The 57,671-nt window shown below is 53.3% G+C and carries 51 protein-coding genes (2 of these 51 running past the window's edge); 18 read left to right on the top strand and 33 right to left on the bottom strand.

The window, feature by feature from the left end:
* The 11 genes from AAC086_RS11370 to AAC086_RS11320 form a co-directional block, all read right to left on the bottom strand.
* Positions 1-264 carry the beginning of a glutathione S-transferase family protein gene (locus AAC086_RS11370; RefSeq protein ID WP_339778785.1) on the bottom strand. It extends 369 nt beyond the left edge of the window, so the window shows 264 of its 633 coding nt (coding positions 1-264); the start codon lies at positions 262-264; the stop codon falls past the left edge of the window.
* 85 nt (positions 265-349) lie between these two features.
* Positions 350-877, bottom strand: coding sequence for a methylated-DNA--[protein]-cysteine S-methyltransferase (locus AAC086_RS11365; RefSeq protein WP_339778784.1), 528 nt, complete (start codon positions 875-877; stop codon positions 350-352).
* Positions 855-2,393 (bottom strand): DNA-3-methyladenine glycosylase 2 family protein, encoded by a 1,539-nt coding sequence (locus AAC086_RS11360; RefSeq protein WP_339778783.1) that lies wholly within the window; start codon positions 2,391-2,393, stop codon positions 855-857. Before AAC086_RS11360 ends, AAC086_RS11365 begins: the two co-directional genes overlap by 23 nt.
* Positions 2,394-2,560: 167 nt before the next feature.
* Positions 2,561-2,788: a hypothetical protein gene (locus AAC086_RS11355; protein WP_339778782.1), complete on the bottom strand. Its 228-nt coding sequence runs from the start codon at positions 2,786-2,788 to the stop codon at positions 2,561-2,563.
* 607 nt (positions 2,789-3,395) lie between these two features.
* Entirely contained in the window at positions 3,396-4,955 is a 1,560-nt protein-coding gene (locus AAC086_RS11350; protein ID WP_339778781.1) for a DHA2 family efflux MFS transporter permease subunit, read from the bottom strand.
* Positions 4,952-6,118 carry an HlyD family secretion protein gene (locus AAC086_RS11345; protein ID WP_339778780.1) on the bottom strand — a complete coding sequence of 389 codons (1,167 nt, stop codon included), beginning with the start codon at positions 6,116-6,118 and terminating at the stop codon, positions 4,952-4,954. The genes AAC086_RS11350 and AAC086_RS11345 overlap by 4 nt, the downstream gene beginning before the upstream one ends.
* A complete protein-coding gene (locus AAC086_RS11340; RefSeq protein ID WP_339778779.1) occupies positions 6,115-6,576 on the bottom strand; it encodes a MarR family transcriptional regulator in 462 nt (153 codons plus the stop codon). The genes AAC086_RS11345 and AAC086_RS11340 overlap by 4 nt, the downstream gene beginning before the upstream one ends.
* Positions 6,577-6,899: 323 nt before the next feature.
* A protein-coding gene (gene prfB / locus AAC086_RS11335) for a peptide chain release factor 2 (RefSeq protein WP_339778778.1) occupies positions 6,900-8,028 on the bottom strand; the annotation gives its coding sequence in 2 pieces (ribosomal slippage) (positions 6,900-7,958 and positions 7,960-8,028; 1,128 coding nt in all).
* Positions 8,029-8,204: 176 nt separating this feature from the next.
* Complete coding sequence (locus AAC086_RS11330; RefSeq protein ID WP_339778777.1) at positions 8,205-9,776, bottom strand: alkaline phosphatase D family protein; 1,572 nt, start codon at positions 9,774-9,776, stop codon at positions 8,205-8,207.
* Positions 9,777-10,003: 227 nt separating this feature from the next.
* A complete protein-coding gene (locus tag AAC086_RS11325) occupies positions 10,004-12,439 on the bottom strand; it encodes a penicillin-binding protein 1A (RefSeq protein ID WP_339778776.1) in 2,436 nt (811 codons plus the stop codon).
* A gap of 352 nt (positions 12,440-12,791) precedes the next feature.
* Positions 12,792-14,021: an N-acetylmuramoyl-L-alanine amidase gene (locus AAC086_RS11320; protein WP_339778775.1), complete on the bottom strand. Its 1,230-nt coding sequence runs from the start codon at positions 14,019-14,021 to the stop codon at positions 12,792-12,794.
* Between the two features lie 926 nt (positions 14,022-14,947).
* On the opposite strand from AAC086_RS11320, the gene AAC086_RS11315 reads away from it, so the two are divergent.
* A complete protein-coding gene (locus AAC086_RS11315; protein ID WP_339778774.1) occupies positions 14,948-18,127 on the top strand; it encodes an Rne/Rng family ribonuclease in 3,180 nt (1,059 codons plus the stop codon).
* Positions 18,128-18,570: 443 nt separating this feature from the next.
* Here AAC086_RS11315 and AAC086_RS11310 read toward each other — a convergent pair whose 3' ends face one another.
* Positions 18,571-19,140 (bottom strand): XRE family transcriptional regulator, encoded by a 570-nt coding sequence (locus tag AAC086_RS11310; protein WP_339778773.1) that lies wholly within the window; start codon positions 19,138-19,140, stop codon positions 18,571-18,573.
* A gap of 36 nt (positions 19,141-19,176) precedes the next feature.
* On the opposite strand from AAC086_RS11310, the gene AAC086_RS11305 reads away from it, so the two are divergent.
* Entirely contained in the window at positions 19,177-19,695 is a 519-nt protein-coding gene (locus AAC086_RS11305; protein ID WP_339778772.1) for an N-acetyltransferase family protein, read from the top strand.
* 4 nt (positions 19,696-19,699) lie between these two features.
* Positions 19,700-20,146, top strand: a complete 447-nt coding sequence (locus tag AAC086_RS11300) for a DMT family transporter (protein ID WP_339778771.1) — start codon at positions 19,700-19,702, stop codon at positions 20,144-20,146.
* A gap of 38 nt (positions 20,147-20,184) precedes the next feature.
* Here AAC086_RS11300 and AAC086_RS11295 read toward each other — a convergent pair whose 3' ends face one another.
* Together AAC086_RS11295 and AAC086_RS11290 are read right to left on the bottom strand one after the other, a co-directional pair.
* Positions 20,185-21,339: an aminotransferase class I/II-fold pyridoxal phosphate-dependent enzyme gene (locus AAC086_RS11295; protein ID WP_339778770.1), complete on the bottom strand. Its 1,155-nt coding sequence runs from the start codon at positions 21,337-21,339 to the stop codon at positions 20,185-20,187.
* Between the two features lie 171 nt (positions 21,340-21,510).
* Positions 21,511-22,680 carry a gamma-glutamyltransferase gene (locus AAC086_RS11290; RefSeq protein ID WP_339778823.1) on the bottom strand — a complete coding sequence of 390 codons (1,170 nt, stop codon included), beginning with the start codon at positions 22,678-22,680 and terminating at the stop codon, positions 21,511-21,513.
* A gap of 190 nt (positions 22,681-22,870) precedes the next feature.
* Between AAC086_RS11290 and AAC086_RS11285 the strand changes: the two genes are divergently transcribed.
* The 3 genes from AAC086_RS11285 to AAC086_RS11275 all read left to right on the top strand — a co-directional run bounded on the left by AAC086_RS11285 (position 22,871) and on the right by AAC086_RS11275 (position 25,959).
* Positions 22,871-24,211, top strand: coding sequence for a M48 family metalloprotease (locus AAC086_RS11285; RefSeq protein ID WP_339778769.1), 1,341 nt, complete (start codon positions 22,871-22,873; stop codon positions 24,209-24,211).
* A 194-nt stretch (positions 24,212-24,405) separates the two neighbouring features.
* Positions 24,406-25,113 (top strand): hypothetical protein, encoded by a 708-nt coding sequence (locus AAC086_RS11280; RefSeq protein WP_339778768.1) that lies wholly within the window; start codon positions 24,406-24,408, stop codon positions 25,111-25,113.
* A 75-nt stretch (positions 25,114-25,188) separates the two neighbouring features.
* Positions 25,189-25,959 (top strand): DsbA family protein, encoded by a 771-nt coding sequence (locus tag AAC086_RS11275; RefSeq protein WP_339778767.1) that lies wholly within the window; start codon positions 25,189-25,191, stop codon positions 25,957-25,959.
* Positions 25,960-26,335: 376 nt separating this feature from the next.
* Here AAC086_RS11275 and thiS read toward each other — a convergent pair whose 3' ends face one another.
* A complete protein-coding gene (gene thiS / locus AAC086_RS11270; protein WP_339778766.1) occupies positions 26,336-27,331 on the bottom strand; it encodes a sulfur carrier protein ThiS in 996 nt (331 codons plus the stop codon).
* 235 nt (positions 27,332-27,566) lie between these two features.
* On the opposite strand from thiS, the gene aroQ reads away from it, so the two are divergent.
* From aroQ to accC, 3 genes are read left to right on the top strand one after another with little or no spacing between them, the layout of a single operon-like run.
* On the top strand, positions 27,567-28,013 hold the full coding sequence (gene aroQ / locus AAC086_RS11265) for a type II 3-dehydroquinate dehydratase (RefSeq protein WP_339778765.1): 447 nt from the start codon (positions 27,567-27,569) through the stop codon (positions 28,011-28,013).
* 12 nt (positions 28,014-28,025) lie between these two features.
* Complete coding sequence (locus tag AAC086_RS11260; protein WP_339778764.1) at positions 28,026-28,472, top strand: acetyl-CoA carboxylase biotin carboxyl carrier protein subunit; 447 nt, start codon at positions 28,026-28,028, stop codon at positions 28,470-28,472.
* Between the two features lie 18 nt (positions 28,473-28,490).
* Positions 28,491-29,834 (top strand): acetyl-CoA carboxylase biotin carboxylase subunit, encoded by a 1,344-nt coding sequence (accC, locus tag AAC086_RS11255; protein ID WP_339778763.1) that lies wholly within the window; start codon positions 28,491-28,493, stop codon positions 29,832-29,834.
* A gap of 78 nt (positions 29,835-29,912) precedes the next feature.
* Here the strand turns inward: accC and AAC086_RS11250 are convergent, their stop codons facing one another.
* Positions 29,913-30,689, bottom strand: a complete 777-nt coding sequence (locus tag AAC086_RS11250; protein ID WP_339778762.1) for a hypothetical protein — start codon at positions 30,687-30,689, stop codon at positions 29,913-29,915.
* Positions 30,690-31,010: 321 nt separating this feature from the next.
* Between AAC086_RS11250 and aat the strand changes: the two genes are divergently transcribed.
* Positions 31,011-31,661 (top strand): leucyl/phenylalanyl-tRNA--protein transferase, encoded by a 651-nt coding sequence (aat, locus tag AAC086_RS11245; protein ID WP_339778761.1) that lies wholly within the window; start codon positions 31,011-31,013, stop codon positions 31,659-31,661.
* Positions 31,662-31,731: 70 nt separating this feature from the next.
* Here the strand turns inward: aat and serA are convergent, their stop codons facing one another.
* Positions 31,732-32,973, bottom strand: coding sequence for a phosphoglycerate dehydrogenase (gene serA, locus AAC086_RS11240; RefSeq protein WP_339778760.1), 1,242 nt, complete (start codon positions 32,971-32,973; stop codon positions 31,732-31,734).
* Positions 32,974-33,167: 194 nt separating this feature from the next.
* Between serA and AAC086_RS11235 the strand changes: the two genes are divergently transcribed.
* Entirely contained in the window at positions 33,168-34,319 is a 1,152-nt protein-coding gene (locus AAC086_RS11235) for a GNAT family N-acetyltransferase (protein ID WP_339778759.1), read from the top strand.
* Positions 34,320-34,373: 54 nt separating this feature from the next.
* Here AAC086_RS11235 and AAC086_RS11230 read toward each other — a convergent pair whose 3' ends face one another.
* From AAC086_RS11230 to AAC086_RS11205, 6 genes are all read right to left on the bottom strand, one after another.
* Positions 34,374-36,056 (bottom strand): methyl-accepting chemotaxis protein, encoded by a 1,683-nt coding sequence (locus AAC086_RS11230; protein WP_339778758.1) that lies wholly within the window; start codon positions 36,054-36,056, stop codon positions 34,374-34,376.
* 13 nt (positions 36,057-36,069) lie between these two features.
* Positions 36,070-36,621 carry a hypothetical protein gene (locus AAC086_RS11225; protein ID WP_339778757.1) on the bottom strand — a complete coding sequence of 184 codons (552 nt, stop codon included), beginning with the start codon at positions 36,619-36,621 and terminating at the stop codon, positions 36,070-36,072.
* Positions 36,622-37,375: 754 nt separating this feature from the next.
* Positions 37,376-37,927 carry a hypothetical protein gene (locus AAC086_RS11220; RefSeq protein ID WP_339778756.1) on the bottom strand — a complete coding sequence of 184 codons (552 nt, stop codon included), beginning with the start codon at positions 37,925-37,927 and terminating at the stop codon, positions 37,376-37,378.
* Positions 37,928-38,056: 129 nt separating this feature from the next.
* Positions 38,057-40,378, bottom strand: coding sequence for an ATP-dependent Clp protease ATP-binding subunit ClpA (gene clpA, locus AAC086_RS11215; RefSeq protein WP_339778755.1), 2,322 nt, complete (start codon positions 40,376-40,378; stop codon positions 38,057-38,059).
* Positions 40,379-40,384: 6 nt separating this feature from the next.
* Entirely contained in the window at positions 40,385-40,711 is a 327-nt protein-coding gene (clpS, locus tag AAC086_RS11210; RefSeq protein WP_339778754.1) for an ATP-dependent Clp protease adapter ClpS, read from the bottom strand.
* A 350-nt stretch (positions 40,712-41,061) separates the two neighbouring features.
* Positions 41,062-41,802 carry a phasin family protein gene (locus AAC086_RS11205; RefSeq protein WP_339778753.1) on the bottom strand — a complete coding sequence of 247 codons (741 nt, stop codon included), beginning with the start codon at positions 41,800-41,802 and terminating at the stop codon, positions 41,062-41,064.
* 4 nt (positions 41,803-41,806) lie between these two features.
* Here AAC086_RS11205 and AAC086_RS11200 point away from each other — a divergent pair, with 4 nt between their 5' ends.
* Positions 41,807-42,337 (top strand): hypothetical protein, encoded by a 531-nt coding sequence (locus tag AAC086_RS11200; protein WP_339778752.1) that lies wholly within the window; start codon positions 41,807-41,809, stop codon positions 42,335-42,337.
* Here AAC086_RS11200 and AAC086_RS11195 read toward each other — a convergent pair.
* Positions 42,331-43,077 carry a hypothetical protein gene (locus AAC086_RS11195; protein WP_339778751.1) on the bottom strand — a complete coding sequence of 249 codons (747 nt, stop codon included), beginning with the start codon at positions 43,075-43,077 and terminating at the stop codon, positions 42,331-42,333. The genes AAC086_RS11200 and AAC086_RS11195 overlap by 7 nt on opposite strands.
* A gap of 173 nt (positions 43,078-43,250) precedes the next feature.
* Here AAC086_RS11195 and AAC086_RS11190 point away from each other — a divergent pair, with 173 nt between their 5' ends.
* Entirely contained in the window at positions 43,251-44,564 is a 1,314-nt protein-coding gene (locus AAC086_RS11190; protein ID WP_339778750.1) for a D-alanyl-D-alanine carboxypeptidase, read from the top strand.
* Between the two features lie 163 nt (positions 44,565-44,727).
* On the opposite strand, the gene AAC086_RS11185 is transcribed toward AAC086_RS11190, so the two are convergent.
* The 6 genes from AAC086_RS11185 to AAC086_RS11160 all read right to left on the bottom strand — a co-directional run bounded on the left by AAC086_RS11185 (position 44,728) and on the right by AAC086_RS11160 (position 51,051).
* Positions 44,728-46,143, bottom strand: a complete 1,416-nt coding sequence (locus tag AAC086_RS11185; protein WP_339778749.1) for a phosphomannomutase/phosphoglucomutase — start codon at positions 46,141-46,143, stop codon at positions 44,728-44,730.
* Between the two features lie 3 nt (positions 46,144-46,146).
* On the bottom strand, positions 46,147-47,466 hold the full coding sequence (locus tag AAC086_RS11180; RefSeq protein WP_339778748.1) for a UDP-glucose/GDP-mannose dehydrogenase family protein: 1,320 nt from the start codon (positions 47,464-47,466) through the stop codon (positions 46,147-46,149).
* Between the two features lie 63 nt (positions 47,467-47,529).
* Positions 47,530-48,417 carry a UTP--glucose-1-phosphate uridylyltransferase GalU gene (gene galU / locus AAC086_RS11175; protein WP_339778747.1) on the bottom strand — a complete coding sequence of 296 codons (888 nt, stop codon included), beginning with the start codon at positions 48,415-48,417 and terminating at the stop codon, positions 47,530-47,532.
* Positions 48,418-48,537: 120 nt separating this feature from the next.
* Positions 48,538-49,347, bottom strand: a complete 810-nt coding sequence (locus AAC086_RS11170; protein WP_339778746.1) for a molecular chaperone DnaJ — start codon at positions 49,345-49,347, stop codon at positions 48,538-48,540.
* A complete protein-coding gene (locus AAC086_RS11165; protein WP_339778745.1) occupies positions 49,347-50,081 on the bottom strand; it encodes a VWA domain-containing protein in 735 nt (244 codons plus the stop codon). The genes AAC086_RS11170 and AAC086_RS11165 overlap by 1 nt, the downstream gene beginning before the upstream one ends.
* A gap of 94 nt (positions 50,082-50,175) precedes the next feature.
* Positions 50,176-51,051, bottom strand: coding sequence for a division plane positioning ATPase MipZ (locus AAC086_RS11160; protein ID WP_339778822.1), 876 nt, complete (start codon positions 51,049-51,051; stop codon positions 50,176-50,178).
* A 256-nt stretch (positions 51,052-51,307) separates the two neighbouring features.
* Here AAC086_RS11160 and AAC086_RS11155 point away from each other — a divergent pair, with 256 nt between their 5' ends.
* The 4 genes from AAC086_RS11155 (at position 51,308) to AAC086_RS11140 (ending at position 55,354) form a co-directional block, all read left to right on the top strand.
* The gene (locus tag AAC086_RS11155) at positions 51,308-52,369 is read left to right on the top strand and encodes a hypothetical protein (protein WP_339778744.1); all 1,062 of its coding nucleotides are present in this window, start codon (positions 51,308-51,310) and stop codon (positions 52,367-52,369) included.
* A 5-nt stretch (positions 52,370-52,374) separates the two neighbouring features.
* Positions 52,375-53,517, top strand: a complete 1,143-nt coding sequence (locus AAC086_RS11150; RefSeq protein ID WP_339778743.1) for an NAD(P)/FAD-dependent oxidoreductase — start codon at positions 52,375-52,377, stop codon at positions 53,515-53,517.
* 2 nt (positions 53,518-53,519) lie between these two features.
* Positions 53,520-54,686: an endo alpha-1,4 polygalactosaminidase gene (locus tag AAC086_RS11145; RefSeq protein ID WP_339778742.1), complete on the top strand. Its 1,167-nt coding sequence runs from the start codon at positions 53,520-53,522 to the stop codon at positions 54,684-54,686.
* A 68-nt stretch (positions 54,687-54,754) separates the two neighbouring features.
* Entirely contained in the window at positions 54,755-55,354 is a 600-nt protein-coding gene (locus AAC086_RS11140; RefSeq protein WP_339778741.1) for a 2-hydroxychromene-2-carboxylate isomerase, read from the top strand.
* 110 nt (positions 55,355-55,464) lie between these two features.
* On the opposite strand, the gene AAC086_RS11135 is transcribed toward AAC086_RS11140, so the two are convergent.
* Positions 55,465-55,698 (bottom strand): hypothetical protein, encoded by a 234-nt coding sequence (locus AAC086_RS11135; protein WP_339778740.1) that lies wholly within the window; start codon positions 55,696-55,698, stop codon positions 55,465-55,467.
* A gap of 402 nt (positions 55,699-56,100) precedes the next feature.
* Here AAC086_RS11135 and AAC086_RS11130 point away from each other — a divergent pair, with 402 nt between their 5' ends.
* On the top strand, positions 56,101-57,150 hold the full coding sequence (locus tag AAC086_RS11130; protein WP_339778738.1) for a Glu/Leu/Phe/Val dehydrogenase dimerization domain-containing protein: 1,050 nt from the start codon (positions 56,101-56,103) through the stop codon (positions 57,148-57,150).
* A 113-nt stretch (positions 57,151-57,263) separates the two neighbouring features.
* Here the strand turns inward: AAC086_RS11130 and AAC086_RS11125 are convergent, their stop codons facing one another.
* On the bottom strand, positions 57,264-57,497 hold the full coding sequence (locus AAC086_RS11125; RefSeq protein WP_339778737.1) for a (2Fe-2S)-binding protein: 234 nt from the start codon (positions 57,495-57,497) through the stop codon (positions 57,264-57,266).
* A gap of 162 nt (positions 57,498-57,659) precedes the next feature.
* Positions 57,660-57,671: the 3' portion of a BON domain-containing protein gene (locus AAC086_RS11120; protein WP_339778735.1), read on the bottom strand. 624 nt of this gene lie beyond the right edge of the window; the window shows 12 of its 636 coding nt (coding positions 625-636); its start codon lies off the right edge, out of view; it ends in the stop codon at positions 57,660-57,662.

Raw genomic sequence — 57,671 nt, 5'->3', positions numbered from 1 at the left:
GGCTTTTTGCCACGCATCATCGGGCAGGTATTTCGTACCCTGTGCCAGATAAAGCAGAATGGCATGTGATTCCGCCAGGCATCGCCCGTCATCAAGCTCCAGCACCGGCACCGCACCGGCAGGGTTTTTCAACATAAAATCAGGCGTATGACTTTCGCCCTCAAAAATGGACACCCAGACCGTTTCATAGTCAATATTCAGATGCGCGCAAAGCTGACGGACTTTCCAGGCATTTTGCGACCCGGCATAATCATATAACTTCATAACCAACCTCGTTTCAGGCACAAAAAATGGATTCCCGCATTCGGCAATGCAGGTGACAGGATTAAAAACTCGGATGTTTTGGGGATCAGACGTGCTTGCGCGCCATTTCTGCCTCGTGATCAAGCAGCCATTTTTTGCGCGCAAGGCCCCCGGCATAACCGGTCAGCGTGCCATCCGCGCCAATCACCCGATGGCAGGGTACAATGATGGAAACCGGGTTAAGCGCATTGGCCCGGGCCACCGCGCGCACCGCTTTGGGGTTGTCAAGGCTTGCCGCCAGTCCACCATAAGAAACGCTGGTTCCCGATGGAATTTCGATCAGCGCCTGCCAGACTGATTTTTGAAAATCCGTACCGCGTAAATCAATCTCCGCGATTGGCAAGGCCATCACCCGCCCGGCAAAATAGGCATCGAGCCACGCCAGGACCGATAACGGAGCAAAGCTGCTGTCGCACCAGTCGATCTTTTTAAACCGGCGTGATGAAATCAAATGCAGACGGTCATCATTCTCTTCAAAATCAAGATGCACCAGCCGCCCATTGACCGAGGCCAGACTAAACTGACCAATCGGGCTGTCATAACGGGCGACGTCAATTCGGGTGGTTGAGATCATGATCAATTTCCTTGTTCTCGCTTTGCGCATCGGGGATCAGGGCCGACCATAGATATTGCGCAGCATAGGCCCGCCACGGTCGCCACAGGAGCGACTGTTTTTCCAGTTCTTTGGCCGTTGCCGGGCCACCGCCCAGCGCCGACCCTTTGAGAATGCCAAGATCAGCGGCCGGAAAAGCATCCGGGTCGCCCAAACCGCGCAGGGCAAAATAATTCAGCGTCCACGGACCAATCCCCTTGATCGCCGCCAGATCGGCGAGAATGTCGTCGCTGCTACGATCCTGCATGTTGGTACGGGCAAACAGGTCAATCACATCGCCCAATGTTTGCGCCCGGCGCTTTGTCAGCCCGATGGAGACTAAATCGTGCCCTTGCAGGATTTCGGGTTGGGGAAATAAATGCGTAATACCCGTACCTGCCACCAGATGATCGGGCAAGGCCTGGCCGTATTGCGCCACAATGCGCCCGGCCAATGTGCGCGCCGCCGCCACCGAAACCTGCTGGCCCAATACGGCGCGAACGGCCAGTTCAAACCGGTCCCAACACCCAGGTACGCGCAGGCCCGGGCGGCATTTTACCAACGGTGCCAATAACGGGTCGTCGGCAAAGACGGCGCAAATTGCGATCATATCGGCATCAAGATCAAACAGGCGGCGCACCCGCCCGCCCAGATCCAGCAAACTGCTGCGATCTTCGCCGCGCAGACAAATTTCAACGCTGCCATTGCGTAAAAACCGGCAAATCATAAGGCCCGGTGCAGCACCCGGCAAAAACCCGCGCGCGTAATAATCATCGCCCACCGCCTCCAGCCCCGGGATGGCTCGCGCCCGAAAAAACCCCAGTAAAAAGTCGCTGTCAAAAGGCTGACGGGGTTTAAGGCGCAACACCATATCGTCTTTTTGAAGCTGCATCGGATTATTATTCCCTGATGTGATTTTCGCGCCTGCAACATCCTTTATGCCGCGCCGAAAGGCCGTTGGCGCATGACCATAGGCAATTTTCATGGCATCGTTGAAGCGACGCAAACTGCCAAAACCGGCAATATCGGCAATTTCTGTCATCGAAAGGTTGCTATCCGCAATCAGTTGGCGCGCGCGTAGCAACCGGCGTGCCTTGGCATGATCTTGTGGACTAACACCGGTATGATCCTTGAAAATACGCCGTAAATGCCGCGCCCCAAGGCCCAATCGGTTGGCAAGGTCTTCAACCGAACCATCGGTAAGGGCCCCTTCCTCGATCAGGCGCACGGCCCGGCGCACGGTTGCATGCACACCAGCCGCCGCCGCACTGCCCGGTGCGGCTTCGGGCCGACAGCGCAAACAGGGGCGAAATCCGTGCGCCATCGCAGCTTCGGCCGTGGGGAAAAAAGTAACATTTTGCCGCTTGGGCGTTACCGCCGGGCAAATGGGCCGACAAAAAATGCCGGTGGTTTTAACCGCAGTATAAAACCGCCCGTCAAACCGGTTATCACGCGCCAGCAAGGCGGCATAACAAATGTCATCGCTGATCTGTTCCATGCCCGAAGTTTAGCAGAACGGCGCATAAATACTCGCCAATTTCGGACTCTGACATTTACCAGCGGGCCAGGTTGCCCCAAAACAAAAGCCGCGCCAATCATATAATGGCGCGGCCTGTGCAACAGGGCAAACCCGAACGGGGGTTTCCCACCCGCAACGGCTTGCGATCAGAGTTTCGGCGCCTCCGCCGTGTAAACCCGCTGGTAAAAATTGGGGTTCAACAAGGTGGAAACAGCAATAAGGGACGGCGACCGTCGTTCGTTGGTCTTGACGATCAACGCATGGGGTGCCGGTGAGATGTCGCGGATTTCAAGAACCTCGAAAACCGAACTATGGGCATTGGTAACCCTGAATTGGTCGCCAATGGCAACATTCTGGTCCGCTTTCCGCGCCATTCTTTTAAACCTCCGTAATAAGAAACAAAGACCTGACATCTATCGCCCAGCGATACATGCGGCTTTGGCAACGCCGACTATTCTGCGCGAAAGTCACGGCAAAACTATGACAGTGATACGAAGAAAGATGGCAAAATTCGCACATCAACTTTACGGCAAGAAAATCTGGTCTCCGGCCAATGGTCAGCTTTTTATCACACGTGATGAAAAACTTACATCAAACACGGATTTCCATTGGAAATTTTACAACAGAATATTCACACATATCTGGCAACTTTGATCTGCTTTTGCGCGCATTTTTCTTTTTAAAAAGCAAAATACACCGCAAAATCAAGGGTTAACCGCCATATCACCTGACGGTCAGAAACCAGCCTGATTTGATAACGTTTTAACATTAGCGCATTCTGGTTAATATTTGATGGGGATAAAATGCGGGGCAGCAATACCAAATGACCCGACGCCCCCCGGCCCGGCCAAACCAAACAGGCGGCGCGAATAAATTCGCACCGCCTTTTGTTCCGCTGTCCATGCGGGGAAGATGGGGGGAAGAACATGGACAACGAAAGCCGTGGCTTGATCAAGACGGATACTTTAAAGCACTTTTCCTTTAATCCATGACCTCTATATGCTGTTCCTCGCCAGGCCGTTTTTTCTTTGGACCTTGCATCACCAACAACAAGGGGATCACAGCCAGAACGATCCACATCATTGCCTGAAAGTCGTCAAGATAGGCAATTGTCTTGGCCTGGGTGGTAATCATGTTGTTCAGGCCAACGGCACCAACGGTTGTTTGCCAGTTCCAGGCTTCGGGCAACCACGGGGCCTGCATGGCATAACGAAACGGGGTTAACAGGGCCGAAAAACTTGAATGCACAACCTGGGTATTCTGGGTCAGCATCGTCGTCATCACCGAAATGCCGATGCTCGACCCGATATTACGCATCAGGCTGAACATTGCCGTGCCTTCTGTGCGGTATTTCGGGTTTAATGTGGCAAAGGTAATGGTACTTAGTGGAACAAAAATAAAGCCAAGCCCCACCCCTTGCGTAATCCCGGTCAAGGTCAGGGTGGTGGCGCTGACCTCGGTTGTGAAGCATGACATCTGATACAGCGACAATGCCGTCATCCCCAATCCGAACAGGATGAGAAAACGGATGTCGAACTTGCCGACCAACCGCCCCACAATCATCATCGCCATCATCGAACCAATGCCACGCGGGGCCAGCAAAACACCCGCAGTCACCACGGGATACCCCATCAAATTTTGCAAGAAAGGGGGTAAAAGGGCAAGTGTCGCCAGCAACACCACCCCGACAATGAAGATAAAAATCAAGCCGATGGCAAAGTTTCGATCTTTGAATAAACCCGGTTCCAAAAACGGGTTTTTCGCTGTGAACATATGCACCAGAAACATATAGAAGCACAAAATGCTCAGCACCGTTTCAAGCAGGATTTCATAGGATGAAAACCAGTTCTGCGATTCGCCCCGGTCCAGCATCATTTGCAGCGCACCGATCGACAGGCTGAGAAGGGCAAAGCCAAACCAGTCAAACGGCAGCCCCGGCTTTTTTGAGGTTTCAGGCACAAATGCCATAATCCCGCCAAGCGCCATCAAACCAACTGGCAGATTGATGTAAAAAACCCAGCGCCAGTTATAATATTCGGTCAGATAACCGCCAAGTGTCGGCCCTAAAATAGGCCCCAGCATCACCCCCATACCCCACATCGCCATGGCCGAACCATGTTTTTCCTTGGGATAGGTATCAAGCAAAACCGCCTGCGACAAAGGCACCAACCCAGCCCCGAATGCGCCTTGCAACAGCCGAAACATGACGATTTCGGGCAAGGACGTTGCCGCCCCACACAGCATTGATGCCACGGTAAACCCTGCCACCGAACAAATGAACAGCTTGCGCCTGCCAAAGCGCGCCGCAAGAAAACCGGTCGGCGGCGTCATGATGGCAGCCGCAACGATATAGGATGTCAGCACCCAGGAAATCTGGTCCTGGGTGGCCGACATGCTGCCTTGCATATGGGGCAAGGCCACATTCGCAATCGTTGTATCAAGCGCTTGCATGATGGTTGCCAGCATGATGGAAACCGTGGTCAACCCACGTTCCAATGGCGTGGTTTCCATGCCCGATGCTGTGGCCGCGGCAGAGCTCATTGCACCTTGTTCCCGGCATCCGTACTGCGGCCGGTATGGCTCGTCCGCGCTTCTGCCTGATTGATGCCAACCCACGACAATGCGGTTTGGGCAAAGGCGGGCAATTCACGTTTGTGATGGGTATCGACCTGCACAACCGTGCTCATCCCGGCCCGCAAGGTCGGCTGACCATCAGTCATTTCCAGCTTAATACGAACCGAAATGCGCTGCACAACCTTTACCCAGTTGCCGGTCGCATTCTGTGCCGGTAACACCGAAAATTCGGCCCCGGTCGCAGGTGAAACACTTTGCACAACACCCTTCCATGCGTGGTCGGGATAGGCATCCACCGTTACCGACACCGCCTGCCCGGTTTCAAGATAGGTCAGCTCGACTTCCTTGAAATTAGCATCAATCCACATTGATTTGGTCGAAATCAGGCTGGCAACCGCTTTGCCAGGCGTAATATAGGCACCTGGTTCGGGCTTGTTGCTGACGACCCCCTCAAACGGTGCTTTGATAACCGTATGCGCCAGGTCAAGTTCCGCCTGATCCAGATCGGCTTTGGCCTGCTGATATTGCGGCAATTGTTCAACCGGCGTATCGACAGCCCCGCCCAGCTTGGCAAGGGTTGTCTGCATGATCTGCCGGTCCAGCACGATTTGCTGTTTGGCCGTGGCAACCGCGTTCTGGGCATCATCAAAGGCGGCCTTTGACACGACATTTTTTTTGCTAAGTTGCGACTGGCGGGCATAGGTCCGCTCGGCATATTTCAGCTTGATTTTTGCCAGCTCAAGGCTGCCCTGCTGTTCGGCATAGCTTTGTTTCAGCGCGTTCATGTCCTGGCGGACGGATGACAGATTTGCCTGGGCGTGCTCGACAGCAATGGTGAAAGGATCGCGATCAAGCTTAAACAGGACATCACCCTTTTGAACATGCTGATTTTCATGAACCAGTACATCGGCCACCTGTCCGCTGACCTGCGGGCTGATCGCAACCATATCGGCATGAACATAGGCATTTTCGGTTTCAACATAACGTCCCCCCGAATAATACCAGTAAGCGCCACCGATGATTACGGCGGTTGGTCCTAAAATCAGCAAAACCGGACGCAACCAGCGCCGTTTGCGGTTTGGTGCGACATCAGCATCCGCACTGGCGGCATCATCCACGTGTTCGTTCATTCTTTTGAGCCTTTTAAAACCGGTTTTCCTGCGGGCGGGTTTTTGTCATCGGGGTCCTGCTCACAGGAAATCAGGTTCATGCGCATACGTTGCAGCACGTTGATCACAACTTCCTGTTCATCATCCGACAGGCCTCTCAGTGCATCGCGCCGGGTTTCGGCGGCAAATTCCCACATTTTATCAATCAGCGATGTCGCATTCTGGCCGATGTAAAGATTAACCGCCCGACGATCACCGGGGTCAGGCCTGCGTTCAACCAGACCGGCCTCCTCCAGCCGGTCAATCAGACGTGCCAGTGTGATGGGCTGAATATCGAGAAGGTCGGCCAGGGCCGCCTGATTGATCCCCTCACGCGGGACCAGAAATGCAAGGGCCTGCAATTGCGACTGGGTAAGGCCCAGATCTCGCGACCGACGATTAAAACGACGCATCATCAGACGCGAAACGTCTTTCGTCAAAAAACCGATGCTTCGTTGGGGATCACGTGATGACGACAAAACAACACTCGCTTATAATACGCATTACATATTGTAAGTAATGTATATGAAATTCGCGTACAGATTGGCAAGTGTGAATTACATCACAGTTTCGGGCCGCCACCATAAAACTAACAAGTCATTGTTTCGAAAATACTTCCTCCCTCACATTGCACCCATTCCAAAAAATCATGCCTGTCAGGAATCGCCGCAGCGGCACCTGTGTACTTGCAAAAGCAACATGAAGAAACAAAACCCCCGCTGCAAAAACAGCGAGGGCTCCAAAGGTCGATATGTGAATGCGGTTAATCGATATCTTCGACCTCACCTGCCGACCCGGTAACACGGGCCGCCAGGGCTGCGGCCATAAACTGGTCAAGATCACCGTTCAAAACACCTTGCGTATCAGATGTTTCAACCCCGGTGCGCAGATCCTTGATCATTTGATAAGGCTGCAACACATAAGAGCGGATCTGATGGCCCCAGCCAATATCGGATTTGGTATCTTCAACAGCCTGGGCTTCTGCTTCGCGGCGCTGCAATTCGGCCTCGTATAACCGGGCTTTCAGCATTTTCATCGCCGTGTCGCGGTTTTTATGCTGGGATCGGTCATTCTGGCACTGGGCCACAATGCCGGTCGGAATATGGGTGATACGCACGGCAGAATCCGTCCGGTTCACGTGCTGCCCACCGGCACCCGAAGCACGATAGGTATCAACCCGCAAATCTTTATCAAGGATTTCGATATTGATATCATCATCGACCACCGGATAAACCCAGCACGATGAAAAACTGGTATGGCGACGCGCGGCACTGTCATAGGGCGAGATACGCACCAGACGATGCACGCCGACTTCGTTTTTCAACCAGCCATAGGCATTGTGCCCGGAAATTTTGTAGGTCACAGATTTAATGCCGGCTTCTTCACCGTCACTTTCTTCAAGCATTTCCAGCTTATAGCCCTTGGATTCCGACCAGCGTACATACATGCGCGCCAGCATGCTGGCCCAATCCTGCGCTTCGGTTCCACCGGCACCGGCATGGACTTCAAGATAGGCGTCATTGGCGTCAGCTTCGCCCGACAACAGGCTTTCCAGCTCGCGCTTGGCCGCGATATTGCGGATCGTCCGCAAACCGTCTTCGGCTTCCCTGACCGTATCGTCATCGCCCTCGGCTTCGCCAAGTTCGATCAGTTCGATATTGTCTGCAAGTTCCTGTGCCAGTGACTTGTAACCATTGATGGCATCTTCCATGTGGGTCCGTTCGCGCATAATTTTCTGCGCGTTATCGGGGCTGTCCCACAAGGTCGGGTCTTCGGCAAGGGCGTTTAATTCGTCCAGGCGTCTAAGGGCATTATCCCAGTCAAAGATGCCTCCTCAGCAGCGCCATCGACTGCTTAATCTCATCTACCAATGCCTGTGCTTCAGCGCGCATTGATGTCTCCGTTATATTCGTGAATTTTGTCGGGCAACGTCATGATAACGTTATTGCCAATCGTGGTGCGGGTTATATCAGCTTTTGACCGTCTTGAAACCCCCGGAGCCACATAAAAACCCCGGCACCCATCTGACGCCGGGGTCAAATCATTCCAAAAGCCGGTTAAACCGTATTTAACTATACACCGGGTCCAAGGTCACAGTGTAAAGCTCGGTATCGGCGACATCGCGCAGGGAAACGCGCAACTGTTCGCTCTCCCCGTCAATATCGATCAGGCCGAAAAATTGCATACCAGCCGATGGCGGCAGGTTAATGCCTTGCTCCTTACCGGGATATTTGGCAAATTTAACTTCCGGCCCAAAAGTATTGTCCATATCGTTGGGGCCAAATGTACCGGCATGGAGCGGACCGGAAACAAATTCCCAAAACGGATCAAAATCGGTGAATTGTGCCTTTGCCGGATCATAATAATGTGCTGCGGTATAGTGCACATCGGCGGTCAGCCATACCGTATTGCGAATTTTTGCCGACTTGATAAAACGCAGCAAATCAACGATTTCAAGTTCGCGCCCCGCCGGTGCACCATCCCCATTGGCCAGGTTTTCAAAAGTGCTTTTGTTTTTCCAGTCATCATAAATGATCATGCCAATCGGCATGTCGGCGGCGATAACTTTCCAGGTCGCTTTTGAATTCAGCAAGGCACGTTTGAGCCACTCAATCTGCTGTTTGCCCATAAAGGCCGTCTTGTCGGTCTCGACCGGGCTGTTATTGCTGTCATTGGGGCCACGATATGACCGCATATCGAGCACAAAAATCTCCAGCGACGGACCATAGGAAATGGTGCGATAGACCCGCCCTGGCTCTTGTGGTTGTTCGCGCACCGGCAGCATCTCGCGAAACGCGCGATTGGCACGTGCAGCCAGCAACGACACCGATTTTTCGGTATAGCGGTCATCGGTCGTCAGCATCTCGCCAGGATACCAGTTGTTCAAAACCTCATGATCATCCCATTGATAATAAACAGGGATCATGCGGTTGAACTCACGCACATTTTTATCAAGCATATTGTATTTATAATTCGCCCGAAACTCATCTAGCGTCTCGGCAACTTTGCCGGTTCCCTCGGTGGTCAGGTTCTTCCAAATCTGACCATCCGGCATTTTTTGTTCTGCCATGAAGGGGCCATCGGCATAAATCGTATCACCGGAATGAATAAAGAAATCCGGCTGATGCGCCGTGATGGTGGCATAGGTTTTCATCCCGCCACGATCCTCGTCAATACCCCAGCCCTGCCCGGCGGTATCCCCGGACCAGGCAAAACGAATATTCCGCCGTTTCATCGGATTGGTGCGAAAATGACCAATAACCGGCTCGGATGTTGCCCGGATATTATCGAGATTCTCGAAATGGATTTTATAAAAAATGTCCTGCCCTGCGGGTAAGTCGGTCAAGGCAAGCTTGCCAGCCAAATCCCCTTCCGTCAGGACATCGACATAGGGCAGTTTGACGGATTTGGAAAAACCCTCGGTCGTGGCGATCTCGGCAATCATGCGCGACGGGCGGTCTGCCCGCGCCCAGATACGGGCCGAATTTGCCGTTACATCACCACTTTGCACACCATGCGTTATCACAGGGCGATCCGCAGCACGCGAAATGGATGGCATAAAAAAACCGCCCAAAACAGAGGCGGCACCCGCCGTCCCCGTCGATTTCAAAAAAGTGCGTCGGGTAAGTCGAATTGACATTTTCCAATTCCCCGCAAAAGCTGAAGCAAAACTGCGGGAATCATAACCCGATAATGTAACAGACATGTTTCCAGGTCTTGACGGTTTTATCAATACCCAACCCAACCCAACCATAAGAGATCCTTCTGCCTCTTAAAGCACATTTCCTTTAAGGCATAAGGGCCGGAGAACATGTCTCCAGCCCTTTGCGCGATCACTCACAGGTTAATCATAGCAAGCTGACAGGCTTAATAAATACCGCTGGGGCTGGAAACACCGCCATCACTGCCGCCGCTGCTTCCAGACGACCCAGAACCGGGTGAACCACCATCAATAACATTGTCATTGCTTTGCGGGATCGTACCGGGTTTGAACGCTTCCCAAATCACATTGCTATCACCGCTTTGCGCAGGCAGGCCGGTTCTGGCATTGACCCGCACCATCCGAATGCCGGGCGGTGTGCGGAACGGAACGGCTTTTACACCCTCCATTGCGTGGGTCATAAATTCCTGAAAAATCGGGGCTGCGGCCGACGCCCCCTGTTCGCGCTCCCCGAGCGAGCGGTTATCGTCAAAACCGACATAAACGCCCACAGCCAGGTCCGGCGTGAACCCCACAAACCAGGCATCGCGCGAATCATTGGTGGTACCGGTTTTACCCGCCAACGGGAACGGCAAATTGCGCATCCGGCGACCGGTCCCGCGCTGGATCACACCTTCCAGAATGGACACAATCTGAAAGGCGCTTGCCGGGTCGGCCAGCTGTTCGCGGTTATCGGGCAATTCTGGCGGGGTTTGGCCGTTATAAACCACATCCTGACATTCCGCACAGGGCCGGTCATCGCGACGATAAATGACTTTGCCACGCCGGTCCTGAATACGGTCGATCAGAGTGGGGGTTACTTTTTTACCGCCATTGACCAGTTCGGAATACGCGTTGGTCAAATGCAACACCGTGGTTTCAGCAGCCCCTAGCGACATGGAAAGAACGGCAGGCATGCTGTCAACAACACCAAACTTTTCGGCATAATTGACGACCTTTTCCATCCCAATGGTTTGCGCAAGGCGCACCGTCATCAGGTTTCGCGACAATTCAATACCCAGACGTAATGTCGAGGGGCCATAAAACTTGCCGCTATAGTTACCTGGTTTCCATTTGCCCTGCCCTGGTCCCTGATCAATCACAAAAGGGGCGTCAAGCACCAGTGACGACGGGGTGAAGCCGGAATCAAGTGCTGCCAGATAGACAAACGGCTTGAAGGCCGAGCCGGGCTGACGACGGGCCTGTGTCGCGCGGTTGAACTTTGACAAATCGTGAGAAAAACCACCCGACATCGCCAGAACACGCCCGGTATGCGGGTCCATTGCCACCAAACCGCCATTCACATTGGGGATTTGCTGCAATGAATAGGTGTTTTCCGATGCCTTGTCCTCGTCATCGGCCTTCATGGGCTCAACCATCACAACATCGCCGGGATTAACCACATCCGATGCCTTGCCTACAGCACCGCCCACTGTCTGGCCTTTTTGCCACAGGCGCGCCCATTTCATTTCAGCAAAAGGAATGGTTCCCTGTTTGCCATTTTCAATGCCAATAACGGCATCGTTGCCATCCAGGTTAAGGATAACAGCCTTAAGCCACGGCACATCGCCGGGGGTCTTGACCGTTTCCAGTGCCTTTTTCCAGTCGCCGGAAATATCGATCTTGCCGAGCGGCCCGCGCCAGCCGTGGCGACGGTCATACGCAACCAGCCCGTCATACATCACCTTGTTGGCGATGGTTTGCAATTTTGGCTCAACCGATGTCCGCACCGACAGGCCACCATTATAAAGGGCATTTTCGCCATAACGGTCGACCAGTTCACGACGCACTTCTTCGGCGAAATAATCGGCATGGGCATAATAATCGACCGATTCCCGGTTCTGCCCGATCAGGGGCGACGCAATCGCCTCGGTTGCCTCGGCCTGGGTGATATAGCCTTCGTCCAGCATCCGGCCAACCACCCAGTCACGACGGCCTTTTGCGGCGTCATGATCGCGCACAGGGTCGTAATTCGAGGGGGCCTTTGGCAAAGCGCCCAGATATGCAGCCTCGGCGACTGTCAGTTCATCAAGCGATTTATCGAAATAACGCAAGGCCGCCGCTGCAACACCATAACTGCCCCGGCCCAGATAAATTTCGTTGAGATACAATTCAAGAATATGCTGCTTGGTAAACGCCTGTTCGATGCGAAACGACAGGATCGCTTCCTTGATCTTACGGTCATAGGAAACTTCGTTGGTCAGCAAAAAGTTTTTCGCCACCTGCTGGGTAATGGTCGAGGCCCCAACCGGGCGCCGCCCCGAGCCAATATTGATAATATTGGTTGCAGCCGCCCGAAAAACACTGGGGAAATCAATGCCGGGATGGGTCCAGAAATTCTGATCCTCGGCCGCAACAAAGGCATTCATCACTTTACGCGGGATTTGTTCAATCGGGACAAAAACCCGCTTTTCCTTGGCGTATTCGGCGATCAACGCGCCATCGCCCGCATGAACACGGGTCATGACCTCGGGTTCATAATCGGCAAGCTGGGTATAGTCGGGCAGATCCTGGCCAAAATGCCAGAAAACACCAAGAACACATGCCCCACCAGCCACTGCAAGCAGGAAGAACACACCGATAATTGTCAGAAAAATACGCATTAAACGGATCTTTATCGTTTCGCTGTTGTTGCCGTCTTGACGGGTGCCTGAGGGCACAAATACCACAAAGCCTGCCTATCGCGGCAAAAAAGTGACGATATGAAAACAGAACGCTCTGCCCGCCACCTTTTGTCCTGCGCCGACGCTGGCCTTTGAACAAATTTGAAAATATCGGCACCCACATCTGATCTTGGCCGCTAGCGTAACGATAAAAACCGGCAAAACAACGGCACAAAACGCATAACACCGAAATTACACGAAAAATTAAACGCAACCGGAGTCACAACGGGCCTAAACCGGCATCGCAACCAGGTTCGACACCGCTATTGGGTGCAATCGCGCAACAGTCAGACTAAAATTTGTGGGTTTTGAAATAATCATCAAGAGCGCGCAAAATCGCCTGCGCCATTTTTTTCCGATGCGCCGGGGATTGCAGCAATTTGGCATCCGCTGGATTGGACAGATACCCCATTTCAAACAGGGCAGAAGGAATGTCGGGTGCTTTTAAGACCGCAAAACCGGCAAAGCGGTGCGTGCGTTGCTGCAATTTCACATCATTGGTCAGTTCGCGCACCATACCGGTTGCGAAATTTGACGACAAATTCATGGTTTCGCGCTGAGCCAAATCAATCAGAATACTTTGCACCAGCGAGTTTTCTTCGGACAAATCAACACCGGCAATCACATCGGCCTTGTTTTCCTTGCTGGCCAAAGCCGAGGCTTCCTTGTCCGATGCGTTTTCAGACAAGGTATATACAGAAGCCCCGCGATGGCGAGAATTGGATATAGAGTCCGCATGCAGGGACAAAAACAGGTCCGCGTGGTTTTTACGCGCAATTTTAGTGCGCTGACGCAGCTTCAAGAACACATCCTTGTCGCGGGTCAGAAGGGCACGGTAACGGCCGGAATCGGTTAACACCTTGGCCAGTTCACGGGCCGCTGCCAGCGTGACATCCTTTTCATAAACGCCACCAACCCCGATTGTGCCAGGGTCGACACCGCCATGTCCGGCATCAATGGCGATCAGCGGTTTGTTGCCCCCGGCTTTCCCGGTTTCAACGGCCACATCTGCACTTTTTTCGGTCGCCGATGTGTCATTGCGTTGCCGCGCGGAATATGCTGCCATGCTTTCGCGGGATGCGGCCATAAAGGCGTCTCGCGATGTGGGTGCCACGTCAATGACCAGGCGGTTTGGCTTCCCCCCGCTGGCTGGCAGGGTAAAGATTTTTGAAATCAAGGCAGGCTGACCAACGTCAAGAACAACCCGGAATGTGCCAGGTTTAAACAGGCCATAGCGCAAACCCGAGATAATCCCCCCGCCCGAGGTTACCTTGCCCGGCGGGGCGCTCCAGTCTATTTCAGGCATATCAATGATAATGCGAAACGGGTCTGGCAGCAGGAAATAGGTAAAATCAACATCGCTATCAAGGTCGATTACAAAGCGGGTTTTATCGGGGTAAACCCCAAGCCGCGCGCCCAAAACCTTGGCGGTTTTGGCCTGGACAACCTGCGCTGAAAACATAACAAAAAGACTGCATAGCAATGCCGCAGCCAGGCTCCAAAAGCCTAACTTGCCAAACATTCTTCCCTGCCTGGTTTTTTGCCTGGTTTGCGAAAACACCGCCAACCCCATTCTGACTTACCGTATTTCCGGATAATGCAGCACATCCTGTACCGTTTGTGCTTATAGCAACCAGAAAGTTAACGGGTAATTGACCAATCAGCCTGTTCTGCATGGTCAATGCCTTTATCTGCATTAAAGCCCGTTAAACATCGCGTTTCATAACAACGCACCCTGCTATTCAGGGGCGGCGCGATTTTCTTTGCCCGATTCTCCGGCCCCTCGCCCGGCATGGCGTTGGTTGGGATCGTGAAAAACCACACCGCAATATACGTAATTATGGCCCGCACGGGCGGATTTACAAACTTGCGGCAGGATTTTCACCCTTAACGCGAAACCGCAAGACTGCAGCCCGGTTTGCAAATCACGCCAATAATTGAAAAACCGTTATGATCACAAATATTTGCGTGGAATTTTCTTTTCCGCCTATGAAAGGTGGAGAATGCGCGGTTTTAAAGCCATAGCGCCAAGAAACCTGATGAATGACGCAACAAAATTGTTTGTCGCCTGTGAATAAAAGAGATATGTTGTCGCCGAGATTCCTATGCTTTACGGGTTAACAATACTCTCCGTCAGGCTGAGGACGCGACGTGGCAGTTCCTCGGGTCGGTGTCTCGGTGACGCGGCAATCCCCGCTCCCGATAGAGCCCTCCCATATCAGGCTGTCGTGGCGCGCTCGAACAGACAACAGACATAAACCAATTCTTTTTTTTAACACCAAAACCAGGTCCATACCGAAAGAGCAGCCGGAACGCGATGAACCATACATATCACGGACATATCGCGACCTTTGTGGGCGGCGCCTTCGGTAACGCCGGTTTGTTTGCATATCAGCACACTTTAGCGAGACGCATTAAACTGGCGGGACCTTCAGGAACAGGTTCCGAATGGTCAAACGTATGCTTATCGACGCAACGCACGCGGAAGAAAGCCGTGTCGTTGTCATAAATGGAAATCGACTAGAAGAATACGACGTAGAAACGTCGACTAAAAAACAGATTAAAGGTAATATTTATCTTGCGAAAGTGACGCGGGTTGAACCCTCGTTGCAAGCGGCCTTTGTTGACTATGGCGGAAATCGCCATGGCTTTCTTGCTTTTAGCGAAATCCATTCCGATTATTATCAAATCCCTGTTGCCGACCGCGAAGCAATTGCCCGGTCTCATTCTCATCCCCCCGCGATGCGCGATGCTGATATTGTCGAAGACAATATTGGTGGCGACAATGATGATGCCCCGAAAAAAGACAGAAAACCGGTTCGCTCGCGTTCGCGCCGCAAACCGCGTAAGGACGATGCTGCCAGCACCGTTGCAGGTGAAAACACCGACACGGTAACGTCGTCAGATCATGACGATGACGGCGAAGTACTTGAAAACACTGCCGCAAGTGCAAACAGCGAAACCGGCGAAGAAGACAGCAAACCGCGTCGTCGCCGGATGCGCAATCGTCGCAAAAAACCCGAAGACACTGAAAACAACGCCGATGCCGCTGCACACAGCGACGACACAAACGGCAACGATGACGACAATGGCAATGGCAATGAGGGCGGTTCAAACACCGTCGCCACCATGTCGGCCGAAATCGCAGAAATTTCGGTTGATATTGACGATACAGAAACCGTCAATGACGACGAAAATATCGAAGATATGGGAGGCGATGACACCGACGAATTTTCCGAATCTATACGCCCGCAAATGCAAAAGCGTTACAAGATTCAGGAAGTTATCAAACGTCGGCAGATTTTGCTGGTTCAGGTCGTCAAGGAAGAACGCGGCAACAAGGGCGCTGCCCTGTCAACCTTCCTGTCACTGGCGGGCCGTTATTGCGTTTTGATGCCCAACACCCCGCGTGGTGGTGGTATTTCGCGCAAAATCACCAATGCCCAGGACCGCAAACGCCTGAAATCCATTCTGGCCGAGTTGGAAATTCCCGGCGGCATGGCCGTTATTGTGCGGACAGCCGGTGCTGAACGCACCAAAGCCGAAATCAAACGCGACTTTGATTACCTGATGCGCCTGTGGGATCGTATCCGCGAAACGACGTTGCAAAGCCAGGCCCCGTGCCTGATTTATGAAGAAGCCGACCTGATCAAACGGTCCATCCGTGACCTTTATGCGCGCGATGTTGATGAAGTTCTGGTTGAAGGCGATGAAGGTTATCGCATCGCCAAAGACTTCATGAAAATGCTGATGCCGTCACATGCCAAACGCGTACAGCCTTATAAAGATCAGGGCGTTCCCCTGTTCCACCGTTTCCAGGTTGAAAGCCAGCTTGATGCGATGCTGAACCCGGTTGTTCAGCTGAAATCGGGCGGTTACATCGTGATCAACCCGACCGAAGCACTGGTTGCGATCGATGTGAACTCGGGCCGGTCAACGCGCGAACGCAATATCGAAGAAACCGCGTATAAAACCAACCTTGAAGCCGCCGAAGAACTGGCGCGCCAGTTGCGCCTGCGCGATCTGGCCGGTTTGATTGTTGTCGACTTTATCGACATGGAAGACCATCGCAATCAGGGTGCGGTTGAACGCAAGCTGAAAGAAGCGATGCGCAATGACCGCGCCCGCCTGCAGATTGGTCGCATCAGCCCGTTCGGCTTGCTTGAAATGTCGCGTCAGCGCCTGCGCCCGTCGCTGGTCGAAAGCGCCTTTGAAGTTTGCACCCATTGCCGTGGTGTTGGTTTGGTCCGGTCAATCGAAAGTTCGGCCCTGCATCTTCTGCGTGTGATTGAAGAAGAAGGCATGCGCCGTCGTGCCGGTGCGCTTACCGTGCATGTCGCCAGCGAAGTTGCCCTTTATATTCTGAACCGCAAGCGCGATTCACTGGCCGAAATTGAAAATCGTTATGGCTTCACCGTCATGATTTTCGGTGATGACAGCCTGATTTCGCCAGATCATCGCATTGAACGCTCGCGTGCCCCCAAAGCCGGTGACGACGATAATTCTGCGGTTCTCAATACCGACAGCGTATCGTTAACAGCCATCGAAGCCCCGATTGAACTGGTCGAGGAAGAACTTGTTGAAAACACAAGCCGCGACGATGACGAAACCGATACGGACACGGACACGAATAGCGACAGCAGCACCGGCACGGACAGTGACGAGCAAAACAAACGCCGCCGCCGCCGTCGTCGCCGTCGTGGACGCCCGGATGAACGCGACGAAAACATCACCGCCAACGCCGAAGAATCATCCTCAAATGACGATGAAGACGACGATGACAACACACAGTCCGCCGATCAAGGCAACGGTGATGATGATGGCGAGGATGATGCATCGCGCAAACGTCGCCGTCGGGGCAAACGGGGCGGCCGTCGTCGGTCGCGCCGCCAGGAATTTGACGCGGCACCGCGTGTTGTCTCGCCAAATGATGATCCTGAAGCAACCGAGAAACGCCGCAGCCGCGACCACGCTGCTTCGGACGAAACCGATATCGACGTCATAATCGAAGGCGACAGCGAAGGCCAGGAAGCCGACGCGTTTGTCGCAACAGGCGACGGCGAAGAAATTCGCCCGGCCCGTGAACGCAGCACAACGGCACCTGCACCGGCCCGTCAACGGCGTGATCGTCGCGATCGCAACAAGGATAACCGCCGGAACAACCAGAACAGGGATCGTAGCGAAGTTCGCAACATTCCAATTCAAAGTGGCCCTGCACCGGAATCGGGCGATGCAGAAACTCATGACGTCGCAGCAGCACAGACCACAATGCCTGCACCTGCTTTGGAACCGGCAACGACACCTGCACCGGCACCAGAAGCTGCTTCTGTACCAACAGAAACAACGGCGCGTGAAAAACCTGTGTCTGAAAACGCACAGGCAACAAGCCAACCGGTAAAAACCGAGGCTGCCACCCCGGCCGCCGACGTAATCAAACAATCAGCCCCGGTCGAAACAAGCCCTGCCCCCGCGGCAGAGCCGACAACCGAACCGGCGGCACAGCCTGAACCGCAACCTGCCGAAGCCGCCACCACTACCAACAGCAGTGATACGGCCCAGGAAGAGGTAAAAGCACCCGAGGCACCGGCCAAGCCGAAGCCAAAACGCAAAGGCTGGTGGAGCAACTAACCAATCGGTTACCCGTCAATAACACACAAACCCCGCCATATTCTGGCGGGGTTTGTTGTATCTGCTTCAAAATTGCGGATTTTATCGCGTAGAATTACGACCCTCAGCCGCCCTGAAAATCAGAATTGCCCGCGATGGCGCAAACCGGACGATCAGGGCCGGTTGCACGATCAAATGTTTAAAGCACTTTTCCTTTAATATGACCCATTTTGCCAGCTCAGTCTGCCGCTTGGCAAGGAGAAGTCCGCAGGGCGTAACGGGTTTACGGACAAGGATTTCGACGCGGCCAGGCGGCAGACTGCGCTGGCCCACAGGGTTTGATTTTGGCGGTGTTTGGCGGCGTTACACCGCTCGCCCGATGCGCCGCATCGCGCAGCGCGCTGTGCCTTGCCAAACGACACGCCAAAAACAAACAAAATGGGTCATATTAAAGGAAATGTGCTTTAGTCTTTCCGGACCACAATCACGGCATAAGTACAGGTCTGAGAACTTTCATTCTTAAAAACGCAATCGTCAGGCGGGCCCAGTTCCAGGCAATCGCCCGGTTTCATTTCGTGGCGCACGTCACCTTCGATAAAAACAAGCTCTCCCTCCAGCAGCCATATCAACTGTCGCAAAAATGAATAAGCCGCCGCAGGCATCGGAATGTCGGCGCCCGCAGGCAAATCAACACGCACAAGATCAAGCGGAAAGTCCGATGTCGGCGAGACATGACGACGCACATATCCACTTTGTGGATCGACCCATACCGGCTGATCGGCCCGGCGCAGCAGGCGACCATCATGCTTTTCAGCAAGCAACAGCAAGGCTGACATGCTGAGGTTAAACGCCCCGGATAGTTTTGCCAGAAGCGTTGCAGTGGGGCTGCTTTCTCCGCGTTCCACCTTATAGACCATGGCCCGCGACACCCCGGACTTCTCGGCGAGGTCGGTCAGGGACCAGCCGCGTTTTTCCCGTTCAGTACGAATTCGCGCGCCAATACGTTGATCGACGTTGTTTAATATAGTAGACATATGTATTCTTATAACAAACAAATGTGAGAGAACAACATGAAAATCCGCAATGCCACCACCGATGATGCCGCAGCAATCATGGCAATTTACAACGATGCTGTAACGAATACGACAGCCATCTGGAACGATTTGACGGTTGATGTTGCCAACCGTTTACATTGGCTCGCCGACCGGGAAAAAACCGGTTACCCGGTCCTCGTCGCGGTTGACAGTAAGGCAAATGTATTAGGCTATGCCTCGTTTGGCGATTGGCGCGCGTGGGACGGTTACCGTCATACCGTCGAACATTCTATCTATGTTCGGGAAGACTGCCGCAGATGCGGCATTGGCAAGTCCCTGTTGCGCACCCTGATTGAAAGGGCCCGCGAAATAGACAAGCATGTGATGGTTGCAGGCATTGAAGCCCGGAATACCGGGTCGATCCAGCTACATGAGAAACTTGGATTTGAGCATGTCGGCCATCTCAAGGAGGTTGGCACCAAATTCGGACAATGGCTTGATCTTGCCTTTTTACAGCTTGTGCTAGGTCCCCGACCTGCTGACAAAGGCCGCTAAAACCATGGCAATTCTTTCAATTCTCGGCCTGCTGATCGCGGCTGGTGCGGCTCTTGTTGTCCAGAACGCCCTCATGGTCCGCATGAACGAAACCGCCTCGACAACGCTGATCATTCTGGTAACCAATTCCGCTGTCGGGCTTGCGGCCCTGACGACGCTTCTGCTCACCAAAAGCGGTTTCGCCGGGTTTATCGAAATCATCGCAGAATTCCGGGTCTGGAGCATTTTACCCGGCCTTCTGGGTTCATTCTTCGTTTTTGCCAGCATTACCGGTTATCAACGATTGGGCGCAGCCTCAACAATTGCCATTCTCATCGCCAGCCAGCTGGTTTTCGGGCTGACTGCCGACATGATCAAAACAAACAGCGCACCTCAGAACGCCCCCTTTGCGATTGCAGGGGCCGTTCTTCTGATTATTGGTGCGGTTTTGGTTGTTTTCAAACGAATATAAATCTTATGGCTTAAACTGCGTCAAATCCCGGTCGTACCTTATGACGGCTTCCAGTCACGCAGCGCCTTAACCGCGCCTAGCATGGTCTGTTCGCTATGCGCAAAGGAAAACCGCACATAGGATTTTCCACGAAACGGGTCAAAATCGGTCCCCGGCGTAATGGCAACACCGGTTTCATTGAGCACTTTCTGGCAAAATGCTTCGCTATCGTCGGTATGCCCTGAAACATCGGCATACAAATAAAACGCGCCGTCGGCCGGGGCAAACCGGTCAAACCCGGCCTTGGGTAATTCGTTCAGCAGGATTTCGCGATTGCGGGCATAAGCAGCAATATTGCCCTGTAATTCGTCTTCACAATCAAAGGCGGCAACAGCGGCCAGTTGCGACAGGGTTGGGGCGGAAATAAACAGGTTTTGCTGCAAACATTCCACCTGGCGCACCAGATCGGGCGGCACCACGGCCCAGCCCAGACGCCAGCCGGTCATGGAAAAATATTTGGAAAAACTGTTAACGATAAACGCCTCGTCGCCAAATTCGACAGCAGTCGAATCGGGCACATCGCCAAACGAAATACCTTGATAAATCTCGTCGGAAATCAGGCGAATGCCGTTTTCCTGGCAATAACGCACCAGTTTCGCAAACTTTTCCCGGCTGATCATGCTGCCTGCCGGGTTTGACGGGCTGGCCAAAATCAACCCGTCCACCGGTTTGTCCAAAGCCTTTAGCATCTCGACCGTCGGCTGATAATGGCTTTCGGGGCCAGCCAGCAGCGTTACCGTTTCAATGCCGAGTGCGCCCAGAATATTGCGATAGGCCGGGTATCCCGGTGCCGCCATGGCAACACGGTCGCCCGCATCAAAAGCAGCGAGAAACGCCAGCACAAAAATCGATGATGACCCGCTGGCAACGCAAATACGCGATGGGTCCAGTGACACGCCAAATTTGGTTTTGTAATGCCCAGCAATGGCCGTGCGCAAAGGTTCTACGCCCAGCGCATCGGTATAGCCGATCAAATCGCCTTCCAACGCACGGGCCGCGGTTTCGCGGACTTTTTTGGGGGCCGGCGTGCCGGGCTGGCCAACTTCAAGGTGATAAACGGCCTTGCCGCTTTGCGCGCGCAGATTGGCGGCGCGCAAAACATCCATCACGATAAAGGGGGAAATCGCCCCACGAGTCGATTTTTTCAGCGTCATTTTTTCCAATCCGTCAAAAATGAAACCTGCCTGTATCACGCGCACACAGGCAGGGGTTTTCATATTCTTAACCGTCATGATCACGGTGTGTTTTACGGTCGGGTGTGCCCGCAATCGGTGCTTTCAGGCGGCCATGGCCGCAAAAACCGCGTCGATTGATACTGGATGGGGTTAACGGCCAATCGCCATACCGCCCCCTGCCGGGTCGGCAATAAAGCGGCAGCTTTCAGGGTGCGGCGGCACACCTTGCGAACAGGAAATAACGTTAACCGACGCAACACCGTTGTTATTCATCGCAACATTGGCGGCACTGCCTGTTCCAACCAGATCTTCGGCCATTTTGGCAATCTGCGCGGTTGCCCCGGCCGGGGTATCGGTGCCTGCGATACCATAGTAAAATTCATTCACATTGGGATTAATCTTTAAAACCGGGCCGACCAGCGGTGCGGCAACATCGCCGCTTGCCAGGTCAAGACCGAACGCCGGTGCGCCAACACCAACGCCAAAGGGTTCGTTCATTGTGGTTTCACAGGCAACGGCATTGGCCGCAAGGTCAACCACCACAAAACCGCTGCGCCCGCCTCGCGCCGTATTGGCCGGGGCGTTATCAATATCGGCAAGGTAACGATTTAAAACATCCACCACATCGCCATCACCAGAAATGGCACCGGTACCAGTCGCCGATTTGGGCGGATGCGTGAAATACAGGTTTTCATTGCCCGATTTTACCGCCGTTGCCGCACGCCAGACCGGTTTGTAATTGTTAAGATCGGCCAGCGTCAAAGTACCCCCGGCATTTTGCACCGAGGTTACGATCTGGGCCGCAAGACCGCCATTATAAAAATCCCCCGGGCCCTTTACCCGAAGCGAGGTAAGCAGCGCACCAAGGCCAAATTGCTGAACGCGGTCGCCCACTTCGAGCAATTTACCATCCCGGCTATAGATTTGCGCCAGAGACGGCGTCGAAAGAACCTTGTCGCGTGCGGCATCGAGATCCATCTTCAATGACCGCGACAAAGGTGTGCCAAAACGGGCATCCTGTTCGGCACTGGCAATAAGCTGGCCCCACGGCAGGCGGCCATAACGCGCACTTAATGCATAAAGGCCACGCGGCACACCAGGAACGGCAGTGTAGGTTTGACCTTCCGCCGTTTTAGTACCCGGGCGCGGCCAAAAATCCAGAACTTCAATTTTCTTGGCCACGCGGTCATGCACAACACACACACCGCCACCGCCAATGCCCGCAACAGAGGGTTTGGTAACGGTCATGGTCGCATACAGGGCAACAGCAGCATCCGCCGCCGTCCCGCCCGATGACAAAACATCGCGCGCGGTCTGCACAGCCAAAGGTTCATCCCCCGTGATGCCGCCCAAAACCCCTTTCACTGCCCCGATCTGGCCAAGATTTTGTGGTGTGCTACTGCAAGCGCAAAGGACAGCAGTCATTGCGAAAGCGGCGGCGATCCGCCATGATGGCTTGCCCGCCGACTTTTCGACTGGCACGGATGAACGAACATACGGAACGCACATTTTGCTTAGACGCATTTTAACACTCACTGCTATTTTCCTTGTTGCCTTGCCGAGCGTGGTTTTCGCCCAAGGCCGTTCATTTATCCGTGACACGGAAATCGAAGAAACCCTTCGTCTCTATGCCACGCCCCTGTTCAAGGCCGCCGGTCTCGATCCACAGGCTGTATCGGTTTACATCGTTTCCGATAACAGCCTCAATGCGTTCGTTGCTGGCGGGCAGAAACTTTTTATCAATACCGGGCTTCTGTTGAAAGCAGATACTCCCGAACAGGTGATGGGTGTTATCGCGCACGAAACCGGCCACATCGCCGGGGGCCACCTTTCACGGGTGCAAGACCAGTTGCGAAATGCGTCGGCAATTTCAATTTTGTCAACCGTTCTGGGGGTTGCCGCCGGGGTCGCGACAGGGCGTGCCGATGTGGGCACCGCCGCAGTCATTGGTGGACAAAACATCGCCCAGCGTAATTTTCTGGCCTATTCGCGGACCCAGGAAAGCAGTGCCGACCAGGCGGGCGTTAAATTCCTGACCGAGGCCGGTATTTCGGCGCGCGGCATGAGAAACTTCATGGAAAAACTTGAAGGGCAGGAATTGCTAAGTACGGCCAGCCAGGACCCGTATCTGCGCAGTCACCCGCTAACCCAGGAACGTGTCGAGTTTCTCGAAAACTTCGTTGCCAATTCGCCGCTAAAGGATGCCAAGGTTTCACCCGCCCTTTACGAACGCCATGCCCGTATGCAAGCCAAACTGTATGCCTTCACCAACAGCTTGCAATATACCCTGCGCAAATATCCCCCATCCGATACCAGTATCGCCGCACGATATGCCCGTGCCATTGGCTATTATCGCGACTCGCAATTGGACCCCGCACTCGAACGCATCAACGCCCTGATCGCCGATGAACCGCAAAACCCGTATTTCGAGGAACTTAAAGGCCAGATCTTGCTGGAATTTGGCAAGGCCGCCGATGCGATTGCCCCCTTGCACAAGGCTGTTGACCAGTCTGGCGGCAATGCCCCGCTGATCCGTATTTTACTGGCCCATGCTGAACTTGAATCCAATGACCCCGGCATGCTGCAAGATGCCCGGGAAAACCTGCTGGCTGCCCTGTCAAAGGAACGCGATAACGCATCCGCCTGGCGTTTTCGCGCCATTACCGAGTCCCGGCTGAACAATCCGGGTGAGGCATCCCTGGCCCAATCGGAATACAGCCTTTTGACCGGAGATCGCAGTGCGGCGCGCTATCATGCCGTGCAGGCGGACCGAACGCTCGCCAATGGCACCCCCGCGTGGCAACGCGCGCAAGATATTTTGCGCGCCACCCAGCCCGACGATAAAAAGTAAATAACCCGCCATCCCTCGGTCAGGCCCCCGGAGATGCCCGACAAAACCGACGGTAGAGAACGTAGGCTGAAAGCAGAGCTGTGCCATTTAAAATTGCTGTTTTAAACAAACCTGCAAATGCACGCAGGCCTATGAAAGCCCCTTTGTCAGAATTTGATCCCCGTTTGCGCCGGTCACAGACGTGGCTGGCCCTAATGGCCACAATGTTTATATCCGCCTGTAGCCTGCCCGGTGCCGGCGTCAATGCGGATGGCGGGTTAAAGCTGTTATATGCCCCCTTTGCCCTGCAAAACACCAAACTGCCTGAATACTGGTTATATGTAACGCCACAAAGCGACACCCCCCAGGCGAACCAGCGACAAGATGCCGTCCAAACCACTGCGTCATCGCCGCCCCCTTCCCTGTTCTGGGACGATGTTGATGGCAAAATCGCCTTGGGTATTTCGGCCTATGGCACGCAGGGCAATGCCATCGAGCTGGGGCGTCGCACCAATATTGCCATTTTAGGAACGCCGTTTTTGTCGTTTGACTGGCAATTACAAAAGGGTGCGCAGCCGGGTGACGCCACATTAATACTGGGTTTTCGCAACCAGAATACCGATAGCTGGACCGAAACCGACTTTGGCATTGGCCTGCCCGGTGTCGATTATGTTTTGCAAATCCCGATTGGGGGCGCACCAGAGACTGTGGCGTCTGTGACACCGTCTTCACAGGGATCAGCGCAGCACCCGACATTTTGGCAGACCGACTATCTGGACCTGGCAACCCTGCACCGGCATTATTGGCCCAAAGCCGATCCCGCCGGGGTCAAACTGGTGTGGATTGGCATTGCATCGCGCCCGCAGCACAATCGTGCCCGTGCTGCTGTGACCTACCTCTCGCATATTTTACTTTCCCGCTAGGGCAAGTGTCCCGTATCAAGGATACAATCAAGGATACGTTGGCCATTTTGCCGGATCGCAGACAAAGGAATTTTGATGACTTTGCATATTTTGAAAAAAGCTGCGGGTTGTGCCGCAATCGCACTGCCGCTGGCGATGATGACCCTATCCCCAGCCCGTGCCGACGACGCCCCCCTGTCACCGGCACAGCAAAAACAGGTCGAAAGCATGATCGAAGGGTATCTGTTAAAACACCCCGATATCCTGATGAAAGCCATTCAAAATGTGCAAACCTGGCAAATGAGCGAACAATCCCGCCGCCAGGAAGAAGCCATCGCCCCGGTATGGAATGCCCTTGCCAGCAAAGACTCGGCAGCGCCCTCGGTCGGGGCGGCCAATGCCCCGGTAACCGTGGTCGAATTTTTTGATTATCAGTGTGGCTATTGCAAACGCGCCTTTGACGATGTGATGGCAATGGCCGACGACGACACCCAAAAAATTCGGACTGTTTTCCTGGAACTGCCGATTCTGTCCGAGGAATCGGTTGTGGCGGCGCGCGCCGCCCTTGCCGCCCAAAAACAGGGAAAATACCTGGAACTGCATCGGGCAATGATGGGCAGCCGCGGCAAATTAACCAATGATCGCATCGACGAATTGGCCGCCGGCGCAGGCGTTGACGTTGCACAAATGCGCAAGGATATGGACAGCGATGATGTCCGAAAAGAACTGTCGCGCAATAGCGCAATGGCCAAATCGATCGGCATCAATGGCACGCCTGCCTTCCTGATCAACGGAACGCTTGTACCCGGTGCCGATATGGAACGGGTTAAATCGCTGGTCGATGCCGGTTTGGCAAAGGATTCCTGATCCGCCGCCATAAACCGCATATGCAGTTTTTTGGTTGTCCTTTCAGAACAAAATAACAAGGCCCGTTTCGATTTCAAAACGGGCCTTGTTTTATAACGAATTTCTTAAAGCACATTTCCTTTAATATGACCCATTTTGCCAGCTCAGTCTGCCGCCTGGCAAGGAGAAGTCCGCAGGGCGTAATGGGTTTACGGACAAGGATTTCGACGCGGCCAGGCGGCAGACTGCGCTGGCCCACAGGGTTTGATTTTGGCGGTGTTTGGCGGCGTTACACCGCTCGCCCGATGCGCCGCATCGCGCAGCGCGCTGTGCCTTGCCAAACGACACGCCAAAAACAAACAAAATGGGTCATATTAAAGGAAAAGTGCTTTAGATGTCAGATAATACCGGCCAAGGGTGATGACGGGTCGGCATAGCTTTTGCGCGGCATCCGCCCGGCCAAAAAGGCTTCACGACCGGCAATAACCGCATGTTTCATCGCCCGCGCCATGCGGATCGGGTCTTTGGCCCCGGCGATGGCTGTGTTCATCAATACGCCATCACATCCCAGTTCCATGGCAAAGGCGGCTTCCGATGCCGTGCCAACACCGGCATCGACCAGCACCGGCACTGCGGCATTTTCCTTGATCAGGGCGATATTGACCGGGTTGATAATGCCCATGCCCGAGCCGATAAGCGACCCTAGCGGCATGATGGCAACACAACCCATATCTTCAAGAATTTTGGCCTGAATCGGATCATCGCTGCAATAAACCATCACCTCGAAGCCCTCGCCGATTAAAATTTCAGCCGCTTTCAGGGTTTCGGGCATATTGGGATACAGGGTTTTCTGATCCCCCAGCACTTCAAGCTTCACCAGGTTCCAGCCCCCGGCCTCACGCGCCAACCGCAAGGTCCGCATGGCATCATCGGCGGTAAAACACCCTGCGGTGTTGGGCAAATAGGTGTATTTTTTGGGATCAACATAATCCACCAGCATTGGCTGGCTGGGGTCGGTCACATTCACCCGGCGCACGGCCACCGTCACAATCTCGGCACCCGATTCTTCCAGCGCCAGGCGGGTTTCGTCAAAATCCTTGTATTTGCCGGTACCAACCAGCAAACGGGATTTAAACCTGCGCCCGGCAACCATAAAACTGTCATCACCGGCTGGCGCAAGGTCCGCCTGATCGGAACCGCCACCAATAAAATGAACAATTTCCAGCTTGTCGCCATCCCCAAGCGGGGTCGCGCCATAGGACGTTTTCGGAACAATCTCAAGATTGCGTTCAACGGCCACTTTGGTCGCGGTAATCTGCAACTGCTCAAGAAGATCCGCCACCGTGGTAGCGTTTTCGATTATACGGTCTTCACCATTGATCGTAAGGCGCATCTTTTTGCTAAAATCCCTAATCTTTGCCTGTTTGGGGGCAGTATGGTCAGGCCTGGGGGTGAAGGCAAGCCGGGATCGGCGGTTTTTGCCGTGCAAAACCGTCAAATCTGGCATCAAGCGATAAATTTGCAGCCATGCTGGCATATTTCATCGGTACGATATAAGGAATGCAGCGTTGCGTCATACTATCGTCGTGTTATAAACGCAGCACAAACTGTTGGGTATGTGAGACCGGATGACAAAACCCGTCTACATTTTAAATGGACCAAATCTTAATCTGCTGGGACAGCGTCAGCCCGAAATCTATGGTGCGACCACCCTGGAAGATATAAGGGTCTTGTGTGAACAGCATGCGGCGTCGATTGGCCTTCAAACCGCCTTTCATCAAAGCAATCACGAAGGCGTTCTGGTTGACCAGATACAGGAAGCCCGTGTAAAGGGGTGCGGCATCATTCTTAATGCTGCGGCCTATACGCACACGTCGGTCGCCATTCTTGATGCCTTGCTGGCATCAGACCTGCCGATCGTCGAGGTTCATCTGTCCAATATCCACCAGCGTGACACGTTCAGGCATCATTCCTTCGTCTCGAAGGCCGCAAAAGGCATGATCTGCGGTTTTGGTGCACAGGGTTATGTGCTGGCCCTTGACGCTCTGAAGCCCCTTATTGCCCCCTCATCATAAAAGATAGTCGAAATGAGCAAGTTCAACATCGATAATGACGCTATTCGCCAGCTTGCAGAATTGCTGGACGAAACCAACCTTACGGAAATTGAAGTTGCCGATGGCGACAACAAAATCCGCGTTGCCCGTCAGGGTGTAACCTATGCCGCATCGGCACCGATGGCCGCAACCGCCCCTGCGGGCGCACCGGCAACAGGCCCGGTGGCAAGCGATCTTTCAGCCCATCCGGGTTGCGTTAAATCGCCGATGGTCGGTGTGGTTTATTTTGCCCCTGAACCCGGTGCAGCCCCGTTTATCAGCACAGGTGCAACCGTGGCCGAAGGCCAGACCCTGATGCTGATTGAAGCCATGAAAACCTTCAATCCGATCCGCGCGCCCAAATCGGGTAAAATCAGCCAGATTATCGCAACCGACGGCAACCCCGTCGAATATGACGAGCCGCTGGTCATCATTGAATAAGCCGGGGTCATAACCGCAATGTTCGAAAAAATCCTGATTGCCAACCGAGGCGAGATCGCGCTGCGAATTCAGCGGGCCTGCCGCGAAATGGGCATCAAAACCGTCGCGGTGCATTCCACCGCCGACGCCGACGCCATGCATGTGCGTTTGGCTGACGAAGCGGTTTGCATCGGCCCGGCAGCTTCGCGCGACAGCTATCTGAATATTCCGGCCATTCTTTCGGCTGCCGAAATTACCGGCGCCGAAGCGATCCACCCGGGATACGGATTTTTGTCCGAGAATGCCGACTTCGCCGCCATGGTCGAAGAACACGGCTTTGCCTTTATCGGCCCCAGCCCGGAACATATCCGGATGATGGGCGACAAAATCACCGCCAAACAAACCGTCGAAAAACTCGGCATTCCTGTTGTGCCGGGGTCCGACGGCGAAATCACGACCGTTGACGAGGCAAAAAAATGTGCCGCAAGCATCGGCTATCCGATCCTGATCAAGGCATCGGGCGGCGGCGGTGGCCGGGGCATGAAGGTTGTTGAACGCGACGAAGATCTGGCCGAAGCCTTTTCCATGACACGCAAGGAAGCCATGCAAAACTTCGGCAATGCCGCCGTTTACATGGAAAAATACCTTGGCAAACCGCGTCATATTGAATTGCAGGTCATTGGCGACACCCACGGCAACGCCGTGCATCTTTTTGAACGCGACTGTTCATTGCAGCGGCGCCATCAAAAAGTAATGGAAGAAGCCCCCTCGCCAACCCTGACCGCCGAAGAACGCGACCGGATTGGGACCGTGGTGGCCAATGCCATGCGCGATATGGGCTATCGCAATGCCGGCACCATCGAGTTCCTGTATGAAAATGGCGAGTTCTATTTCATTGAAATGAACACCCGCTTGCAGGTGGAACACCCGGTAACCGAAGCCATTTCGGGCGTTGATCTGGTGCGCGAACAAATTCGTGTTGCTGCCGGTATGGAATTATCCTTTACCCAGGATGATATCGAAATTAATGGCCATGCCATTGAATGCCGCATCAATGCCGAAGACCCGGAAACATTTGTGCCGTCTCCGGGAAAAATTACCGAATATCACGCCCCTGGCGGCCTTGGCGTGCGCGTTGATAGCGGCATTTATACCGGTTATTCCATTCCGCCTTATTATGACAGCATGATCGCAAAGCTGATTGTGCATGGGCGCGACCGGCAGGAATGCATGATGCGATTGCGCCGCGCCTTGGCTGAATACGCCATTGGGGGCATTAAAACCACCATTCCTCTGCATCAGAAATTGCTGGAAAACCCTGATATTCAAGCCGGAGACTACGACATCCACTGGCTTGAAAAATTCATGGGCATGAAAAAGTAATAAAAACCGGGGGCCAATTGGTCCCCGGTTTTTTATTATAAGTGTAAATCTTGTGGTGGCCTTCCACCAATCAATCGATCAGGTTGGAGAAGCATTATTGATCAGCTCAGAATCCGGCTGAACAGGTTCCTGAATAAACACATCAGGTTGCGAGGTTGACGGCTGCTCAACCGGATTTTGATTAGTCGTCGTCTGCTGCCCCACCAATATCGAGTTCATTTGAGACGCATTACTCGGGTTGCTACCGCTTAAATTCGGGTTGGAGCTCGCCTGATTAATCGTCGAAGTTACCTGCTGCGCAGCAGTCGGCGAGGCCGCCATAACAGCGGGATTATTAACAGTCGTATATGAATTCGTCGCAACCTGAACACTTGCTGCAGGATTAGCCTGATAAACGACCGGGACCGTTGCAACCTGAACCGCCTGAACAGCGACGGCAGCGGCCTGCTGAGGCGCAACAAGTATCACCGCCGGGTTGACAACGATACGTGCCGCAATCGCGGCAACATTGTTGGCAGCAGCCGGAGCAGAATTTTGAACCGAACCGCTGCTAACAATATTAACAGCCGCCTGCGCCGCAGAAACGGCAGCCTGGGGGTTGGTTGCAATCATGCTCTCGGCAAAGCTGGCCGTTTGAGCCGCCAGATTTGCTGCCAAAGTAGGATTACCCGCACTTAAAGTATTTATTGCAGCAATAATGGCATTACTATTGCCCGACAAAATGGCAGCACGCAATGCAGGTGGAACCTGCGCGGTTACCGGCGCGATCTGCGCCTGCGCCGGGGTTGGTCGATACGTCCCAACAAACGCCGACGCAACCAGAACGGCAATACCGAACGACTGCAAAACTCTCATAGTGCCCCCTCAATATAAAAAGATAATTTAACGTCATGATACGCTTAAATCGAAAAACGAACAATCTGAAATAAAAAAACGGATGCTTACTTTCTATCTGAACCGACAATGCTGGAGCTTATAAGGGTTTCGGCTTACCGGCCCCAATACCCTGTCACCAACGATCCTTGTTTAAAATCTCACCCCGCGTCAAACACACCGCCTGTACAGATATAGATCGACCTTGCGCTTGTTACGGTAAGCTAGATACACATATGAAAATATACGACTGGCAGGATAAGCCTGCCCGCGAAATCAGGATAAGCGATCATTACGGCGATCATGTCTAATCATCTGACAGCAGAACTTTTGATCCGCGCCTATTCTGTGGGGTTGTTTCCCATGGCTGAAAGCCACGATGACCCGACCCTGTACTGGATCGACCCGGAATGGCGCGGGATTATTCCGCTAGACGGCTTTCATGTGCCGCGCAGCCTGCGCAAGGTTGTACGGCGCGGCGAATTCACCATTCGCGTCGATGGCAATTTTCCCGGCACCATAGCCGCCTGTGCGGCAACAACAGACAGCCGCGAAGAAACATGGATCAATGCCAGCATCCGCGAGGCCTATTGCCATCTGCATGAAATGGGGTGTGCCCATTCGGTCGAGGCGTGGAAAGATGGTGAACTGGTTGGCGGATTATATGGGGTTAGCCTGGGCCAGGCCTTTTTTGGCGAAAGCATGTTTTCGCGTGCAACCAACGCCTCCAAGGTTGCCCTGGTCCATCTGGTCGCCTTGATGCGGCAAGGAGGCTATCGCCTGCTTGATACCCAGTTTGTCAACGATCATTTAAAACAGTTCGGCGTGATTGAAATATCACGCGAAAAATACCGTACCAAACTGGCCAAGGCGCTCACCGGGCGCGCCTGCCTGCCTTTTGAGGCCGATGACGGTGCCATTGAAGCGGTTTTGTGCCAAAAACCATACCCGTAAAACAGGCCGCCTTGCTGACAAAAGCAAAAGGCGGCACCCTTTGGCACCGCCTTTATAAAATCGGCGTTTCTCAGAACAGGAAACGCACCCGCAGGGTGCCATTAATGGCTTCGAGTTCCTTGCGAATGCCAAGACCCGGTTTGATTTCGTCGTCGACTTCGACCACGACATACCCGACACCGCCCTCGGAGCGCAGATACTGCCCGGAAATGTTCATGCCACGGGTGGCAAACACATCGTTGATTTTCGACAGAACACCGGGAACGTTGCGGTGAATATGCATGAAACGGGTATGCTTGCGGTTTTTAACCGGCAAGGCCACCTCGGGGAAGTTCACCGCCCCAAGGGTCGATCCGTTATCGGAATAGGTAATCAGCTTGTCGGCCACTTCGATGCCGATATTTTCCTGCGCTTCCTGGGTTGAACCGCCAATATGCGGGGTCAGGATCACGTTGGACATACCACGAAGCGGGCTTTCAAACTGTTCATCCTTACCAGCCGGTTCAACCGGGAACACGTCAATCGCAGCACCGGCCAAATGGCCGCTTTCAAGGGCGGCGGCCAGATCTTCGATCACGACAACATTACCTCGTGCCGCATTGATGAAATGGGCACCGGGCTTCATTTTGCCCAGTTCGACCGATGTGATCATGTTTTTGGTCTGCTCGGTCGCCGGAACATGCAGCGAGACGACATCGGCACGGGCCAAAAGGTCGTCCATGCTGACACATGACGTGGCATTGCCCATCGCCAGCTTGTTGATCACGTCATAATAAATAACATTCATGCCCAGCGATTCAGCCAGCACCGAAAGTTGCGACCCGATATGCCCGTAACCGATAATGCCCAGCGTTTTACCGCGCGCCTCGAACGACCCTTTGGCATTTTTCAGCCAGCCACCGGCATGGGCCGACGCATTGCGTTGCGGAATACCGCGCATCAACATAATGATTTGTCCCAGTACCAGTTCGGCCACCGAACGGGTATTGGAATAAGGGGCGTTAAACACCGGAATACCGCGCATGGCAGCCGCCGTCAGATCGACCTGGTTGGTACCGATACAAAAACAGCCAATCGATGTCAGTTTCGGAGCGGCATCAATAATTTCCTCGGTCAGTTTGGTGCGGGATCGTATGCCAAGAAAATGCGCCTCGGAGACGACAGATTTCAGTTCGTCAGCGTCAAGAGCAGCGGGATACAGGTCGACATTGGAATAACCGGCCTCCCGAAACATTTTAACAGCATTTTCATGGATACCTTCGAGCAGAACAATTTTGATTTTGTCCTTCTCCAACGAAAGCTTGCTGATCACGGCGTACCATCCTTTTCTTCGAAGAATATGCTGGGGTTTTTCCCAAGCCGTTCATGAAATAGGACCAACTTGCCGCGACGTCAAAGGCTTTCCCTTGCACATATACGCATTGCGCCTATCTTTTGAACGCATATACCGGGTTATGCGTAGGTATTTTCGCCGTCCTGCCTGCTGTCTGCCAATGGGGAAAAAACTTGTCAATCGAATTGAAAACCGCCACCGATATCCATCAGATCGGCGCCGACGCATGGGATGCCTGTGCCGGTTCGGTCAACCCGTTTGTCCGTTTTGCTTTTCTGTCGGCGATGGAAGACAGCAAATCGGCCCATGCCGATACCGGCTGGCAACCGTTTCATATTATCTGCACCGATGATGACGGCACCATTGTCGGCGTCGCCCCGCTTTATGTCAAAGGGCATTCCTATGGCGAATATGTGTTTGACTGGGCCTGGGCCGATGCCTTTCAGCGTGCCGGGGGCAAATATTATCCCAAACTGCAATCGGCGGTGCCGTTTTCACCGGTACCCGGCCCGCGCCTTTTGGTACGGGCCGACCACCCGGCGCCCAACGATATTCGCAAGGCCCTGGCACAAGGCCTTGCCGCCCTGCCCGCGCAACTGGGTCTTTCGGGTGTACATGTGACCTTTTGCAGCGAAGATGAAAGCAAGATCATGGCAGAAAACGGTTTTCTGCCCCGTGTTGGCATTCAATATCACTGGAAAAACCGGGGATATGACAGCTTTGACGATTTTCTGGGCGTGCTCAATTCGCGCAAGCGCAAAAACATTCGCAAGGAACGCCGACAGGTTATCGAGGCAGGTTACAGTTTTAGCGCTCTGTCGGGCGATGATTTAAAACCATGGCACTGGGATCGCTTTTTTGAATTTTACCGCGATACAACCGATCGCAAATGGGGCGAAGCCTATTTAACCCGCGAGTTCTTCGAGCTGATCCATGACCGCTTGCGTGACAATGTGGTTCTGGTCACCGCATCACGCGATGGCGATATTGTTGCCGGTGCGCTTAATATGCTGGGCGAAAAAACCCTGTATGGGCGCAACTGGGGCAGCAGTGACAGAACGCCGATGCTGCATTTCGAAACCTGTTATTATCAGGCGATCGACCTTGCGATTGAACGCAAACTTGAAACCGTTGAAGCCGGGGCCCAGGGCGAACACAAAATCCAGCGTGGCTATGAACCGGTGCTGACCCATTCGGCCCATTTTCTGCGCCATGAAGGCCTGCGCGCCGCCATCACCCAATTTCTGGAGCACGAGCGTGCGGGCATTGAAGATGACAGCCTGTTCATCAAACAAGAACACAGCCCCTATCGCCAGGGCACTTAAAAAAAGCAGGGGCCGGAGCATTCATTGCTCCGACCCCTTTATATCAAATCGTGTTTAAACCTTGCGAACTTCTTTCAAGAATCCATGCACATGTGACAGCAACTGATCATTGGCGGCAGACAGACGCCCCACACAGCCAAGCTGCCCGCTTGAAAGCTCGCCGCTTTCTGTTGCAGTTCGTGCCACACTGTTAACCGCATGATTAATTTGCTGGTTACCCGTGGCAACACCATCAACACTACGCGAAATTTCGTGGGTTGCAGCCCCCTGCTCTTCAACCGCGCTGGCAACAACAGCCATCAGACCTTGAATATTCCTGATAATGTCTGCGAAATTCCGCACAGCGGCGGCTGCGGCACCGGTTTCAGTCTGCATTTCGGTAATTTTTGCCGTGATCTGTTCGGTCGCACGTGCCGTCTGTGCCGCCAGATTTTTCACTTCACCAGCAACCACAGCAAACCCTTTGCCAGCTTCACCCGCACGCGCCGATTCAATCGTCGCGTTCAGCGCCAACAGGTTGGTCTGGCTGGCAATATCACTGATCAGGTTAACAACTTCTCCAACACTTTGGGCTGCTTCATTCAGTTGCATCACCCGCTCATTGGTTTGTGCCGTGTCACGCACCGCTTGTTGCGCTATGTCGGTAACCTGCGAAATCTGATGGGAAATTTCATTAATCGAAGATGAAAGTTCCGAGGTCGCAGTAGCCACCGTTTCAATATTTGCGGTCGATTGCTCGGCCTGTTCTGCAACGCTTCGGGCATCTTCAGTGGCGCGGGCGGAATGGCTTGAAAGTTGCTCCGAGGCCCCACGCACTTCGCCAAGTGCCATTGTCACGGTATTTAAAACATCGTTGATCTGACGATCAAACTGGTCTGAAAGCTGCCCCATACGACGGCTGCGTTCAAGCTGACGCTGCGCTTCAACCCGTTCCTGCTCAGACAAACGCAAGCGTTCGGCTGCATTCTCGCGAAAGACTTGCAAAGCACGCGACATGGCACCAACTTCGTCGGTACGTTTCATCTGAACGATTTGAACATTCACGTCGCCATCGGCAAGTTTGCTCATCGCAGCCGTCATATCGCGGATCGGTGTCGCAATCATTCGTGACAGCACCGTTGCAAACAATATGGCAATTCCCACCAGCACAACCACCCCAACAGCCAACGTCACTGTAAACGCCGTCATGGCTTCATTACGGGCCTGCTCAAGCGCATCTCGAGAACGGTCAATATACGCACCAAGCTGACTGGCCGCGTCACCTGCCTTAACAGCCAGGGCCCGCGGCTCGCCAGATGCCTCAATGGCACGGGCATGGTTAACCGTAAGATACTGGCGCATCAGATGCGCCTGACGATCGGCAATTTCTTTCCAACCGGCAATTGCCGTTTCCATCTCTGTCGCCAGCCGACGAATTTCGGCATCATTGGCAGCAGCTTCCAGCAATTGGGCAACATTGCTATCGGCAAGGTCAGACGCTTCGTGATAGGCGCTCAACCCACGACGATCGCCCGTCATCAAAAAATAGGTCATTTCCTGCCGGGCGGTACGATAAGCGCGGTCAACATTATTGAATGTTCCTTCAATAGCGTTGAGCCGCACGCTGCTTTCACTGGCATTTTGCACCAGCCGCATCGCATAAAGACCAGATCCCCCAACACACAGAATGACGGCAACAATAACCGCAAAACATGCGGCAAGTTTGGTTGGGATAAGCATGTTTTTTATCGACATCATGATACTTGATCCCTTAAAGGCCCTTACGGCGCGCAAGTTCAGTGAGATTGATTTCGACAGTAACAGCCCCAATCGGCTTACCGGTGCCATCTGACAACGTCATATTGAGCTGCGAACGCCAGTTATCTGTGTCTTCATTATATTCCGCTTCATCAATGAAAACGGCGGCGGCACCCAAGGGATATGTCTTTTGAAATTTGGCTTCGTCACCCTGCCAGAAATCGGATGTAATCGAGCTTTGCCCCACATTTAGGCCTTTGGCGTCCATGACGAAAATTTCACTATACAAACCAACGGATCGTGCCTGAATTTGCGTCAAATAGCCCGATAGCGGATTGGTCATGACGGCGGCGACAAGTGGTTGATCATCAGCGTCACGTTCAGCCCGCCATGCCTTGTCAGCAGTATCTATATCTGCCTGCGACATATTCCGGTTATGACGATTTTGCGCATTCACCGATATTTCGACAACCGGGTTGGTTAGCCATTCGCGCGCACCTTCAATAACTTGCGCATCAATCAGTTTATCAGGAGCAGCCGGAGCGGCCTGTTCTGCCGATGCCATTCCAGGCATCATCAAAGATGAAAAGCCTGCAGCAATAATGACCCATTGAAATTTGTGAAACCGCCTCATCTGTTGTCCTTTGCCATTCTACAGCGCGCCTAGACTCTTACAGTTTGGGTGCGCGCACTCATATTACACGGCAATTGATAAAATAATTACCGTTAGGTATAGGTAAAATCTATACCAACAGCTATGTGCGAAAATATCCTAATTTGGGGAGTGAGGTTCCTGGGGGACGTTTTTTGTGCTACCGTGCCATTGATCAGGCAAGAAAAAAGCGGCGATACGAGATCGCCGCTAAGTTTTGGTTGGGACACGAGCAAACTGCAGAAGATTACGTTGCTCCAGGCGCACCGTAGCGCGCCCCTGCACAGAACAACTGTCCGCTACATGCTATGCAGATAGCGTGCCAGTTTTTGAAATAGAAAATTTCGCAGGTTTGCGCGGTATATAGTCGTAATACTTTCGGGGTATAGCGCCAAATTTCGCACAATGCGAATTATGTTTTGCAAATTGCGAAATTAATCTTTTCAATTTGCGAATTGACCATTTTAATCGCCCGTCTGGCGCGATGGCACCCCAACCCAAGGCACGCCTAAGCAGCATTCTCTCAACAATTACAGCTTTTGAAATTAATTTGCATTTTGAAGATATCGAAATGCCGACAGCACCAAACGAACACGTATAGGCACTACACATAAGAAATAGACGCCCCATTCAATCAGGCAGCAGCACTGCCAAATCCGACGGGAACTTAGCGGAATCTCTTCTTTTTGCCGGTGGAAGGTTTTTTGCCAAAATCCAAAAGGGTCGGCGCATGTTGAATAATTTCCTCCAGGATATCCCGGGCCATATCCAGATCATCCTGGGCACCTTGATCCAGATCGCTTTTATAGCGCGGATCTGACATCATTTTTTCGGCTTCAAACAGCGTCCGAAGTTCACTTTGGAACAGTTCGCGCGACCCAAGCGGCAAGAATGCTTTTGCACTCATCACAAAAAAGAACTTAAGACTGGTTTTAATCACCAACCGCAACATAAGAACCTGCAATTTGTGAAACTGCAATTCCAAATCGTCCTTGCGGGGGTGGGCATCCAGGGCAGCAAGACGCTCTGACAGGATCAACGACAACGCCTTGAAATTATCAACCTGCTCGCGGAACGGACGGTAACGCGTGACATCCGTTGCATCCGCCATCGTCTCAAGCTCGTCGGCTATCGACACTAAAATACGGCTGCGCTTTTCCAGCTGCGACAGAAAATGCTCGACCTCTCTGGTTTTTTGTTTTTGTGCCGATGAATTCATAAACTGCGGAAATAATCCCTAATTGAAAATGCATCCGGCCCACTCGAAAGACCGGATGCATCACAAGATACTATGCTGGGTGCCGATAGCAAGCCTGAACCATACCGCCGATAAAATCAGCCAAAATCACTATTCGACCATCTCAGGATCACGGGTTTCACTTTGCCCCTCATGGTGATCAGGAAAACGGAATACAACACCGTTATCCTCAATATCAACCAGAACAGACCCGCCCTTTTCAAGTTTGCCAAACAGCAATTCTTCGGCCAACGGCTTTTTAACGTGCTCTTGGATAACCCGCCCCAGTGGACGCGCACCAAAGGCAGGGTCATAGCCACGCTCGGCAAGCCAGGCTCGCGCGGCTTCGGTCAGTTCAATCGACACATTACGATCCGCCAACTGCACTTCAAGCTGCAGAATAAACTTGTCGACCACCATCTTGACGACATCGGCCTGCAGATGGGTAAACGGAATGACGGCATCAAGACGATTACGGAATTCAGGACTGAAGGTCCGCTTGATGGCCTCCTCGTCCTCGCCGATACGCTGATCACGCATAAAGCCGATGGCAGGTTTTGCCATATCGGTTGCACCGGCATTGGTTGTCATCACCAACACGATATTACGGAAATCAACCATCTTGCCATTATTGTCGGTCAGCTTGCCGTGATCCATAACCTGCAACAAAATATTAAACAGGTCTGGGTGGGCCTTCTCAATTTCGTCAAGCAACACCACCGCGTGGGGGTGCTGATCAACAGCATCGGTTAAAAGCCCCCCCTGGTCAAAGCCAACATAGCCGGGAGGCGCACCAATCAGACGCGAAACGCTGTGGCGCTCCATATATTCCGACATGTCGAAGCGGATAAACTCGATCCCCATAACATTGGCCAACTGTTTGGTGACTTCAGTTTTGCCAACCCCGGTCGGCCCGGAAAACAGGTAAGAGCCAATTGGCTTTTCAGGCTCGCGCAAACCGGCACGGGCCAGCTTGATTGCACTTGAAAGGGCCTCAATCGCCTTATCCTGACCAAACACCACCGTTTTCAGGTCACGCTCAATATTCTGCAATGCCTTGCGGTCATCGCTCGATACCGATTTCGCCGGAATACGGGCAATTTTGGCAACAATTTCTTCCACGTCACGCTTGCTGATGGTGCGCTTGCGCTTGCTCGGTGCAACCAGCATCCGCGACGCGCCAACTTCGTCAATCACATCAATGGCGCTATCGGGGCGCTTGCGATCGTTAATGTAACGCGACGCCAGCTCAACCGCCGAACGAATGGCTTCGTTGGTATAGCGCACATGGTGATGTTCCTCGTAATAGGGTTTCAGCCCTTTGAGGATCTTGATGGTGTCTTCCAAAGATGGCTCATCAACATCAATTTTCTGAAAACGGCGCACAAGGGCACGGTCTTTTTCAAAATGACCCCGGAATTCCTTGTAGGTCGTCGAGCCGATACAGCGCAAAGCACCACTTGCGAGGGCTGGTTTCAACAGATTAGAGGCATCCATTGCCCCGCCCGATGTCGCACCCGCACCAATCACGGTATGAATTTCATCAATGAAGAGAACAGCATTATCGTGCTCTTCAAGTTCCTTGACCACGGCCTTAAGGCGTTCTTCAAAATCACCGCGATAGCGCGTGCCAGCCAGAAGCGACCCCATATCGAGGGCAAAAATTGTTGCCCCCAACAAAACTTCCGGCACATCGCCATCAACAATACGTTTGGCCAGCCCTTCGGCAATGGCAGTTTTACCCACACCCGGGTCGCCCACATAAAGCGGGTTATTTTTGGTACGACGGCACAAGACCTGAATGGTGCGGTCAATTTCGCTTTGGCGGCCAATCAGCGGGTCAATTTTGCCTTTTTGCGCCTTGGCATTCAAATTGACGCAATAAGCTGTTAGCGCCTCGCCGTCCTTGGCTGCAGCGCCAGGTTCGTCTGCATCGGGGGCCCCCGGGGCGCTCAGATCTTCTTCGGCACCCCGCGGAACGCGGCGTTCGTTTAGTTCAGGCGTTTTGGCAATGCCATGCGAAATATAGTTCACTGCATCAAGCCGGGTCATATCTTGCAATTGCAGATAATAGACCGCGTGGGATTCGCGCTCGGAAAACAGGGCAACAAGAACATTGGCACCGGTCACTTCTTCGCGACCAGAAGATTGTACATGAATGGCCGCCCGTTGAATGACACGCTGGAAACCGGCGGTCGGCTTGGGGTCAACCAGACGGGCGCTGATCAGGCCCGAAAGTTCGCTGTCGGCAAAGTCGCGCAATTCACTGCGCAGCCGCTCAACATCGACCCGGCAGGCTTTAAACACAGCAATCGCGTCCTGATCCTCGGTCAGCGATAACAGCAAATGTTCCAGCGTTGCATATTCGTGTCGCCGCTCGGATGCATATGCAAGCGCACGGTGAAGGCTTTCTTCCAGATTACGCGAGAGCATGTATGACTACTCCTTCTCTATCGTGCACTGCAACGGGTGCTGGTTCTGGCGTGCCAGGTCCATCACCTGATTGACCTTGGTTTCAGCGATTTCATAGGTAAACACACCACAAATCCCAACGCCCTTGCGATGAACCTGCAACATGATTGCCGTCGCCTCTTCACGTCCCTTGCCAAAGAACTGCTCCAGGACGAGAACGACAAATTCCATCGGCGTGTAGTCATCATTAAGCAACAACACCTTGTACATTGCCGGTTTTTTGGTTTTCGGCCGTGTCTTTGTTACCACTCCCGTGGTCGGGAGACCGTTGTCCTGATTGCCCTGATCACTCATAACCTGCTAACCGGAATCCTTTTGTTTGCACCTTGGAAAACATGATAGGTCAACATGGCTTTGTTTCAAAGCCCCGTAAACTCAGTCCACGAAATCATTGCTCGTTTACATGTCATGTAAGGTGCGAATGCTGTGGCGCAAGACGCAGGGATAAAACTTGCTTGCCCGCCATCAACACCAATTTGTGACTGCGACCACAGCACCCCGCCCGGAAAACACCGCCTGGGGTTTAAAACCAAAAAACGGGCGCGATCCACGACCGCGCCCGTCTAAATCAAATCGCCTTGCGACACCAAAAGGCAAAGGCACAACAGCACCACTTGCCTCTGCCAACAGGTTTTACAACCCGATCAGCCTGCCTGCTTGGTTTCCCAGCTTTTTCCCATCAGCGAAATACCATCGTTCCACATACCCAGCCAGATTTCCTGAATACGGGATTGTTCATCAAAACCGTCATCAATCAGCCGCTTGACGATGCGCCCATTAATTTCCTGCACATCTTCAATGCTTTCCACTTTGGCAAGGGCCTCAAAGTCGGACTGCGCAGCATCAAATTCACGCTGCATCCACGCCATCCATTCTTTGCCAAGCAGGCCACTGGATTCAGCTATTTTCGACGACGCCTGCATCACATCATCCCAATTGGAAAACTGCGACTGCAGCAAATCTTCACACTGACAGGCAAATTGTGAACCGGCATTGGAAAACACATCGCTCTGGTCAGCGACAACATCAACCATGCTGGCAAGGGCTTCGTTTGCGGCTTCCTGTGCCGATGTCACCAGTTCCGCAACATCGCCGGACTGCCAAACCTCAAAAAGCTGCGATACCGGAACCAACGGCAGCGGAATCCCGGTTTCCACTTTTTGTTCGATCTTGATCGTATCGTCGGCGGCTTTGTCATCGACACTGACCGCCACCTTCGCCACCGGCGCGACGATCTCGGGGGCCTTTGGTGCCGGTTCGGCTGCCTTGCTTGCGGCACTGCTAGCGGCTTTGGTAGCTGTACTGGCGGTGGTTTTAGCAGCTTCAGCCTGCTGGGCCGTTACCGGCTTCACAGTTTGCGCCGATTTTTTGACCGGCGCAGCCATAGTCTTGGCTGTGGTAGCCCCGGCAGATTTTTCTGCTGGTTTGCTGGCATCTGCTGCAGCGGCCCGTTGCGGGCGCGCAGTTTTCGATGCCGAAGACTTTGCAGGAGTCGCCCTGGCTTTGCTTACAGCGACCGTCGGCGCGGCCTCGCTGCTTGTTACACTACCAGAGGGCGTTTTTTGTGCTTCAGGCACGCCAGACGACACCGATGTTTTCGCAGATGCAGCACCGGCTTGCCCTGTTTTGACAGGTGAGTCAGAAGCCACTGCCGAAACAGTGCTTTTTTCGCTGGATACTGACGATTTCTCAGACTTTGCAGGCACCTTGTTCGGGGTCGTCACCATTGTGCCGTCCTCCATTTACGAGTTTCAGGATAGCCATATCGATGTTGCAATGCAGCAAAACTCTAGATGGAAATACAGAAAACGTCAAGGATACTTTCGTGAAATTGAATTCACAAAACACGACCGCCCGAAAAACTCTTTTAAAAACAAACGGGCTGGCAAAAGCCAACCCGTTTACACCATATTTTACTGAAGGGTATTTCCACGAACCGTGCGATAAAAATTACGGTCCTGAGAATCCCTGTGACTTCCTATCGTTGGATCCGGTACTTTTAGGGCATCCGGGTCAGGTACCGGTGGCAACGGATCAACCTGGCCAGAAACCTTTTCCAGAACGATCGGGAAATGCAGGTCCCTTAAATCATCATCGCCATTGGCCCAGGCGGCCAGGGTCATCTGCTTTTGTGAACATCCAAGTGCGACCCAGTAATAGTCCTCCGAATGCAAACGCAGTCCCTCGCGGCTCTGGGTGCCAAAACCATCCTGCTGGAGGGCGTCGGTCAATGTCAGATATTGCTGGCGTGTCAGGGTTTGGCGAGCCGGTTCGCCACTAAAGGCGCCCAGAGGCGAACGCACAGAAACATTCATTTCGCTGACATCGAGCGGGCCGAACATATGCGATACCAACATGAAATTGTCGGTGCCGGTTTGCGGCGTAATATCAAATGTCCGCACATCCTTATAATAATCAGCATTATAAACGATGCGAATCCGGCCTTCTGCTTCACCTGCCGAACAGGCAACTCTCAGGTCATCGGCATTTAAATATGAAAACCAGCTTGCCTTGCGAACAACCGGATTCGCAATGTCACTGGTGGCCGTATAGCTACAGCCACCCAGAATCGCAGCCGTGGCCAGCGCCGTTGCAAACTTAAGAAATGCGGGCCGCTTTGGTGCTACGTCATTGCGCGGTCTATGTATTTCTGTGGGCATTCCTACCTCTATTTTGACAGACTCGGTCACGGAGGATAAAGTTGCGTGCAATTGGGGCATCGGCAAGGCACATTGACCTGTCAGTATTGTTATTTCTGTTAAGCATTTTTTTAGTCGGGACTGGCATGCTGAGTTTAACCGTCTTGGGGATACTCGTTAACCGGACATTGTTTATGATTTCTCTGTTTCGCGTCGGCCCTGCCATGCCGACCAGACAACCAGACTCCGTTGACTTTTTGCCATCACGCATGACAGGCCGTCGGCTTTTATGTGTGCTGAGCATCTTTGTGTTCGCCTTGCTGGCTCTGTCCTTTGTCAGTGCACCAGCCAACGCGCGGACCTATACCGCCCTGATCATTGACGCCGAAAGCGGCCAGGTTCTGCACGAATATCGGGCAGACCAAAAAGTGTATCCGGCGTCACTGACGAAAATCATGACCCTTTACATGCTGTTTAGCGCCCTTGATAGCGGCAAGGTCACGCTGGCGACCCGCATGCCTGTTTCCAATCGGGCGTGGGGGCAGGCCCCGTCCAAGCTTGGCGTTCAGCCGGGCGATACCATTAGCGTTCAGGACGCGATCCTGGCACTTGTCACCAAATCAGCCAACGATGTTGCCGTTGTTATTGGTGAATATCTGGGGGGCAGCGAAACCAAATTTGCCCAGATGATGACAGCAACAGCCCGCAAGATCGGCATGAAAAGCACGACGTTTCGCAATGCATCGGGATTGCCGAATCGCGGGCAAATGACCACGGCACGCGACATGGTTCGCCTCGCCTTGCGGCTGCGCAATGATTTTGGCGACTATTACCACTTCTTTTCGACGCAGAAATTTACCTATGGCAACCGCACCTATGGCAACCATAACAATCTTCTCGCGTCCTATTATGGCACCGATGGGATCAAAACCGGCTTTATCAATGCTTCGGGCTTTAACCTGGTGGCCTCGGTAAAACGCGACGGCAAACGCCTGATCGGCGCGGTTTTTGGGGGTCGCACGGCACGGTCGCGCGACGATCAGATGAAAAAGCTGCTTGATAAAGCCTATGTCGAACTAAAAAAAGACGGCGAAATCATTCCGCCGCGGCCCCGCGTCAGCCCGCAGGATAAAATTCTACCTGCCGACACACAATTGCTGATCGCCAAGCTGAACAATGCGAACGAAGGCCAGATCCCCGGTCACATCGATACCGAGACAATCGTTACCCGCATCAAACCGACACAAGGTGGCTGGGGCATTCAGGTTGGTGCCTTTAGCGACCAGCGCCGGGCCCAGGAAGCAGTCCTGACAGCGGCCCGTACTGCGCCGGAAATCTTGCGCCTGACCCGTGCTGCCGTGGAACAGCAGGAATCAGATAGCGGTGTGGTTTATCGCGCCCGTCTGGTCGGCTTTGGTGCCGAGAAAGACGCGCGCAGCGCCTGTGCCGCCCTGCAACGCCAGAACATGGCCTGCATCCCGGTCGTCACACTCGACGATGCCGGGTAACAGAGCCGTTAAAACGCACAGAGATTTTCGATTCGGGCTGCCCTTTGGGTGGCCCCTTTCTTTTTATTGGTGAGCCCGGCATGGGTGCCCCAATAAAAACCCGAAGGTACGAAGACCTTCGGGTTTAATTTAACCAGTCAGATTTCAAACCCGCAAATCGCGATCAGTGTCCGCCGCCCGCAGCAAAAAAATCAGCGCTTTCCAGGCCGCTTTTTTGCAACTGGGATGCCACCTGCCCCTTAAGGCGTTCAAGCCCGGCATCATCTGCGGCCTCGCAACGGGCAACGATGGCAGGCTGGGTGTTAGAGGCACGCAGCAGCCACCAGCCATCTTCGGTTCGCACACGCACACCATCAATGCCATTAACTTCTGCACCTGTGTCGGCAAGCCGGGCACGTACTTCTTCGATCAGGGCAAATTTGCGATCATCGGGGCATTCAATGCGGGTTTCAGGGGTATTAACCGCAACCGGCATGGCATCGCGCCACATATCCAGGCTTTTGCCGCTTTGTACCAGAATGCGATACAGGCGAACCGCCGCATAGGTGGCATCATCATAGCCGTAATAACGTTCGGCAAAGAAAATATGGCCACTCATTTCGCCCGCGATCGGGGCCTTTTCCTCGATCATTTTGGTCTTGATCAGGGAATGCCCCGTTTTCCACATGATGGCTTTGCCACCCAATCGGGTTACTTCGTCAAACAATGTCTGGCTGGCTTTAACATCGGCGATAATCGCCCCGCCCGGCACACGTTCGAGAACATCCGCTGCATAAATCTGCAACAGCTGGTCGCCCCACAAAACACGGCCCTGGCCGTCAACCACGCCAATCCGGTCCCCGTCCCCGTCAAAGGCAACGCCCCAATCGGCATTGTATTTGGCAACGGCAGCTTTCAAATCAACCAGATTGGCTTCGACAGTCGGGTCCGGGTGGTGATTGGGGAACGTGCCGTCGATATCGTCAAACAACAAATGATGCGTACCGGGCAACTTCGCCGTCAGCCTGCGAACAACATCGCCAGAAGCACCGTTGCCGCAATCCCACACAATGGTCATCGGTTTGGCAACATTAATATCAAGTTCATCGACAAGCCGGTCGACATAGCGGTCTTCGATATCAATGTCATCCAGACCACCGGCACCACGTTCAAAATCACCCTGTTCGGCGATCCGACCCAGTTCCTGAATGGCTTCGCCAAATACCGATTTTCCGGCATTCAGCATTTTAAAGCCATTATAGTCAGGTGGATTGTGCGAACCGGTGACCATGATGCCAGCATCGGTTTTCTGGTTGTAAACCGTAAAATACAGCATCGGCGTTGGGCCTTGGCCAATGCGCAGCACATCGCACCCGGTCGTGCGAATGCCCTTGATCAGGGCATCGGCCAGATCGGGCGAGCTTAAACGACCATCGCGGCCAACGGCAACACGTGTGCCGCCGCTACGCCGAACCATTGTTCCGAACGCACGGCCCAGCGCGTGGGCGTCTTCTGGGTGAAGGGTTTTGCCAACAACACCGCGCACGTCATATTCGCGCAGCATCGACGGATCAAATTTATGGCCATCCGAAGCGGTCATACGTTAATTGCCTCCGATTGTGCCGCGACCGATACAGCTATAATCAAAGCCATGATCTTTCATCTCGCGCGGCTCGTACACATTTCGCAAATCCACCACCACGGGTGATTTCAAAGCAGCTTTTACGCGTTTCAGGTTCAACCCGCGAAACTCGTTCCATTCCGTCATGACGACCATCGCATCTGCCCCTTCGATGGTGTCAAAAGCGGTTTCGCAATAAATCAGCCCTTCAAGCAACTTGGCAGCCTCGTCCATTGCTTCGGGGTCATAGGCCCGCACAGTGGCGCCGGCCGCGATCAGGGCCGGGACAACATCCAGGCTGGGTGAATCACGCATATCATCTGTATTGGGTTTGAATGCCAAACCAAGAAGACCGATGGTTTTGCCAGCAACACTTCCACCGCAGGCCTTGATAATGCGTTCGGCCATGGCTTTTTTACGGTCGTTATTGACAGCAACCACTGTTTCAATAATGCGCAACGGCGAATTATGTTCCTGGGCCGTACGCACAAGCGCCAAAGTATCCTTGGGGAAGCAAGACCCGCCATAACCGGGACCAGGATGCAAAAACTTCTTGCCAATCCGGCCATCAAGGCCAATCCCGCGGGCAACATCATGCACGTCGGCACCCACTTTTTCGCACAAATCTGCGATTTCGTTGATGAAGGTAATTTTAGCCGCCAAAAACGTATTGGCCGCATATTTGATCATTTCCGACGTTTCACGGGTGGTAAAGACAATCGGCGTTTCGATCAGATAAAGCGGACGATACAGGTCAGACATAACGGCACGCGCCCGCTCGTTGCTGGTCCCAATCACCACCCGGTCCGGGCGCATGAAATCGCCAATGGCCGACCCTTCGCGCAAAAACTCCGGGTTCGACACAACGGCGAATTCGGCATCCGGGCGTTTGGCACGAATAATCCGTTCCACTTCACGCCCCGTGCCAACCGGAACCGTCGACTTGGTGACAATAACGGTAAACCCGTCCATTGCCTCGGCAATTTCCTCGGCTGCGGCGTAAACATAGCTCAGATCGGCATGGCCATCGCCACGTCGTGTCGGCGTGCCAACGGCAATGAAAACAACATCGGCATCTTTGACACCTTTTTTAAGATCGGTCGTAAAATGAAGACGCCCGGCCTTAACATTGTTCTCAACCAGCACATCAAGGCCCGGCTCATAAATTGGCATGATGCCCTGCTCCAGGCGTTCGATCTTGCTAACGTCCTTATCAACACAAATGACGTCAGTCCCAAACTCCGAAAAGCAGGCCCCGGAAACCAAACCGACATAGCCGGTGCCAATCATTGCAACATGCATGGATGTTTTACCCCATTAAAACATTGTCCGGGAGCAACACCCCCGGACATTCAATAAAATCTTTTATTTCGCGGCTTCGAGTTCAGCAAATTCCCTGATCAGGGCGCGCATATCATCGCGCAGATCCGGACGTTCAAGCGCGAAGGCCAGTGTCGCTTTCAAAAAGCCAACCTTGTTCCCGCAATCAAAACGCTGCCCTTCGAAACGATAGCCATAAAACGGCACCTTGCCAATCATCGCGGCAAGCGCATCGGTCAACTGGATTTCATTGCCAGCCCCACGCGGAATGGATTCCAGCACGTCGAAAATACCCGGATCGAGAATATAGCGGCCAATTGCCGAAAGGGTTGACGGCGCATCTTTCGGATCGGGTTTTTCAACCATACCAATGGCACTGACGAGGCGACCATTGGTGCCCTCGACTTCCAGAACACCATAACGTTTGGTTTCTTCGCGCGGCACGTCCATCACAGCAACCATGTTGCCACCGGTGCGGCCATAGCTTTCAACCATCTGCTTCATGCACGGCACTTTTGACTGGATAAGGTCATCGGCCAGCAAAACGACAAACGGTTCATCGCCGATCAGCGATTTGGCGCATAACACAGCATGGCCCAAGCCCAGCGGGTTGCCCTGGCGGGTATAGGTTACACGACCGTTTTCCGGAATCATCGACAATGCCGTTTCCAGCGCTTCGTGCTTGCCGCGCTCCAGCAGGATCGCTTCAAGTTCGGCTGAGCGGTCAAAATGATCCTCGATCGCGGTTTTGCCGCGACCGGTGATAAAGATGAATTCTTCAATACCTGCGGCGATTGCTTCTTCAACCGCGTACTGGATCAACGGTTTGTCGACAACAGGCAACATTTCCTTGGGCATTGCCTTGGTTGCAGGCAAAAACCGCGTGCCCATGCCCGCCACCGGGAAAACCGCCTTTTTAATACGTTTGGTCATACTTTATTTCCTTTGTTTTTGGCGGCAACGGATGCGCTAGGTCGCTCAATTTGCAGCAAATATACATCGCTTTTGCCACACTATCAGATCATTGATCAAGCGACCCTTCCAGGGACCACATCAATCGCCACAATTTTGTAAGAGCACCTGTCGTGCTGCATTGACCCGGGATGCCAAATAGTCCGAACCGCCATGATCAGGGTGTACCGCCTTGATTAAGGTTTGATAGGCGTGATTGATCTCTGCACGGCCCGGATTTTTTCCCAGACCCAGAATTTTACAGGCTTCCGTGGCATCCATCCCGTCAGAACGAAACCCGCTATTGCCTCCATTTTGTTCCTGCCTCGACGAATTGCTCTTGGTTCGTTCCACACAGTCCCAATTCCGCCAGTCCTGACAATCAGATCGACGATCAAAATACGTCTCAAGCACCGTTCGGCTTTGGTCTTGTGCGCCGCAACATTCAACATACAAAAATTGCAGTTCGTCAAGTTTCAGTCCGTCAAGGTCTCGTCCGGCATATCTGCCCAAAATAATCTGTCCACCAAGCCGACCTGAGCCATGCTCAAGCTGCATCACCAGAAACTGCGTCCTGATTTCAGAGAAGCGATCTTTACGACGGCCACCATTGGCACCGTGCGGGCTCGCCCCTTTGCCCCAATTGTGGGCACCCCCGAACATCTTCTTGAAAAATGGCCACAATAAGCCAAATTTGAGGACACGAAAAAGAAATGGTATGGCAGCAAAAAGGGCCATGACCATAGCCGCGAGCTTGCCGGTTAACAGCAACCAAAGACCGACCAGCACCAGAATAACGGCAATCAATCCAAACCCCAATTGCCGAATATCTGCCGGTTTCGCATTGGCAAGCCACCGCAGAACAAACCCTGTGGCAAGAAAAAGGCCTACGCCAAGCAAAACCCACTGCATCAGTTTTTCCGTCGCAATTGATCAGTCAAAAAGCGAATATCCGCCGATGATTTTGTTTTATTGTAATCTGTTAGCGCGTCGAACCCACCCAAAATAAACGACGCAACTGCCCCAAGTAAATCGCGCAAAACAGATGCTGCAGTGCCGTCAAGCCGGGCAAAAGCCCCATTGCCAAGACGGGCCATATCGCGAAATATCTTTTCCGCACTGCGATCATGTCCATCTTGAAAAACAAAGACGCGCGTCCCGGCTATCCCCAATTGTGCCGCAAAATGCCCCAGGTCATCGGCAGCTTCTTCAACGTAATCGCCCACATAAACAAGAGCATTAACCGGCTGGTCGGGGTGTTTGCGGTTCTGGTTGGCAACATGGGTCAAGACGCGCGCAATCTGGGTGCGCCCGGCCCGGCATTGCACGGCTGTCATTTTGTCGCGCAACTGGCCGGCATCGCGGCACCAGCCACTGGCTTTGCATTCACCAAAACCGCGAAAAAACACCAGTTGAATATCGAGCGTGCCCATCCGGGCAACGGCATCAAACATTTCGGACTGAATATGCGCGGCCATATCCCAGTGCGGCTGGCGGCTGGCGGTGGCATCCATGGCAAATACGATACGTCCCTGCGCCGGACCGGACCCCGGCGCATGTTTTGCCACCGCATGCGCCTGTTTAACGAAACGTGCGATATCCTGGTCGCTTGACGAGGTTGAAACAGCCTTATCTTTGCCAGCCATGGTAAAACCGATCAGTGATTTTGGATCCTAAAGCATCATCGCCCGACGGCATTTAACACCACCGCCCGGCACAAAGACAGCATGGCAAACCAGATCAGATCGGCAATTCTTCGCCATCACTCGGGGTAAACCCGATAACCTCAAGCAACTGGCGCACTTCCTGACGGGCTGCCATGTGCGACATGCTCATGCTAATACCGACCCCTTTTTCGCGCAAATCAAGAAGCGTTAATCCGTTGAGAAACAATTCACGATAAATCACGCGCTCGCCAAACCCCGGTGCGACACGGAAATGTACCCGGCTTGCCAACTTGTCGAGAATTTCAGCGATATCGCGTTTATTCCGCGCATCAAGATGCGACAACCGGTTTCGCATCACAATCCAGTCAATGGTTCCGCCATCGACCGCAGCCCGGCGCTTGCGCGCATCCCAGACCATTTCGGCATACAAGCTGGGCCCCAGAACATTCAGGGTCTCCGGCTCTATCCGGGCCAGCATATCAAGGTCGATATAACTGTCATTGATCGGCGTGATCAGGGTGTCGGCACAGGCATGTGACAACCGCGAAAGGTAATTGTCGCTGCCCGGACAATCCATCACAACAAAATCATGATTGATCACCAATTCGCCCAAGGCATTGGTAAAGCGTTCACGTTCGTCGTGCTTGGCGGCCATTGCATCGCTGTCGTCGCTGCGATAAATCGGATAATGCACCGGCATTTTTAACGAAAGGCCACGGGCCGCATTAAAAGCCGCCCGGTTTTCGACGTAACGGGTCAGGGTTCCCTGACGGGCGTCAATATCGAGCGAGCCCACTGAAAAATCCATTTTCAGCAAAGCCACGATCAAATGCATGGCCGTTGTCGATTTACCCGACCCGCCTTTTTCGTTACCAATCACAATAACATGTGCGCGTTTGCCGCGACCGCCGGTAGCATTGGCGTCGCTCTGGCCCTTGATTTCGGTCATGGTGGCGGTTGCGTCCCCCGTCATTACGCGCTCTCCGTCATATCGTTCTGAAAACCAAAAGTCCCCATCGCCCGTGAATGAACGCCTTTGCCATCAAAAATCAAGCATAAAGACGCAGATGTCACGGGACAAATCAGCTCTACCCTAGCCAATTTCCTGTCATGGCGCTAAACATAGAATAATCGAAGCAACAAAGACAGCAGGCGCAACGGGGGAAAAGTTTGTGACCTTTACGGGGAATTTGACAGCAGGACTTATGGCGCTGGGGTTTCTTGGCCTGGCAGGCAGTGCCATGGCCCAAGGGGAGGGCGGCTTTTTGAATGTTTCGGCAACAGAAAGCCCGGTGCGCTATCATCCGCCCTTTAATTCCGGCGCGGTATATTTGCGCCAGGTCCGGTCGAACAGTACCGTATCTGTCGCCCGCTGGCTGGACCAAAGCGACAACGCCCATTCATCAAACCAGATCTATATCGAATCGGTTTTTTCTGAAACCAGCCCCGGATTTGCCTTTCGCACCGATACGCCACCGGTAAAATTGCTGGGGATGTTTGACGCACTTAAAAACAAAAGCCGCCAGAATGGCGACAGTTTTAGCTATCAAACCCCCAGCGGCCCGATCATGGTTTTGCCCTTTGCCCGCGAAAATGCCCAATGCATCAGTTTTTCAGGCCGCTGGGAACCCACCCGCGCAGATCAACGCGGCAGCCAGCTTCTGGGTTATTTCTGCGAGCCGATTGCAGCACAAACCGCCCCCGCCCATCCAACACCAGCACAGCAAATGGACCCGGTCGCCGCCCGCGATTTTGCGGCAAACTTTTTCCTGCGATTTGATATAAATTTGCCCAACAATGCTGGCGCGCCGGTCACGAACGGTCAGGTTCCTGCCATCGCCCCTGCAAATACAGAAGTGAACAAACCATCATCGGCAACCAGCAACGGGGTAATGGCAAACAATACCGTCCCACAAACCACAGTGATGACAGGCCAGCCACAGGCGGCGATGATTCCGGCGGATGAAGGCATTGGCATTGCCACACGCTGGAACAACACCGATGGCAGCGGGGCCCTGAAATTTGACAAACCGGCCGGTGAAGGCACAATGATCATCGATGATGCCAATCGTCATTGTGAAGGATACTGGCAGCATGAAGACGGACGCTACGAAACACCGACATTGCCCTTTGGCAACTGGGCCGTTTTTTGTACGGACGGCGCCTCAGCCCGGGGCACCTATACCAGCACGGACCCATCCCATGTTAAAGGCGATGGCCAGGACAATACCGGCCAGCCGGTATTTTTTCGCCAGGCAGGGCAATAACATATATGACGCATGATCATGACATCGAAACAATCGTCATTGGCGCAGGCGTCGTTGGCTTGGCCTGTGCGCGCGCACTGGCATTATCCGGTCGCGAGGTCATGATCATCGAGCGCCATGATGCCATTGGCACCGAGACCAGTTCGCGCAACAGCGAAGTCATTCATGCCGGGTTGTACTACCCAAAAGGCAGCCTGAAGGCGCAGTTATGTGTAACCGGCAGGAAAATGCTTTATGATTATTGTGCGGATCGCGGTGTAAACCACCGCCGGACAGGAAAGCTGATTGTCGCAACCGACAACAGCCAGATCGAGGCTTTGCGCCAGATCGAACGCCACGCGATCGACAATGGTGTTCTCGATCTGACATGGCAAACCGCAGATGAAATCAAACGGCGCGAACCGGCCCTCAAGGGGGTTGCCGCCCTTGAAAGCCCGTCAACCGGTATCATTGATTCCCATGAATTGATGCTGTCATTACTGGGCGATGCCGAAATTGCCGGGGCAACACTGGCCTTGAACACCAATGTTGTGTCTGGTTGCCACCGCGATGGCATGTATATCCTTGATACTGTTGATACCAGCGGTGAAGAAATGCAAATTTCCTGCAAGGAACTGATCATTGCCGGGGGCCTGCACACACAGACACTTGCCCGTGCCCTGGCGGGCTTACACCCCGAAACAATCCCGCCGCAAAATTATGCCCGGGGCATCTATTTCACCCTTGGCGGCAAAAACCCTTTTTCCACCCTGATTTATCCTGCCCCCGAACAGGCCGGACTGGGCATTCACCTGACACTGGATCTGGGCGGACAAGCCCGGTTTGGCCCCGATGTTACCTGGGTCGATAGCCCCGATTACAGCGTGGATGAAAACCGTCGTGCTGCTTTTGCCCAAGCCATTCGTCGATATTACCCCGACCTTGACGAAAGCGCCTTACAGCCCGGATATGCCGGAATCCGCCCCAAGATCCAGGCCAGGGGCGAAGCCGCACGCGACTTCATGATCGCAGGCCCAAACAGCCACGGTTTGAATGGTTTGGTTGCCCTTTATGGAATCGAATCGCCGGGCCTGACCGCATCAATGGCAATTGCCGACTATGTTTGTGCGCAATTAACACCGTCTCTGGCAAGAAAAGTGGCATCGTGATTATGGTTCATCCCCGCCCGTTCCGTTTCCACAATATGATAGATCTGATCGTCCGCTCGCTGCCTGCCCGTACATTGACCGTGACGGCCATTGCCATAGCCATATCTGCGGGCATAACCATGACCGGCATGTCTATGCGGGCAACCGGCCAGACACTGGAACCCTTCATCCCGCCAGCCAACAGCCTGTCCACGGGCCCCAAGCCGGGCGATGCCAGCAAAGACGATACCAAACCCAAGCGCGACTTCGCCGAAGAAATGCGCAAAATGGTCATTTCACTTAGCCGCTGGGCAAAAAGCCAACGCAGCGATTTTTCAATCGTCGCCATGAACGGGCTGGACCTGACGACATTCATCGAACCTGGCCTGTTTGTCACAAAATCCGATGCCAAACCGGCACGAAACTTTATCCGTGCGCTAGATGGCATGCTGGTCGAGGCACCCAATTATGGCCGCGATGGTTACAACAAGGAAAACACCGACGGCGAGGTTAAATACGACCAGCAATATCTGGGGCGTCTTTCCGACACTGGAATGCGGTTTTTCATGCTTGATTATACCGACAAGCTGGAAAATATCCGCAAGTCCCGCGCCAGAACCAAAGCGCTGGACCCGCTCTATTACGCAGCACCGCCCCCCGACATGCAACTGGCGGCGTTGGCCAAGGTGCCCGCGACCCCGTTAAATGAAAACCCGTTTGTGATCGATACCCTTCACAAGGCCCGGAATTTTGCAATGGTGGTCGATAGCGGACCCTTCGGCAACAAGGACGCCTATGTGGACGCCCTTGCCAATACCAATTACGACATCCTGATCCTGGATGCGTTTGATCGCGGGACAACGCCGCTTACCTTCGATGACATTCGTAAACTGCGCTACAAAAAGCTCGGCACGCCGCGCCTGTTACTGGCATATATCGATATTGGCACCGCACAGACCTATCGTTATTACTGGCGCAATGACTGGCGCGCCGGATCGCCCGATTTCATTAGCGGGGCCAGTAACAACGGTCGCTGGGGCCAGGAAAACCATGTTTATTACTGGGATCCGCAATGGCAGAATATTATTTTCGGTAACGCCAACAGTTATGTCGCTGGCCTGATGCAACTTGGTTTTGACGGAATTGTGCTAGACGGCATCAATGATTATCGATGGTGGATTGACCAATAGGCTGAAATCAGGCGCTATATCGTCATTCAGAAAATGGCGTAACATCGTCAGACCTAAAGGAGAAAACAGTGTCCAGGATCATTACCCACTATTTTTTCGTCCAGTCCCCCTGGGCGTTTCTTGGCATTCGCCGCGTCGCCGAAATTGCCACCCGTCACAACGCCAAAATTGACCACCGCCCGGTTAAAGCCAGCGAAATATTCAAGCATGGCGGCGGGCTGCCGCTCAAACAACGGCCCCTGCCCCGTCAGGAATACCGTATGGTCGAATTGAAACGCTGGCGCCGTTATCTCGGTATTCCGCTCAATGAAAATCCAAAATTTTTCCCGACGAACGAGCAACTGGCAGCAGGCACTATCATCGCGGCAAAAATTGATGGTCAGGACGTTACAAACCTGATCGCCACCCTTATGGAGGACATCTGGCTCAATGATCGCGACGCATCATCGCCCGATGTCATTGCCGAAGCCCTGCACGCGAACGGTTTGTCTTCGCAATATCTGGAACTGGCACAGGATAGCACCGTCATGGATACCTATGACGCCTACACCCGGGACGCCGTAACCGCCAATATTTTTGGCGTTCCAACCTATTTTATCGGCGATGAAATGTTCTGGGGTCAGGACCGACTGGATTTTGTCGACCGCGCCCTGGCAACACAAGACTGATCTGAATAAAAAAGGGCGGGTGTGGGTCCCGCCCTTTTTCAGATAAACTATATGCGACAGAACCACGATTGGCGCACCACGCATTTATGGCACATCATCGCAGCCAATTATCAATCGTGGCGTTTGACGTGATCGACAACAAACCCGTCACAGGACGGATAATTTTTTTCGATCAGGGCAAGTGCCTTTGTTTTGGTCTGTGCAGCAACTTCGTGGGTCTGAACATCGGCCCATCGATCATCATACAAGGCGTGAGAACGGTTTTCTTTTACGCATTCGCGCACGACCTGATTGTGTAACCCAACTTGATAAACCCGCTTCCGGTGGTCTGTAAAAGCTGACATCCCCCGAAACTCCTTTTGCTGTCAGCGTCCGACCAGACGCTTTGATATGTCCCGATGATATCTCTAACAAGAAGTGAAATATCAACCGCAAGTCTGCGACCAGTAGTTTAACGAGCCGTAAATCATCGTGTATGATTCGTAATTTAATTGAAACACAAGAAACGACAGCACGTCGGTTTTGCATGGTCGACTTGCAATAAGTGCACGAAATAAAATTACAAAACAGACCTGTACCAGACATTAAGTTCCGCACAATCCCGGGGTTTTCTTCGAAACGGTCTTTTTTAATCCTGTCACGATTTTCCGTTTGCCGCCCGTCCCCCCTCGCCGCAAACATTCAGGGTAAGAAACCTTTTTATTCGCGCCAATTATAACAAAATCAGCCCGGGAGGCTGCACCAGGATGACCATTTTTTCCGATTCCGCTTTTGACAACCACGAACAGGTTGTTTTCGCCAGCGATCCTGAAACCGGCCTGAAGGCCATAATCGCGGTTCACAACACCAATTTAGGTCCGTCGCTGGGCGGGTGCCGCATGTGGCCCTATGCCAGCGAACAGGATGCCATTCACGACGTACTACGCCTGTCGCGCGGCATGACCTACAAGTCAGCCCTGGTCAATTTGCCTCTGGGTGGGGGTAAATCTGTCATTATTGGCGATCCGCGTCGCGAAAAGACCCCGGCCCTGTTCCATGCTGTTGGCCGCGCGATCAACCGTCTGAAAGGCCGCTATATCGTTGCTGAAGATGTCGGCACCAGCCCCGCTGATATGCGCGAAATTGCCCGCCAGACCCGTCATGTTGGTGGCATCAACGATGGCAAGGATGCGGAACGCACCGGTGATCCCTCGCCTTTCACGGCCTATGGTGTTTTTATCGGTCTGAAAGAAGCCGTCAAATTCAAACACAATAGTGATGATTTAACCGGCCTGCGCGTGGCGGTACAGGGCCTGGGCAATGTTGGTTTCCATTTATGTGCCATGTTGCACAATGCCGGGGCCGAGCTGATCGTTGCCGATATCAACCCCGCTGCGGTCGAACGTGCCACCACCGAACTGGGTGCAACCGCCGTTTCGATCGACGAAATCCTGTCGGTTAATGCCGACATTCTGGCCCCTTGTGCCTTGGGCGGCATCATTAACGATACCGCGATTGCCAACCTGAAAGCCGGGATCATTGCCGGGGCCGCCAACAACCAGCTTGAAGCGGACCGTCACGGCGAGATGCTGCGCGAGATGGGCGTGCTATACGCACCCGATTATGTGATTAACGCGGGGGGCGTGGTCGAAGTTTATTATTGCCGTGAAGGTCGCCCGGTTGCCGACACCAAACGCCATATAGAAAGCATTGGTGACACCGTGCGCGAAATTTTCGAGCGTGCCGCACGCCATAACAAATCCACCGGTTTCATCGCCGACCAACTGGCAAAAGAGCGCTTTGGCAAAAAACCATAACCGGCAAAAAAACACCGATAGCGCAGATACGACAAAGGCGAGGCCCAAACGGCTTCGCCTTTTTTAATAACCAATTTTGCCCGGCGTCATCCATAACGACGCCCAAACATGCTTTATTCAGCCGCAATGGCCTTATCTGCCGCCACATTGGCAACGATACGATCCTGACCGTTCTCGCCCGAACAGCAATGCTGGTTCAGTTCGGACCGCATATGGCAGGCACATTTACCGCATTGGGGTTTGCAGCCGTGAAACCGAAACACATCCGCCGGACGCGTTGCGTTGCCCTGCATTGCAGCGCGTTTTACATCGCCCTGATTAAGGGCATTACAAACACAAACAAACATAAGTGCAAATGCAATCAGTTATTAGTTACATGCACCTTCAATAGTGCAAATGCGAATGGGTTTCAAATGATTTCGGTCAAATATCCTGTTTTATCCGCAAAAAAAACCGCAGCCTGTTAGGGGCTGCGGATCGCATTCTGGCATTATCGTTTCGTTAGAAGCTCATCCGATGAC

It is taken from the genome of uncultured Thalassospira sp. (assembly GCF_963976115.1).
GTDB lineage: Bacteria > Pseudomonadota > Alphaproteobacteria > Rhodospirillales > Thalassospiraceae > Thalassospira.
This window is presented reverse-complemented; position numbering and strand designations above follow the sequence as displayed.

Bases quoted from the DNA above. Each gene is read 5' to 3' on its own strand.
- galU (WP_339778747.1), bottom strand. From the start codon at position 48,417: ATGACCAAACGTATTAAAAAGGCGGTTTTCCCGGTGGCGGGCATGGGC.
- AAC086_RS11300 (WP_339778771.1), top strand. From the start codon at position 19,700: ATGGCAATTCTTTCAATTCTCGGCCTGCTGATCGCGGCTGGTGCGGCT.
- AAC086_RS11260 (WP_339778764.1), top strand. From the start codon at position 28,026: ATGAGCAAGTTCAACATCGATAATGACGCTATTCGCCAGCTTGCAGAA.
- AAC086_RS11185 (WP_339778749.1), bottom strand. From the start codon at position 46,143: ATGACCGCTTCGGATGGCCATAAATTTGATCCGTCGATGCTGCGCGAA.
- AAC086_RS11220 (WP_339778756.1), bottom strand. From the start codon at position 37,927: ATGAATTCATCGGCACAAAAACAAAAAACCAGAGAGGTCGAGCATTTT.
- AAC086_RS11125 (WP_339778737.1), bottom strand. From the start codon at position 57,497: ATGTTTGTTTGTGTTTGTAATGCCCTTAATCAGGGCGATGTAAAACGC.
- AAC086_RS11295 (WP_339778770.1), bottom strand. From the start codon at position 21,339: ATGACGCTGAAAAAATCGACTCGTGGGGCGATTTCCCCCTTTATCGTG.
- clpA (WP_339778755.1), bottom strand. From the start codon at position 40,378: ATGCTCTCGCGTAATCTGGAAGAAAGCCTTCACCGTGCGCTTGCATAT.
- AAC086_RS11230 (WP_339778758.1), bottom strand. From the start codon at position 36,056: ATGATGTCGATAAAAAACATGCTTATCCCAACCAAACTTGCCGCATGT.
- AAC086_RS11130 (WP_339778738.1), top strand. From the start codon at position 56,101: ATGACCATTTTTTCCGATTCCGCTTTTGACAACCACGAACAGGTTGTT.
- AAC086_RS11165 (WP_339778745.1), bottom strand. From the start codon at position 50,081: ATGGCTGGCAAAGATAAGGCTGTTTCAACCTCGTCAAGCGACCAGGAT.
- AAC086_RS11150 (WP_339778743.1), top strand. From the start codon at position 52,375: ATGACGCATGATCATGACATCGAAACAATCGTCATTGGCGCAGGCGTC.
- AAC086_RS11345 (WP_339778780.1), bottom strand. From the start codon at position 6,118: ATGAACGAACACGTGGATGATGCCGCCAGTGCGGATGCTGATGTCGCA.
- AAC086_RS11365 (WP_339778784.1), bottom strand. From the start codon at position 877: ATGATCTCAACCACCCGAATTGACGTCGCCCGTTATGACAGCCCGATT.
- AAC086_RS11360 (WP_339778783.1), bottom strand. From the start codon at position 2,393: ATGGAACAGATCAGCGATGACATTTGTTATGCCGCCTTGCTGGCGCGT.
- AAC086_RS11160 (WP_339778822.1), bottom strand. From the start codon at position 51,051: ATGACCGAAATCAAGGGCCAGAGCGACGCCAATGCTACCGGCGGTCGC.
- AAC086_RS11145 (WP_339778742.1), top strand. From the start codon at position 53,520: ATGGTTCATCCCCGCCCGTTCCGTTTCCACAATATGATAGATCTGATC.
- AAC086_RS11135 (WP_339778740.1), bottom strand. From the start codon at position 55,698: ATGTCAGCTTTTACAGACCACCGGAAGCGGGTTTATCAAGTTGGGTTA.
- AAC086_RS11190 (WP_339778750.1), top strand. From the start codon at position 43,251: ATGATTTCTCTGTTTCGCGTCGGCCCTGCCATGCCGACCAGACAACCA.
- aat (WP_339778761.1), top strand. From the start codon at position 31,011: ATGTCTAATCATCTGACAGCAGAACTTTTGATCCGCGCCTATTCTGTG.
- AAC086_RS11155 (WP_339778744.1), top strand. From the start codon at position 51,308: ATGGCGCTGGGGTTTCTTGGCCTGGCAGGCAGTGCCATGGCCCAAGGG.
- AAC086_RS11325 (WP_339778776.1), bottom strand. From the start codon at position 12,439: ATGCGTATTTTTCTGACAATTATCGGTGTGTTCTTCCTGCTTGCAGTG.
- AAC086_RS11315 (WP_339778774.1), top strand. From the start codon at position 14,948: ATGGTCAAACGTATGCTTATCGACGCAACGCACGCGGAAGAAAGCCGT.
- AAC086_RS11170 (WP_339778746.1), bottom strand. From the start codon at position 49,347: ATGCAGTGGGTTTTGCTTGGCGTAGGCCTTTTTCTTGCCACAGGGTTT.
- AAC086_RS11350 (WP_339778781.1), bottom strand. From the start codon at position 4,955: ATGAGCTCTGCCGCGGCCACAGCATCGGGCATGGAAACCACGCCATTG.
- AAC086_RS11330 (WP_339778777.1), bottom strand. From the start codon at position 9,776: ATGTCAATTCGACTTACCCGACGCACTTTTTTGAAATCGACGGGGACG.
- accC (WP_339778763.1), top strand. From the start codon at position 28,491: ATGTTCGAAAAAATCCTGATTGCCAACCGAGGCGAGATCGCGCTGCGA.
- AAC086_RS11275 (WP_339778767.1), top strand. From the start codon at position 25,189: ATGACTTTGCATATTTTGAAAAAAGCTGCGGGTTGTGCCGCAATCGCA.
- AAC086_RS11180 (WP_339778748.1), bottom strand. From the start codon at position 47,466: ATGCATGTTGCAATGATTGGCACCGGCTATGTCGGTTTGGTTTCCGGG.
- AAC086_RS11280 (WP_339778768.1), top strand. From the start codon at position 24,406: ATGGCCACAATGTTTATATCCGCCTGTAGCCTGCCCGGTGCCGGCGTC.
- AAC086_RS11205 (WP_339778753.1), bottom strand. From the start codon at position 41,802: ATGGCTGCGCCGGTCAAAAAATCGGCGCAAACTGTGAAGCCGGTAACG.
- aroQ (WP_339778765.1), top strand. From the start codon at position 27,567: ATGACAAAACCCGTCTACATTTTAAATGGACCAAATCTTAATCTGCTG.
- AAC086_RS11225 (WP_339778757.1), bottom strand. From the start codon at position 36,621: ATGGCATCGGCAGAACAGGCCGCTCCGGCTGCTCCTGATAAACTGATT.
- AAC086_RS11355 (WP_339778782.1), bottom strand. From the start codon at position 2,788: ATGGCGCGGAAAGCGGACCAGAATGTTGCCATTGGCGACCAATTCAGG.
- AAC086_RS11195 (WP_339778751.1), bottom strand. From the start codon at position 43,077: ATGCCCACAGAAATACATAGACCGCGCAATGACGTAGCACCAAAGCGG.
- thiS (WP_339778766.1), bottom strand. From the start codon at position 27,331: ATGCGCCTTACGATCAATGGTGAAGACCGTATAATCGAAAACGCTACC.
- AAC086_RS11310 (WP_339778773.1), bottom strand. From the start codon at position 19,140: ATGTCTACTATATTAAACAACGTCGATCAACGTATTGGCGCGCGAATT.
- clpS (WP_339778754.1), bottom strand. From the start codon at position 40,711: ATGAGTGATCAGGGCAATCAGGACAACGGTCTCCCGACCACGGGAGTG.
- AAC086_RS11305 (WP_339778772.1), top strand. From the start codon at position 19,177: ATGAAAATCCGCAATGCCACCACCGATGATGCCGCAGCAATCATGGCA.
- AAC086_RS11320 (WP_339778775.1), bottom strand. From the start codon at position 14,021: ATGTTTGGCAAGTTAGGCTTTTGGAGCCTGGCTGCGGCATTGCTATGC.
- AAC086_RS11250 (WP_339778762.1), bottom strand. From the start codon at position 30,689: ATGAGAGTTTTGCAGTCGTTCGGTATTGCCGTTCTGGTTGCGTCGGCG.